Source organism: Pseudomonas sp. GW456-L12 (assembly GCF_059424045.1).
Window position 1 is genome coordinate 1 of sequence record NZ_JBWKZA010000001.1, and the last position, 51,052, is coordinate 51,052.

Annotated in this window: 70 protein-coding genes and 1 pseudogene (1 of these 71 cut by a window edge); 20 read left to right on the forward strand and 51 right to left on the reverse strand. The window is 58.7% G+C overall.

Features of this window, described 5'->3' with window-relative positions:
* The 6 genes from AC07Y9_RS00005 to AC07Y9_RS00030 all read left to right on the forward strand — a co-directional run.
* Nucleotides 1-231, forward strand: a 231-nt coding sequence (locus tag AC07Y9_RS00005) for a hypothetical protein (RefSeq protein WP_218277443.1), incomplete at its 5' end; no start/stop codon positions are given.
* Between the two features lie 112 nt (nucleotides 232-343).
* Complete coding sequence (locus AC07Y9_RS00010) at nucleotides 344-532, forward strand: DUF1843 domain-containing protein (RefSeq protein WP_009043072.1); 189 nt, start codon at nucleotides 344-346, stop codon at nucleotides 530-532.
* A 34-nt stretch (nucleotides 533-566) separates the two neighbouring features.
* The gene (locus AC07Y9_RS00015) at nucleotides 567-1,211 is read left to right on the forward strand and encodes a DUF1842 domain-containing protein (protein ID WP_009043071.1); all 645 of its coding nucleotides are present in this window, start codon (nucleotides 567-569) and stop codon (nucleotides 1,209-1,211) included.
* 53 nt (nucleotides 1,212-1,264) lie between these two features.
* The gene (locus AC07Y9_RS00020) at nucleotides 1,265-1,846 is read left to right on the forward strand and encodes a DUF1842 domain-containing protein (protein WP_009043070.1); all 582 of its coding nucleotides are present in this window, start codon (nucleotides 1,265-1,267) and stop codon (nucleotides 1,844-1,846) included.
* Nucleotides 1,847-1,999: 153 nt separating this feature from the next.
* Entirely contained in the window at nucleotides 2,000-3,463 is a 1,464-nt protein-coding gene (locus tag AC07Y9_RS00025; RefSeq protein WP_007932309.1) for a GDL motif peptide-associated radical SAM/SPASM maturase, read from the forward strand.
* A gap of 217 nt (nucleotides 3,464-3,680) precedes the next feature.
* Nucleotides 3,681-4,094 (forward strand): VOC family protein, encoded by a 414-nt coding sequence (locus AC07Y9_RS00030; protein WP_009043068.1) that lies wholly within the window; start codon nucleotides 3,681-3,683, stop codon nucleotides 4,092-4,094.
* Between the two features lie 46 nt (nucleotides 4,095-4,140).
* Here the strand turns inward: AC07Y9_RS00030 and AC07Y9_RS00035 are convergent, their stop codons facing one another.
* Nucleotides 4,141-4,647, reverse strand: a complete 507-nt coding sequence (locus AC07Y9_RS00035) for a winged helix-turn-helix transcriptional regulator (RefSeq protein WP_102680130.1) — start codon at nucleotides 4,645-4,647, stop codon at nucleotides 4,141-4,143.
* A 114-nt stretch (nucleotides 4,648-4,761) separates the two neighbouring features.
* Here AC07Y9_RS00035 and fabF point away from each other — a divergent pair, with 114 nt between their 5' ends.
* Nucleotides 4,762-6,030, forward strand: coding sequence for a beta-ketoacyl-ACP synthase II (gene fabF / locus AC07Y9_RS00040; protein WP_102680208.1), 1,269 nt, complete (start codon nucleotides 4,762-4,764; stop codon nucleotides 6,028-6,030).
* Between the two features lie 91 nt (nucleotides 6,031-6,121).
* Here fabF and AC07Y9_RS00045 read toward each other — a convergent pair whose 3' ends face one another.
* Nucleotides 6,122-6,577: a MarR family winged helix-turn-helix transcriptional regulator gene (locus AC07Y9_RS00045; protein ID WP_009043065.1), complete on the reverse strand. Its 456-nt coding sequence runs from the start codon at nucleotides 6,575-6,577 to the stop codon at nucleotides 6,122-6,124.
* A 309-nt stretch (nucleotides 6,578-6,886) separates the two neighbouring features.
* On the opposite strand from AC07Y9_RS00045, the gene AC07Y9_RS00050 reads away from it, so the two are divergent.
* A complete protein-coding gene (locus AC07Y9_RS00050) occupies nucleotides 6,887-7,441 on the forward strand; it encodes a cytochrome b (RefSeq protein WP_085530350.1) in 555 nt (184 codons plus the stop codon).
* A gap of 280 nt (nucleotides 7,442-7,721) precedes the next feature.
* Nucleotides 7,722-9,530: a calcium-binding protein gene (locus AC07Y9_RS00055; RefSeq protein ID WP_102680132.1), complete on the forward strand. Its 1,809-nt coding sequence runs from the start codon at nucleotides 7,722-7,724 to the stop codon at nucleotides 9,528-9,530.
* Nucleotides 9,531-9,815: 285 nt separating this feature from the next.
* Here AC07Y9_RS00055 and AC07Y9_RS00060 read toward each other — a convergent pair whose 3' ends face one another.
* Complete coding sequence (locus AC07Y9_RS00060; protein ID WP_102680133.1) at nucleotides 9,816-10,016, reverse strand: hypothetical protein; 201 nt, start codon at nucleotides 10,014-10,016, stop codon at nucleotides 9,816-9,818.
* 793 nt (nucleotides 10,017-10,809) lie between these two features.
* On the opposite strand from AC07Y9_RS00060, the gene AC07Y9_RS00065 reads away from it, so the two are divergent.
* Both AC07Y9_RS00065 and AC07Y9_RS00070 read left to right on the forward strand, forming a co-directional pair.
* The gene (locus tag AC07Y9_RS00065) at nucleotides 10,810-12,030 is read left to right on the forward strand and encodes an acyltransferase family protein (protein ID WP_256580953.1); all 1,221 of its coding nucleotides are present in this window, start codon (nucleotides 10,810-10,812) and stop codon (nucleotides 12,028-12,030) included.
* Nucleotides 12,031-12,114: 84 nt separating this feature from the next.
* Nucleotides 12,115-12,252 (forward strand): hypothetical protein, encoded by a 138-nt coding sequence (locus AC07Y9_RS00070; RefSeq protein ID WP_256580954.1) that lies wholly within the window; start codon nucleotides 12,115-12,117, stop codon nucleotides 12,250-12,252.
* 144 nt (nucleotides 12,253-12,396) lie between these two features.
* On the opposite strand, the gene AC07Y9_RS00075 is transcribed toward AC07Y9_RS00070, so the two are convergent.
* Nucleotides 12,397-12,915, reverse strand: coding sequence for a hypothetical protein (locus tag AC07Y9_RS00075; protein WP_102680134.1), 519 nt, complete (start codon nucleotides 12,913-12,915; stop codon nucleotides 12,397-12,399).
* Nucleotides 12,916-13,139: 224 nt separating this feature from the next.
* Here AC07Y9_RS00075 and AC07Y9_RS00080 point away from each other — a divergent pair.
* Nucleotides 13,140-13,511, forward strand: a pseudogene (locus tag AC07Y9_RS00080) (SOS response-associated peptidase family protein); the annotation flags it as partial.
* Complete coding sequence (locus AC07Y9_RS00085; protein ID WP_102680136.1) at nucleotides 13,508-13,831, forward strand: hypothetical protein; 324 nt, start codon at nucleotides 13,508-13,510, stop codon at nucleotides 13,829-13,831. The pseudogene AC07Y9_RS00080 and the gene AC07Y9_RS00085, both read left to right, overlap by 4 nt.
* Here AC07Y9_RS00085 and AC07Y9_RS00090 read toward each other — a convergent pair.
* The 13 genes from AC07Y9_RS00090 to AC07Y9_RS00150 all read right to left on the reverse strand — a co-directional run bounded on the left by AC07Y9_RS00090 (nucleotide 13,815) and on the right by AC07Y9_RS00150 (nucleotide 24,510).
* Nucleotides 13,815-14,072 (reverse strand): hypothetical protein, encoded by a 258-nt coding sequence (locus tag AC07Y9_RS00090; protein WP_102680137.1) that lies wholly within the window; start codon nucleotides 14,070-14,072, stop codon nucleotides 13,815-13,817. The genes AC07Y9_RS00085 and AC07Y9_RS00090 overlap by 17 nt on opposite strands.
* Complete coding sequence (locus tag AC07Y9_RS00095; protein ID WP_102680138.1) at nucleotides 14,069-14,440, reverse strand: hypothetical protein; 372 nt, start codon at nucleotides 14,438-14,440, stop codon at nucleotides 14,069-14,071. The genes AC07Y9_RS00090 and AC07Y9_RS00095 overlap by 4 nt, the downstream gene beginning before the upstream one ends.
* Entirely contained in the window at nucleotides 14,437-14,862 is a 426-nt protein-coding gene (locus AC07Y9_RS00100) for a structural protein (protein WP_102680139.1), read from the reverse strand. The genes AC07Y9_RS00095 and AC07Y9_RS00100 overlap by 4 nt, the downstream gene beginning before the upstream one ends.
* Nucleotides 14,863-14,904: 42 nt before the next feature.
* Nucleotides 14,905-16,077, reverse strand: coding sequence for a phage tail fiber protein (locus AC07Y9_RS00105; RefSeq protein ID WP_256580955.1), 1,173 nt, complete (start codon nucleotides 16,075-16,077; stop codon nucleotides 14,905-14,907).
* 62 nt (nucleotides 16,078-16,139) lie between these two features.
* Nucleotides 16,140-16,820, reverse strand: coding sequence for a hypothetical protein (locus AC07Y9_RS00110; protein ID WP_102680140.1), 681 nt, complete (start codon nucleotides 16,818-16,820; stop codon nucleotides 16,140-16,142).
* A complete protein-coding gene (locus tag AC07Y9_RS00115; protein ID WP_102680141.1) occupies nucleotides 16,820-17,143 on the reverse strand; it encodes a hypothetical protein in 324 nt (107 codons plus the stop codon). The genes AC07Y9_RS00110 and AC07Y9_RS00115 overlap by 1 nt, the downstream gene beginning before the upstream one ends.
* The gene (locus AC07Y9_RS00120) at nucleotides 17,140-20,595 is read right to left on the reverse strand and encodes a TipJ family phage tail tip protein (RefSeq protein WP_102680142.1); all 3,456 of its coding nucleotides are present in this window, start codon (nucleotides 20,593-20,595) and stop codon (nucleotides 17,140-17,142) included. Before AC07Y9_RS00120 ends, AC07Y9_RS00115 begins: the two co-directional genes overlap by 4 nt.
* Before the next feature lie 48 nt (nucleotides 20,596-20,643).
* The gene (locus tag AC07Y9_RS00125) at nucleotides 20,644-21,087 is read right to left on the reverse strand and encodes a hypothetical protein (RefSeq protein ID WP_102680143.1); all 444 of its coding nucleotides are present in this window, start codon (nucleotides 21,085-21,087) and stop codon (nucleotides 20,644-20,646) included.
* A gap of 31 nt (nucleotides 21,088-21,118) precedes the next feature.
* Nucleotides 21,119-21,712, reverse strand: a complete 594-nt coding sequence (locus AC07Y9_RS00130) for a tail assembly protein (RefSeq protein ID WP_102680144.1) — start codon at nucleotides 21,710-21,712, stop codon at nucleotides 21,119-21,121.
* A gap of 419 nt (nucleotides 21,713-22,131) precedes the next feature.
* Nucleotides 22,132-22,461, reverse strand: a complete 330-nt coding sequence (locus AC07Y9_RS00135; RefSeq protein WP_102680146.1) for a superinfection immunity protein — start codon at nucleotides 22,459-22,461, stop codon at nucleotides 22,132-22,134.
* 96 nt (nucleotides 22,462-22,557) lie between these two features.
* Nucleotides 22,558-23,364 carry a KilA-N domain-containing protein gene (locus tag AC07Y9_RS00140; protein WP_102680147.1) on the reverse strand — a complete coding sequence of 269 codons (807 nt, stop codon included), beginning with the start codon at nucleotides 23,362-23,364 and terminating at the stop codon, nucleotides 22,558-22,560.
* On the reverse strand, nucleotides 23,361-24,371 hold the full coding sequence (locus AC07Y9_RS00145) for a BRO-N domain-containing protein (RefSeq protein ID WP_256580956.1): 1,011 nt from the start codon (nucleotides 24,369-24,371) through the stop codon (nucleotides 23,361-23,363). Before AC07Y9_RS00145 ends, AC07Y9_RS00140 begins: the two co-directional genes overlap by 4 nt.
* Nucleotides 24,358-24,510, reverse strand: a complete 153-nt coding sequence (locus AC07Y9_RS00150; protein WP_102680149.1) for an Arc family DNA-binding protein — start codon at nucleotides 24,508-24,510, stop codon at nucleotides 24,358-24,360. The genes AC07Y9_RS00145 and AC07Y9_RS00150 overlap by 14 nt, the downstream gene beginning before the upstream one ends.
* A 63-nt stretch (nucleotides 24,511-24,573) precedes the next feature.
* Between AC07Y9_RS00150 and AC07Y9_RS00155 the strand changes: the two genes are divergently transcribed.
* The 4 genes from AC07Y9_RS00155 to AC07Y9_RS00170 all read left to right on the forward strand — a co-directional run bounded on the left by AC07Y9_RS00155 (nucleotide 24,574) and on the right by AC07Y9_RS00170 (nucleotide 26,748).
* A complete protein-coding gene (locus AC07Y9_RS00155; protein ID WP_102680150.1) occupies nucleotides 24,574-24,996 on the forward strand; it encodes an Arc family DNA-binding protein in 423 nt (140 codons plus the stop codon).
* A gap of 72 nt (nucleotides 24,997-25,068) precedes the next feature.
* Nucleotides 25,069-25,671, forward strand: a complete 603-nt coding sequence (locus AC07Y9_RS00160) for a DNA translocase FtsK (protein WP_102680151.1) — start codon at nucleotides 25,069-25,071, stop codon at nucleotides 25,669-25,671.
* Between the two features lie 47 nt (nucleotides 25,672-25,718).
* Nucleotides 25,719-26,423 (forward strand): endonuclease NucS domain-containing protein, encoded by a 705-nt coding sequence (locus AC07Y9_RS00165; protein WP_102680152.1) that lies wholly within the window; start codon nucleotides 25,719-25,721, stop codon nucleotides 26,421-26,423.
* 49 nt (nucleotides 26,424-26,472) lie between these two features.
* The gene (locus AC07Y9_RS00170; protein ID WP_102680153.1) at nucleotides 26,473-26,748 is read left to right on the forward strand and encodes a hypothetical protein; all 276 of its coding nucleotides are present in this window, start codon (nucleotides 26,473-26,475) and stop codon (nucleotides 26,746-26,748) included.
* A gap of 55 nt (nucleotides 26,749-26,803) precedes the next feature.
* On the opposite strand, the gene AC07Y9_RS00175 is transcribed toward AC07Y9_RS00170, so the two are convergent.
* Nucleotides 26,804-27,289 carry a hypothetical protein gene (locus AC07Y9_RS00175; protein ID WP_146021768.1) on the reverse strand — a complete coding sequence of 162 codons (486 nt, stop codon included), beginning with the start codon at nucleotides 27,287-27,289 and terminating at the stop codon, nucleotides 26,804-26,806.
* Nucleotides 27,290-27,420: 131 nt separating this feature from the next.
* On the opposite strand from AC07Y9_RS00175, the gene AC07Y9_RS00180 reads away from it, so the two are divergent.
* Nucleotides 27,421-27,729, forward strand: coding sequence for a hypothetical protein (locus tag AC07Y9_RS00180; RefSeq protein ID WP_146021769.1), 309 nt, complete (start codon nucleotides 27,421-27,423; stop codon nucleotides 27,727-27,729).
* Nucleotides 27,730-27,811: 82 nt separating this feature from the next.
* Nucleotides 27,812-28,039 (forward strand): hypothetical protein, encoded by a 228-nt coding sequence (locus AC07Y9_RS00185; RefSeq protein ID WP_146021770.1) that lies wholly within the window; start codon nucleotides 27,812-27,814, stop codon nucleotides 28,037-28,039.
* Here the strand turns inward: AC07Y9_RS00185 and AC07Y9_RS00190 are convergent.
* The 26 genes from AC07Y9_RS00190 to AC07Y9_RS00315 all read right to left on the reverse strand — a co-directional run bounded on the left by AC07Y9_RS00190 (nucleotide 28,023) and on the right by AC07Y9_RS00315 (nucleotide 46,115).
* Entirely contained in the window at nucleotides 28,023-28,223 is a 201-nt protein-coding gene (locus tag AC07Y9_RS00190; RefSeq protein WP_146021771.1) for a hypothetical protein, read from the reverse strand. The genes AC07Y9_RS00185 and AC07Y9_RS00190 overlap by 17 nt on opposite strands.
* A gap of 24 nt (nucleotides 28,224-28,247) precedes the next feature.
* On the reverse strand, nucleotides 28,248-29,012 hold the full coding sequence (locus tag AC07Y9_RS00195; RefSeq protein ID WP_102680156.1) for a C40 family peptidase: 765 nt from the start codon (nucleotides 29,010-29,012) through the stop codon (nucleotides 28,248-28,250).
* Between the two features lie 2 nt (nucleotides 29,013-29,014).
* On the reverse strand, nucleotides 29,015-29,764 hold the full coding sequence (locus AC07Y9_RS00200; protein ID WP_102680157.1) for a phage minor tail protein L: 750 nt from the start codon (nucleotides 29,762-29,764) through the stop codon (nucleotides 29,015-29,017).
* Between the two features lie 9 nt (nucleotides 29,765-29,773).
* Nucleotides 29,774-30,112: a phage tail protein gene (locus tag AC07Y9_RS00205; RefSeq protein WP_102680158.1), complete on the reverse strand. Its 339-nt coding sequence runs from the start codon at nucleotides 30,110-30,112 to the stop codon at nucleotides 29,774-29,776.
* Nucleotides 30,112-33,132: a phage tail tape measure protein gene (locus AC07Y9_RS00210; RefSeq protein ID WP_102680159.1), complete on the reverse strand. Its 3,021-nt coding sequence runs from the start codon at nucleotides 33,130-33,132 to the stop codon at nucleotides 30,112-30,114. Before AC07Y9_RS00210 ends, AC07Y9_RS00205 begins: the two co-directional genes overlap by 1 nt.
* Before the next feature lie 27 nt (nucleotides 33,133-33,159).
* Nucleotides 33,160-33,405: a DUF1799 domain-containing protein gene (locus AC07Y9_RS00215; protein ID WP_371858222.1), complete on the reverse strand. Its 246-nt coding sequence runs from the start codon at nucleotides 33,403-33,405 to the stop codon at nucleotides 33,160-33,162.
* Nucleotides 33,406-33,482: 77 nt separating this feature from the next.
* Nucleotides 33,483-33,863: a phage tail assembly chaperone gene (locus AC07Y9_RS00220; RefSeq protein WP_102680161.1), complete on the reverse strand. Its 381-nt coding sequence runs from the start codon at nucleotides 33,861-33,863 to the stop codon at nucleotides 33,483-33,485.
* Nucleotides 33,864-33,872: 9 nt separating this feature from the next.
* Nucleotides 33,873-34,532 (reverse strand): phage tail protein, encoded by a 660-nt coding sequence (locus AC07Y9_RS00225; RefSeq protein WP_102680162.1) that lies wholly within the window; start codon nucleotides 34,530-34,532, stop codon nucleotides 33,873-33,875.
* A gap of 39 nt (nucleotides 34,533-34,571) precedes the next feature.
* The gene (locus tag AC07Y9_RS00230) at nucleotides 34,572-35,000 is read right to left on the reverse strand and encodes a phage tail terminator-like protein (RefSeq protein WP_102680163.1); all 429 of its coding nucleotides are present in this window, start codon (nucleotides 34,998-35,000) and stop codon (nucleotides 34,572-34,574) included.
* Nucleotides 34,997-35,593, reverse strand: coding sequence for a hypothetical protein (locus tag AC07Y9_RS00235; RefSeq protein ID WP_102680164.1), 597 nt, complete (start codon nucleotides 35,591-35,593; stop codon nucleotides 34,997-34,999). The genes AC07Y9_RS00230 and AC07Y9_RS00235 overlap by 4 nt, the downstream gene beginning before the upstream one ends.
* Nucleotides 35,590-35,958, reverse strand: coding sequence for a hypothetical protein (locus AC07Y9_RS00240; protein ID WP_102680165.1), 369 nt, complete (start codon nucleotides 35,956-35,958; stop codon nucleotides 35,590-35,592). Before AC07Y9_RS00240 ends, AC07Y9_RS00235 begins: the two co-directional genes overlap by 4 nt.
* 17 nt (nucleotides 35,959-35,975) lie before the next feature.
* Nucleotides 35,976-36,479: a DnaT-like ssDNA-binding protein gene (locus tag AC07Y9_RS00245; RefSeq protein ID WP_102680166.1), complete on the reverse strand. Its 504-nt coding sequence runs from the start codon at nucleotides 36,477-36,479 to the stop codon at nucleotides 35,976-35,978.
* Nucleotides 36,480-36,535: 56 nt separating this feature from the next.
* Nucleotides 36,536-37,126, reverse strand: a complete 591-nt coding sequence (locus AC07Y9_RS00250) for a hypothetical protein (RefSeq protein WP_053260403.1) — start codon at nucleotides 37,124-37,126, stop codon at nucleotides 36,536-36,538.
* A 45-nt stretch (nucleotides 37,127-37,171) separates the two neighbouring features.
* Nucleotides 37,172-38,134 (reverse strand): major capsid protein, encoded by a 963-nt coding sequence (locus tag AC07Y9_RS00255; RefSeq protein WP_102680167.1) that lies wholly within the window; start codon nucleotides 38,132-38,134, stop codon nucleotides 37,172-37,174.
* A gap of 12 nt (nucleotides 38,135-38,146) precedes the next feature.
* The gene (locus tag AC07Y9_RS00260; protein WP_102680168.1) at nucleotides 38,147-38,875 is read right to left on the reverse strand and encodes a hypothetical protein; all 729 of its coding nucleotides are present in this window, start codon (nucleotides 38,873-38,875) and stop codon (nucleotides 38,147-38,149) included.
* Nucleotides 38,876-38,979: 104 nt separating this feature from the next.
* Nucleotides 38,980-39,219 (reverse strand): hypothetical protein, encoded by a 240-nt coding sequence (locus tag AC07Y9_RS00265; RefSeq protein ID WP_102680169.1) that lies wholly within the window; start codon nucleotides 39,217-39,219, stop codon nucleotides 38,980-38,982.
* Between the two features lie 78 nt (nucleotides 39,220-39,297).
* Nucleotides 39,298-40,383, reverse strand: coding sequence for a minor capsid protein (locus AC07Y9_RS00270; RefSeq protein WP_102680170.1), 1,086 nt, complete (start codon nucleotides 40,381-40,383; stop codon nucleotides 39,298-39,300).
* Entirely contained in the window at nucleotides 40,358-41,776 is a 1,419-nt protein-coding gene (locus AC07Y9_RS00275; protein WP_102680171.1) for a DUF4055 domain-containing protein, read from the reverse strand. The genes AC07Y9_RS00270 and AC07Y9_RS00275 overlap by 26 nt, the downstream gene beginning before the upstream one ends.
* Nucleotides 41,773-43,074 (reverse strand): terminase large subunit domain-containing protein, encoded by a 1,302-nt coding sequence (locus AC07Y9_RS00280; RefSeq protein ID WP_102680172.1) that lies wholly within the window; start codon nucleotides 43,072-43,074, stop codon nucleotides 41,773-41,775. The genes AC07Y9_RS00275 and AC07Y9_RS00280 overlap by 4 nt, the downstream gene beginning before the upstream one ends.
* The gene (locus AC07Y9_RS00285) at nucleotides 43,061-43,522 is read right to left on the reverse strand and encodes a DUF2280 domain-containing protein (RefSeq protein WP_102680173.1); all 462 of its coding nucleotides are present in this window, start codon (nucleotides 43,520-43,522) and stop codon (nucleotides 43,061-43,063) included. Before AC07Y9_RS00285 ends, AC07Y9_RS00280 begins: the two co-directional genes overlap by 14 nt.
* Nucleotides 43,523-43,553: 31 nt before the next feature.
* On the reverse strand, nucleotides 43,554-44,177 hold the full coding sequence (locus AC07Y9_RS00290) for a putative metallopeptidase (RefSeq protein ID WP_102680174.1): 624 nt from the start codon (nucleotides 44,175-44,177) through the stop codon (nucleotides 43,554-43,556).
* A 13-nt stretch (nucleotides 44,178-44,190) separates the two neighbouring features.
* Nucleotides 44,191-44,724, reverse strand: a complete 534-nt coding sequence (locus AC07Y9_RS00295; protein ID WP_102680175.1) for an NADPH-dependent FMN reductase — start codon at nucleotides 44,722-44,724, stop codon at nucleotides 44,191-44,193.
* 140 nt (nucleotides 44,725-44,864) lie between these two features.
* Nucleotides 44,865-45,068, reverse strand: coding sequence for a hypothetical protein (locus AC07Y9_RS00300; protein ID WP_309475357.1), 204 nt, complete (start codon nucleotides 45,066-45,068; stop codon nucleotides 44,865-44,867).
* Between the two features lie 61 nt (nucleotides 45,069-45,129).
* Nucleotides 45,130-45,282 (reverse strand): hypothetical protein, encoded by a 153-nt coding sequence (locus AC07Y9_RS00305; protein ID WP_173679786.1) that lies wholly within the window; start codon nucleotides 45,280-45,282, stop codon nucleotides 45,130-45,132.
* A gap of 199 nt (nucleotides 45,283-45,481) precedes the next feature.
* On the reverse strand, nucleotides 45,482-45,778 hold the full coding sequence (locus AC07Y9_RS00310) for a hypothetical protein (RefSeq protein WP_102680176.1): 297 nt from the start codon (nucleotides 45,776-45,778) through the stop codon (nucleotides 45,482-45,484).
* A gap of 4 nt (nucleotides 45,779-45,782) precedes the next feature.
* On the reverse strand, nucleotides 45,783-46,115 hold the full coding sequence (locus tag AC07Y9_RS00315) for a phage holin, lambda family (protein ID WP_041983323.1): 333 nt from the start codon (nucleotides 46,113-46,115) through the stop codon (nucleotides 45,783-45,785).
* Between the two features lie 149 nt (nucleotides 46,116-46,264).
* On the opposite strand from AC07Y9_RS00315, the gene AC07Y9_RS00320 reads away from it, so the two are divergent.
* Nucleotides 46,265-46,564 (forward strand): hypothetical protein, encoded by a 300-nt coding sequence (locus AC07Y9_RS00320; protein WP_102680209.1) that lies wholly within the window; start codon nucleotides 46,265-46,267, stop codon nucleotides 46,562-46,564.
* Here AC07Y9_RS00320 and AC07Y9_RS00325 read toward each other — a convergent pair.
* The 7 genes from AC07Y9_RS00325 to AC07Y9_RS00355 all read right to left on the reverse strand — a co-directional run.
* A complete protein-coding gene (locus tag AC07Y9_RS00325; RefSeq protein WP_102680177.1) occupies nucleotides 46,553-46,750 on the reverse strand; it encodes a hypothetical protein in 198 nt (65 codons plus the stop codon). The two genes, AC07Y9_RS00320 and AC07Y9_RS00325, sit on opposite strands and share 12 nt — an antisense overlap.
* Nucleotides 46,751-46,895: 145 nt before the next feature.
* On the reverse strand, nucleotides 46,896-47,366 hold the full coding sequence (locus tag AC07Y9_RS00330; RefSeq protein WP_146021772.1) for a hypothetical protein: 471 nt from the start codon (nucleotides 47,364-47,366) through the stop codon (nucleotides 46,896-46,898).
* A gap of 220 nt (nucleotides 47,367-47,586) precedes the next feature.
* Entirely contained in the window at nucleotides 47,587-48,039 is a 453-nt protein-coding gene (locus AC07Y9_RS00335) for a GvpU-like protein (protein WP_102680178.1), read from the reverse strand.
* Between the two features lie 160 nt (nucleotides 48,040-48,199).
* Complete coding sequence (locus tag AC07Y9_RS00340; RefSeq protein ID WP_102680179.1) at nucleotides 48,200-48,586, reverse strand: antiterminator Q family protein; 387 nt, start codon at nucleotides 48,584-48,586, stop codon at nucleotides 48,200-48,202.
* On the reverse strand, nucleotides 48,583-48,870 hold the full coding sequence (locus AC07Y9_RS00345) for a hypothetical protein (protein WP_102680180.1): 288 nt from the start codon (nucleotides 48,868-48,870) through the stop codon (nucleotides 48,583-48,585). Before AC07Y9_RS00345 ends, AC07Y9_RS00340 begins: the two co-directional genes overlap by 4 nt.
* A 37-nt stretch (nucleotides 48,871-48,907) precedes the next feature.
* A complete protein-coding gene (locus AC07Y9_RS00350; protein ID WP_102680181.1) occupies nucleotides 48,908-50,728 on the reverse strand; it encodes a bifunctional DNA primase/helicase in 1,821 nt (606 codons plus the stop codon).
* On the reverse strand, nucleotides 50,725-51,052 hold the 3' portion of the coding sequence (locus tag AC07Y9_RS00355) for a helix-turn-helix domain-containing protein (protein WP_102680182.1). The gene runs 533 nt beyond the window's last position; only the last 328 of its 861 coding nucleotides appear in the window; its start codon lies off the right edge, out of view; the stop codon is at nucleotides 50,725-50,727. Before AC07Y9_RS00355 ends, AC07Y9_RS00350 begins: the two co-directional genes overlap by 4 nt.

Consider the following 51,052-nt stretch of genomic DNA (forward strand, 5'->3'; position numbering starts at 1 on the left):
GCCGAAGGCTGCGATAAGGCCCGCAGGGGCTTCGGCGTCCGTGCGTTCGCCGCGAGCCTGCGGCTCGATCGCAGCCTGCGGCAGCGGCTACAGGTGAGGCGGATGGCGGGGCATGTAAGTGGTGGCGCCGGCTTGTATTCATTCCTTGTAAGCGGTGGGTCGCTGATTGCCAAACGCGCTATAGAGCCGCGTCAGTTCCTTGTCCTGCCTGAATATATTTTTTCCCGATAACGGCTATTCAAAGTTATTCGTTCACCCTCGCGTTTGCTCCATGTCCGGCCTGCTTAACTGCAAAAGCTGCCGGATAGCGCAGTCTCTACAACCTCCCACGGAAGGCAACGCCATGAGTTCATCCTCGCTCCACCCCGTCACGCCTTATGGCGTGGCGATTCAAGAAGCAATCGCCCTCGGCAACCTGCCGCAGATGAAGTCCCTGCTCAAACAACGCGATTCATCCCAGAAAGAATCCAAAGAACTGAGCAGCGCTTACGAGCAGTTGGCACAGGAAGTCGCCCGTCTGGAACGGCGCTAAGGCCGTTCCATTTTCTAATGCACTGGAGGCAATCATGTCCGGTTCCACTTCGTCCAATCTTGGCTTGTTTCCCCTCAGCTACCGGATCGGCACTTCGATCCCCGGCGCGCCGAGCCTCACCCTCGACCTGCTGGTCTACACCCCCGAGCAGAGCGTGCGTGGCACCTCGCTGGTGACCCAGGCCGTCAACCCACCTTTGGAGCTGTCGTCCGATGTGTGGGGGCAATACACCTACCTGACCGTCATGCCACCCAGCACCAGCAAGATCCTGGTCACCGCCCAGGGTAATCAGGGCGGGCCGGGCTCGAACTCGATCATCACCTTCAAGATTCAACTGGTGGTGGATCACGACTGGAAGAACGGCATCGCCAACTACCAGTACTACAACGGCCAGCGCTGGGTATCGGTGGAGAACGTTCCCGCCCACCTCGTCGAGTCGGTGCCCTCCTACGCCTTTTCGGCCTTGCCGATACCGCTGGAGCCCGGCCCGGTCCTGCTGCCCTATCCACCGATCACCCCGCTGTATGCCGCGCCGATCCATGGCGCCATCGCCAGCGGCGACCTGGCCCAGATGAAGAGCCTGGCCAGCCTGGCCCAGCAGCAACTGGAACAATTGCCCCAGCTGCGCAGCGCGCTGGACGCGGCCAAGGACGAGATCGGCAGGCTCGAGCGGCGCTGACCATGGCGCGCCAACCCATCCGGCTTCCCTGAACAAGAACAAGGAGTTGCACCATGCAAACTGGACTGTTCCATACCCGCATCCAAGCCACCACGGGGCTGTTGGGTGCCCCGGTTCTGATCCTCGACCTGTTGGTCAACACCGTGCAGAAAAAAGTCAGCGGCGTGGCCCGCGTGTTCAAGAGTACCTACCCGCCGGTGAACTTCTTCGCCGACGTGTGGGGCGACTACTCCCAGTTACAGCTGCACCCCTCGACCGAAGGCCACATCATCCTGAGCCTGACCGGCAACCCCAGCGGACCGACCAGCCAGATCGCCGCGACCTTCCAGCTGCACGGGATTCTCGGGCTCGACTGGGCCAGCGGTTTCGCCAGCTACAAATACTGCTACCAGGGCAACTGGCAGGACGTGCAGCACGCCACGGTCAGCCAGGTGTCGATCCCGCACCCCGAGCCTGTGCCTCATCACCCCGTGCCACTGTATGCGGTGGCGGTGCAGCAGGCGCAAAGCAGCGGTGACCTGGCGCAGCTCAAGGCGGTCGTCCGCCAGGGCGAGCAGCAACTGGCCAGCGGCGATGCGCTGCGCAGCGCCCTGCAGCAGCTGAACGCCGAGATCGCCCGCCTCGAAGCTCGCTGAAAGGTGGCGTCCGGGCCTGGCCTTCCTTCCCCCAGGGCCAGGCCCGGTTCCCCACTGGCAAACCCTTTGTCCGCCCGGGCCGGCATCGCCAGGGACGGCGCGGACATCCGCCAGGTTCGTGCCGCGCGCCGGTGTGCGCGCAAAGGACTGTCCATGTCAGCCAATCGCCCCGCCCGCTACCTCAGCGAAACCGACCTCAAGCGTTACGTACCGGTGCATGTGGTCTGGGAAATCACCCTCGCCTGCGACCTCAAATGCCTGCATTGCGGCTCGCGCGCCGGCCACCGACGCCCCAATGAATTGAACACCCAGGAATGCCTCGACGTGATCGACGCCCTCGCCGCCCTCGGCACGCGGGAAGTCACCCTGATCGGCGGCGAAGCCTATTTGCGCAAGGACTGGACCCGCCTGATCCAGGCCATCCACGACCACGGCATCTACTGCGCGATCCAGACCGGCGGGCGCAACCTCACCCCGGCGAAAATGCAGGCCGCGGTGGAGGCCGGGCTCAACGGCGTGGGGGTTTCGCTGGACGGCCTGGCGCCCTTGCACGACGCCGTGCGCAATGTCCCAGGCTCCTTCGACAAGGCCGTGGACACCCTGCGCCGGGCCAAGCAGGCCGGGCTCGCGGTCAGCGTCAACACGCAGATCGGCGCGGCCACCCTGCCCGACTTGCCGGAGCTGATGAACCAGATCATCGAACTGGGCGCCACCCATTGGCAGATCCAGCTGACGGTGGCCATGGGCAACGCGGTGGACCACCCGGAACTGCTGCTGCAACCCTATCAACTGCTGGAAGTGATGCCGCTGCTCGCGCGCCTCTACCGCGAAGGCCAGGAACGCGGCCTGCTGATGAACGTGGGCAACAACATCGGTTACTACGGCCCTTACGAGCATATGTGGCGCGGCTTCGGCGACGAGCGCGTGCACTGGAGCGGCTGCGCCGCCGGGCAAACGGTGCTGGCCCTGGAAGCCGACGGCACGGTCAAGGGCTGCCCTTCGCTGGCGACGGTGGGGTTTTCCGGCGGCAATGTGCGCGACATGAACCTGCACGACATCTGGCACTACAGCGAGGGCATGCATTTTGGCCGCCTGCGTTCGGTCGACGACCTCTGGGGTTATTGCCGCACCTGCTACTACAACGACGTGTGCCGCGGCGGCTGCACCTGGACCTCGCACTCGCTGCTGGGCAAGCCCGGCAACAATCCGTACTGCCACTACCGTGCCCTGGACCTGCAGAAAAAGGGCCTGCGCGAACGCATCGTCAAACTCGAGGACGCCGCCCAGGCGTCGTTCGCGGTCGGTCGCTTCGACCTGATCACCGAACGCATCGACACCGGCGAGACGGTCAGCAGCGTCAGCGACAGCGGCCAGGTGATCAAGCTGGCGTGGATCAACCAGGGGCAGAAATCCCCCGAGGAAGGACGCCTGCCCACCCAGCTGGCGCTGTGCCGCGGCTGCTGGCAGTACATCCATGCCCACGAAACCACCTGCCCGCACTGCTCGGCCGATGTGGCCAGCGCCGAGGCCGACTACCTGGCCGACCGCGCCCGGCAACAGGCGATCATGGATCGCCTGACCGGCCTGCTGGGCATGCCCCAGACCCGGCTGGTGTAGCCACCAGCCTAGGCCCGCCGCCAACCGGGCGGTGGGCCTGACAGGGGGTTGCACCAAGGGTGATAACCCGCCACGGCCCCATGAGAAAACCGTCTAAAAACAAGCCCACTGCCACACAGGTTTAGGCTTTGCTAGTGAAGGCCTCAACCCATCAGCTTTTGCCAGCGGGCCGGCTCACCCGGCGCGCCCGCGGCCCCTGCCATCCGGGAGTCCCAGCATGAAAATCAATCCCTACCTGATCTTCAATGGCGATTGCGCCGCCGCCTTCAAGTTCTACGCCCAGTGCCTGCAAGGCACCCTCGAAGTGATGATGACCTTCGGCGAAAGCCCCGCCCGCGACCATGTTCCCGCCGAGTGCCACAACCTGGTCATCCACACCCGCCTGCTGGTGGGCGACCAGGCCATCATGGGCTCGGACAGCACGCCCGACCGGCCTTATTCGGGGATCCACGGCTGCTCGATATCGCTGAATGTCGACAGCATCGCCGAGGCCGAGCGGGTGTTCGCCGCGCTGGCGGACCAGGGCACTGTGCAGATGCCGCTGGAGGCCACCTTCTGGGCGGCGCGCTTCGGCATGCTGGTCGACCGCTTCGGCGCCTCGTGGATGGTCAACTGCGAAAAGGACCAGTGACAGGCGCCTGTCGTTAAGCCAAGGTGCCGCGGCGATCCGCGGCCCCTCAGGCCTCGCCCTCGGCCTCCATCGCCCGCAGCCCCGCCAGCCGCTGACGTATGCCTTCACTGGCCACCGGCCCGGCCTGGACCGTGCACGCCTCCAGCGGCACCGGGCGACCATCGGCCAGGTCGGCCATCATCGGCCGCACCGGCCGGCCGCTGGCGCGCTCGACGATCTGCACGCTTTCCCCTTCCGGCGCGTAATGACGATTGCCCCAGGCGACGAACGCCATCAGCACCACACGAAAATCCTCGCCCCGGGCCGTCGGTACATATTGGTAGCGCAGCGGCCGCTGACTGTAGGCCTGGCGCTCCAGCAAACCGTCCTCGACCAGCGAATTCAAGCGCCGGGTGAGCATGTTGGGGGCGATCTGCAGGCTGCGGGAAAACTCCTCGAAACGCCGCAGGCCATGCAGGGCGTCGCGCATGATCAGGATGCTCCACCACTCGCCCACCCGCTCCAGACTGCGGGCAATCGGGCATTCGTCGTGAAGGAGGGTCTTGCGTTGCATGGCGGTTCCTCGGATTTCGCAGTTGCGTATTTGTGGTTCGGGCATGTTACTTTCATGATGATAGTGACGTCCATAGAGCGACACACCCCACACGAGATGAAGGAGCTGAAGGTCATGAACAAACGCATTGTCGTCACCGGCATGGGCGCATTGACCCCGCTGGGCTGCGGCGTCGAACAGATCTGGCAACGCCTGCTGGCCGGGCAATCGGGTATCCGCCGGCTACCGGAAGAACTGATCGGCGACCTGCCGATCAGCATCGGCGGGCAGGTTCCCGACCGCACCGAGGACCCACAGGCCGGCTTCGATCCGGACGCGCTGCTGGCGCCCAAGGAACAGCGCAAGATGGACCGCTTCATCCTGTTCGCCCTCGCCGCCGCCCAGGAGGCACTGGCCCAGGCCGGCTGGGCGCCGCAGACGGCAGAGGCGCAGGAACGCACCGCCACCATCATCGCGTCGGGCGTGGGCGGTTTCCCGGCCATCGCCGACGCCGTGCGCACCACCGACAGCAAAGGGCCGCGCCGTCTTTCGCCATTCACCATTCCATCCTTCCTCAGCAACATGGCCGCCGGTCATGTGTCGATCCAGTATGGCCTGAAGGGACCGCTGGGCACGCCGGTGACGGCCTGCGCCGCGGGCGTCCAGGCCATCGGCGACGCCGCGCGGATGATTCGCGCCGGGGAGATCGACGTCGCGGTCTGCGGTGGCACGGAAGCCACGATTCACCGGGTCAGCCTGGCCGGTTTCGCGGCCGCGCGCGCCCTGTCGAGCGATTTCAACGACACGCCGGAACGCGCATCGCGGCCCTTCGACCAGGCGCGCGACGGCTTCGTGATGGGCGAAGGCGCCGGGCTGCTGGTGATCGAGGAGCTGGAGCACGCCCTGGCAAGGGGCGCCACGCCGATCGCCGAACTGGTGGGCTACGGCACCAGCGCCGACGCCTATCACATGACCGCCGGGCCGGAGGACGGCGACGGCGCCCGCCGCGCCATGCAACAGGCGTTGCGTCAGGCTGGCGTCGAGCCGTCGCAGGTCCAGCACCTGAACGCCCACGCGACCTCGACCCCGGTGGGCGACAAAGGCGAGCTGGCGGCGATCAAGAGCGTGTTTGGCAACCACAGCGACCTGGCCATCGCCTCGACCAAGTCGGCCACCGGCCACCTGCTGGGCGCCGCCGGCGGGATCGAAGCGATCTTCACCATCCTGGCGCTGCGCGACCAGATCGCCCCCGCCACCCTCAACCTGGAAAACCCGGATGCCGGCGCCGAAGGCCTCAACCTGATTCGTGGCCAGGCCCAGCCGCTGGCGATGGAATACGCCATGTCCAACGGCTTCGGGTTTGGCGGGGTGAATGCCAGCGTGTTGTTCCGGCGCTGGGTGTAAGGCGGGGATTGTTCGCCGGGCATGGGGAGGTTTCAGTGCGGGTTAGCTGGAACCTCAATGTGCCCAGTCAGTCCCGTGCAACTGAGTATTTTCAGCCGGATGTCAAACCATCCGGCACCTTCGCCAGGTTGACGTGCATGCGCATCAGCATGGCTTTGAGCTGCTCCACTTCCGCCTCGCTGAAACCCTGGATGGCCACCTCCTCCCAATACATCGCCCGTGGTACCAGCGACTCCACCAGGGCCAACCCCGCGGGCGTCAGGCTGATGCAGACCTGACGGCCATTGGCGTCCTGCCGCTCGCGCAGGATCAGCCCCAGCTTCTGCATGTTGGTCACTTGCCGCGACAAGGTGGAGATCTCCGCCGAAACCCGTCCGCCCAGCTCGCCAAGGCTGAGCCCGCCCTGTTCCCGAAGCACCGCAAGCACTCGGTACATGACCAGCGTCAGGCCATGCTCGCCAAGCTCCTGGGAAAAGCACTCGCCCATGCGCATCCCGACACGAGTGACCAGGTAAGGGACGGCGGTGGAAAAACAGTAACTGTTCAAAGGTTCAGACCTCGGTATCCATTGCTGAGACGGCTCTGCGCGGGGGCATGTTACGTCGTTGAGCTGATCCGGTGAAATGCGCCTGTCCCTTTCATTCGACGCTGCCCGAATGGAGATGGTGGCAAACATGCACTTACAACTATTGCAAATGCAAAACTTGTAAATACAAATGTCTGTTGAAATACTCCTTCCGCGATCGCCCTCGACCCAAGGCCGCCATCGCGTTCCGAGCCAAGGAGGCGACACCCGGTTGACTTAACCGACGGCAACCCGGAGTCCTTCCACCTTTCACAACGGCAGATTGTCCCTATGAATGCTTCCTCTTCCTACAGTCTGGCAGCACGGCTTTTCCACTGGAGCATGGCGCTGATCATCATCGGCGTCTGGCTGATCGGTTTTTACTCCGCCAACCTGCGTGGCGATGTGCCCAGGGGCGGCCCGGCGGTCTTCGTGCACAAGGCGATTGCCAGCACCGTGCTGTTCCTGCTGCTTGCCCGGCTCTGCTATCGCTTGACCCACCGCTACCCGGCCATGCCCAGCAGCGTCTCCAGGGCGATGTCCGGCATCGCCCATATCGCCCATGCCCTGCTCTACCTGATCGCCATGTTGGCCGTGCCGCTTTCGGGCTGGTACTGGAGTTCGGTCGCCGGTCACCCGATACCGCTGCTGGGTCTGTTCAACCTGCCGCCCATAGCACCGGTGGATCAGTCCCGCTACGACCTGGCCATGTGGATACATCGCCTGCTGTCCTGGGGCGCCGGCGCCTTGATCCTGGTCCACGTGCTGGCGGCGTTCAAGCATCACTTCTTCGACAAGGACGACATTCTTGCGCGCATGTTGCTCAGGGTTCGCCGCCGCGGCTGACGCCCGGGCTGGAAGGTAGAGAGGATGGGCGGCTGCGAGCCACCCTCGAGCTAACCAAACTGTAATGACGCCGGATTTATAGCGGCTGGATCGGGCTTTCACTAGGACGATCGTGCCAACCCCCCCTTACCTTACCCACACCCTCCAAATGAATGAGTAGCTTGGGCGCAGATTCCGGAGCGCGCAGTCACCAGGCTCTGAAATCCGAGCGAAGAAGAACAAGAAGACTTCAGCTCTTGTTTTTTTTCATGACTTTTTAGTTTGTGAGGGAAAACGAACCATGGCGATATTCGACTACAAGGGCCAAGACGGCCGCGTGCTGATTTCAGATGCCTGGAACCTGGCCACCTACACCAGCGGCGTAGCGACGGTAGGCGCGCTCTACCACTTGCCCGGGGCGGTCCTGGGCGAAGGCAACACCTTTGTCCTGCCCAAGGGCTGGCGCGAGATCAGCGCCAGCGACCTGGGCATCGACGGCAGCCACCTCGACCTGACAGGCAGCTTCAAGGGCGAAAACGTATCCGGCTCCCAGGCCAAGGTATTCGGCCAATACGATGAGAGCGGCAAGCTGGTGAAAATGGGCTTTTCGATTGCCGGCACCAACTCGCCGATGGACTTGCTGGGATACCCGGCAATGATCGACAACTCCTATATCCACGGCTACGACTACCTGCTCGACTCGATCAAGAACTACGCCAGTAGCCATAACCTGACGGGCAAGGATGTGCTGGTCACCGGCTACAGCCAGGGCGGCTCCGTGACCAACAGCATGTACCAGGGCAGGGAAACCCTGGCCGACGGCTTTTTCAAGGATTCGGACTACTTCGGCATGGCGTCGCCAAAGGCCAGCAACAGCGACGGTATCTTCAACTTCGGCTTCGAAAACGACATCGTGCACCGGCTGATCGGCGAACAGACCGACCTGAGCGGCGCCATTCTCGCGGCCCTCAAAGGCAGTGACGCCAGCTACACCTCGACCACCGACAACATCGTGCTGTTCGACACGGTCTACGCTTTGCCCACCTGGCCCAACGGCCCCTTCTCCGTGATCAATCCCAACGGCTGGGTGGCGCACCTGGAAGGCGTTTTCATCAACCCTATCCAGCGCATCGGCCAGTCGACATTCTACGACTACATCGAGCGTGACAGCACCATCGTCATCAGCAACCTCGACCCGGTCAGCCGCAGCTTTACCTGGGTCAGCGACAAATACTCCGCCACCTCCAACCACTTCGGCACGCCGGCCTTTCTCCTCGGCACGGACAGCGCAGACAAGCTGCAGGACGGCAGGAACGACGACTTCCTCGACGGTTTCGCCGGCAACGACAGCTTCAGGGTCAGCACCGGCACCGACATCGTCGCCGGTGGCGTGGGCGACGACAAAGTCTTCCTGCAGGGTACGGTCACCAGTTACGAAGCCGTGCGCCTGAGCGATGGCAGCCTGTTTCTCAACGACACCAACGGGCGTTACGGCCTCAAGGAGCTGCACGACGTCGAGCATGTCGAGTTCGAAGGCCTCCTGGGCCAGGCCTTGACCCCGGCCTTTACCGTGACCGGCAGCAAGCTCGACTTCGAAGGCCTGTTCGGGTCGGACAAGAGCTACGCCAAGGCCACCGAAGGCACGCAGTTGGCAGACCTGCTGAAGGGTACCGCCTCCCGCGACCTGATCTTCGGCCAGGGCGGCGACGATCTTATCGAAGGCGGCGCGGGCCATGATCTGCTGCACGGTGGAAGCGGCAACGACACCCTGCTCGGCGGCAATGGCAATGACGCACTCTACGGCGGCGCGCACAACGACATCCTGGTGGGTGGCCTGGGCAACGACACCCTCAGCGGCGGTGTGGGCAGCGATCTGTTTGTCTTCGACGTGGGCGGCTTCGGCCATGACGTGATCAGCGATTTCAACGTTCACCAGAACGGCTTCGATCAGTTGGTGTTTTCCAAGTCGCTGTTCGCCTCCACAGCCGCCGTCCTCAGCGCCACCAGCCAGCAAGGCAGCGACAGCCTGATCGTGGCGGGAGACAGCAGCATTACCCTGGTCGGTTTCAACCCCGCGCAACTGAGCGCGGACATGATCAGCCTGGTCTGAGGTCCGATGGGCGCACTCTCCGTTCAGATGAGGGTGCTACCCGATCAGCCTTGGCCATTACAGAAACGAACAGGGCCCACCTTACGGTGGGCCCTTCTTTATTCTCTCGATCCTTCACGCCCCCCCACCTGAGCGGTCTCCCATACGGGTAATCCATCGGCTATCAGCGTATCAACCTCGCCTGGGGGAAAGACCGGGATGAAAAAGCCCGGCTCTGGGCCGGGCTTTGACAGAAAAGCGTCCTGGATCGTTGACGACTCACTCTTCTGGCACTCGGAGAAAACCTCAGTCGTGCAAAAGGCTCGAACCATACTCGTTATAGCTATTGCCCAGCGCAGAAGCACCACCGCCGGTATTCAACTTAGTGTAATTGCCGCCGAGCTTGCAGGCATCCGAGAAACAGGAGCGTGTCGTCGTCGTTCCGGAGCACGCACTCAACACCAGCGTTGCGGCAATCAACACAACTTTTAAGCCATTCACCTTCATGCTTAGCATCCCCTGGTCAGAGCTGAGTACCGACGAACCGTAGGCAAATCCATCCTACGCCCTCCTATTGGGGAGCGCATTTAAATGCAGGTATCAACATTGAAATGCTTGAGGAGCGTTTAGCTGGCGCCGGGAAAGCAGACTGCAAAACCAGCAACACAAAAACCCAGACATGAAAAAGCCCAACCTGTGAAGATTGGGCTAAGACATTGAATTATATGGTCGGGACGGAGTGATTCGAACACTCGACCCCTAGCACCCCATGCTTGAAAATGCACATAAAGTGCTGATTTTATTGGGTCTTTACCGGCGCTCGCTGCAAACGATGCCGTACCGGCCCCAACCGAATTTCACAAATCCCCGAAAAAGTCCCCACCCTTCTCCGGCGTTCTGCCGACCGAACACAATTCAATCCCATCCCTACAACTCGTCGCCTAATCACGTGCAGTCAACGTATCGTTCTGCTGGAAAATGAGATCCGGAAACTGATAACAAAGGAGCCCCCGTCCATCACTCCCCCCGACCTCAAAACATGATTGTAGAGCGTGACGGCTGACCTTTTCATTTTAGCTAAGCTTTGACGCTAAGCCACAAGCGATCCCTGCTACTCTGGATTGGTCATCAGGTGCGGCAAGGGCCTCTCTTTTCGTCATCTGCTAGCCTGGTGGTGAGGCGGCCATAAGCTATCAATTCTCACAGAAAAGACTGAGAATACCGGCCGCCTGACCGGGGCCCCATCCCCCTTTACGCGCAGTACCTAATAAAAAATCATTGTTTTTTCGGACGGCTCTTCATGACTGCTGCCAACCCTAGCGTCAACATAAATAACCGTGATGGCAAACTGGACTTCATCCAAGCCTTGCGCGGAATAGCTGCTTTAATGGTTGTGATGCTTCACACAATACAGCAGCAAAACATACCAAAGGACTCTGGAGTTTATTACTGGCTTTTTTCTGGCGGCGGCGCTGGCGTTCCATTATTTTTCATAATCAGTGGTTTTATCATGGCGTACTCAACAAGAGGCGTCGAGTCATCACCTAAAAACTCGCTTATCTTTCTAATAAAGCGACTATCTAGAGTCTGGCCAACTTATGCCATCTTGACCATTATATTCTGGACAACCGTTACTGTAGTCGATGATTTTTTAGGAGCACATTTCCCTTACTCCATACTGGACGTATTAGTTTCCATCCTCTTCATCCCTCTAAACATGGATTCGGCGCTAGCACCATTACTCGGCGGAAGCGCACTATACCCTGGATGGTCGTTGAATTATGAAATCTATTTCTACGCTTTATTTGCATTCAGCATGGTTTTTATGAGGTTCAAATGGCTCATCTTCTTCTCCTTAATAGCCACCACCCTCATTGTTCTACCATTGATTTATGGTTCAACCCCATCTCTGGATGCTCGTGTCAATTATGGGTTTAAATCATACCTCGCTCTGCTAACCTCTCCGCTGATTTGGGAATTTGCTGCCGGGGTTGCGATCGGCTTGATATACTTCTCAAAGTTCAAAATCGAGAACAAATCTTTCGCGATTTTTTTGTGCGCCATTACCGCTGCAATCGTCGTATGGGCAAACCTCTCCAAGCTTTCGTTCGGCATGGGTCTTAACGGCTGGGGATGGTCACTGACCCTAATGTTCTTTGCGCTCACTATTGCCAGCAAGACCGTACACCTGAAGTTCCCGGCAGGGCTAATCTGGGTCGGAAACATATCTTATTCGCTATACCTGATTCATCCGTTCTTCGTTAAACCGGTCTTCGACGTGCTTTGGGAGACAAGTCTTAGGGAGTACATCAGAGACCCTAGCTTTTCCTTGGTTGTAGTCGGCCTCTCTATATTCTTTGCTGCTCTCTCGCACAAATACCTAGAGGTTCGATTGAGTGATTTTGTTAGAAATAAATTATTAGGCTACGTTAATCGCGGATCGCGGGAAGAGGTCGAACTGGTTAGACCAAGTGCTATTCCAATCAGCAAAGCCGGCGCAGACATGCTGAACCGCGGTTGAGCTTCAGCAGCTGCCGTGCTCAGCCCTGCTCCACCTTAAAGATTCAACCTGCAACTGCGAAAGGCTCGGGAGGATATCTTCGGCTTGGTCACGATGCTGGCCGAGGTACAGGTGAAGAAAGACGAGTTCGCGGGGCATCTCCGACAGGGAGGTGCAGAAGCGGCGTTCATGCGCCAGAAGATCAGTGATCTCGACGAGATCAAACAGGAGAGAGACAGATAATCTGCGGCAGATGCTGACTGACTTGAAGCTTCAGCCAAAAACGATTGTCTAGGTTATAGACTCAGGTGATGACTTAACCATGTGCCATATCGCAGCACCAGGAACGACCGCGAGGCCCTAAGACCCGGGCCTCGCGGTAGCAGATCAGTTGTTGCTCGCGCTAACATTAATAACGGGCCCTGCATCCGGAACAGCTTTCGAAGCAACCGCTCCTAGGAGGATCGATTCAAGAGTCAAACTTTTACTCAGGAGCTCCTTGCCCTCCCCACTATTCATTGTGGCTTTAAACTGAATTTCGTTGTATCCTTTAGTTTCAGGAACACATTGAATTTTTTGACCAACAAGAGCTTGCCCACAAGTGAATCTCATGGAGCTTACTTGCGCTAAGCTGTCTGAATTCAGCCATTGCACCGTCGCAATCTCTTCCTTACCAGGATTAAACACACTTTCATCGAGAGTGATGCTAAAAGTTGCAGACATGACGGTATAGGGCGAATTATTTGTCAGCATTGGAACAGCCGAGCAGTCATCTTCCTCCCCCAGTTTGAGCTTAAATATATTGGGCAGATCTAAAGTGATCGAAATTCCGTCCAGATCAAAGAGGGTGAAGGGGATAACGCCCCCTTGTTTTAAGTTTGAAACTTTCTTGGCCAACTCAGGCATTTCAGCCTCCTTATTTCCATATAAATTGAAGTTCCGAATCAGAACCTCTCCTTTTCATACGAACCTAACCTTAGATACGCGATAACAACTCTAGCTGATCAACCCTTTCTGTCAATTTCATAATTATCGAACAGAAATAACAATTTAGCATCAATCTTATTCCCAATAAAAATAAGGTTCTGAAGAGGGGCTGTACGCCGACCTGATGCGGTGGGGATAGAGACCCAAAGAAACAGCCTTACTACATCCGGCGCCGAGATGGTCCGCCTTCCTTTTGCGCCTCAATCGGTCAACTCCCGACCCGCGACAATGCGCCCTGTGAGCACGACGGCTTCGTGATCATCACCGCCGATGCCCAGGGAGGCATGGTCGACATTCATGACCGGCGGCCGGTTGTCTTGTCCACGGATTTGGCCCGTGAATGGCTTGACCCGATGACGTCATTGGAGCGCGCCGAACAGATGGTGCTGCACCAGTGCGAACCGTCCGAGGCATTCGAGTGGTACCGTGTAAATCAAGCTGTGGGGAATTCCAAAAATCAAGGAAATCAGCTCATCGCTCGGATTGAAGGCACATGCCCTGGAGGTACGAAATGAACGTGGCCACATTGGGTGCTCTGCTCGTTTTGACCTCCTATGCATTTGCCGCGGATCAAACTCCGATGCAGAAATTTCATGCCGCGCTCATATCTGCAAAAATATCTGGTGGCTGCACAATCCTCATCCAGATGGCCGAATTCCAGGAGTCGACAAAGATGCCCGGTGGAGATGAATTCCTTGAGCGATTCATGAGGATGGAGTCTGCAAGGCTAGGGATGACCACCACTCAGTATGCGCAGACATGTGTAAATGCAGATCGTGTGTATCAGCACTACTATCATCTGACGTCTGGTGATATTGCTACTGGCAAGCAGTGATCCCTGCCACCAACTGTTTCTCATAACCAATCCGTTGCCTGCGCTCAGCCAGAAGTGCCCGGACCTTCACCTCCAGGGCGTCGGACTTCTTCAAGCCGGCTGCCGCCCATGCCGGTACCTCCACCTCCTGGGTCGTGCACGGCACCTGCACAGGAACCTCCACCCGCACAGTGCGCACCTCCGGCTCCCGGGCGGCGCATCCCGCCAGCAATACCACAATCCCCACCAGTACCAACTTCATAGCCCAAGCTCCTGATCGATAACAGCCGTGGCGGCCGCACACTGGTCGCCACCGGTTCGTTCCTGCAACAGGCGGTTCGCCGCGGCATACTCGCCCTGGGCCAGCTCTCTGGCGTCGGCCTGGGCCTGGGCGGCGCGCTGCTCACGCCCTCTACCGGCCAACACCAGGTCGCCGAGCTTCCTGCCCTGCTCGCCCGCCAGCTCTTCCAGGTGGTCGCGGCCAGCCTTGGTTGTAGCCAGATCGTCCTGGGCAGCGTCAAGCAAGGCCCGGTAGTGGCCAGCGGCAAGCCAAGCCCCCACACCGGCGCCGGCGGCGATCAATAGACCAGCCAGGACCAGCAAGCCGGCCAGCTTCTGTACAGAGCTCATGTCAGCGCCCGCCGCACGCCTTCGGCCAGAACCGCATCCGGGTATGCGTAGCCTGCGTTTTCATGATGAATGATCGCCTTGACGAATCCGGCCATGACCTGGGCTTGAGTCAGGTCGATCTCCGCCCCCGGCCGTGTGCCGGTGTTTGCCTCGACGGCGCGCACGTAGGCAGCCGTGTCGTTCTCTACCGCCGGCGCCCAGCGACTGATAATGGCCTTCACTGTCCTGAGCCCGTGCTTTCGCTGATAGGTCAGCAGCAGCTTGCCCAGGGCGCGGATGCCATTCTCTGGCGTATCGAACCGGGCGAACCGCTTCTCAAGCACCGGGTTGGGTGGGAGCTGGCCCTGCCACTTGTTGGCCGGGTTGTAATCAATGTTGCCGGGGTTGCGATTGCGCACCCCGCGGGTTTCGGTGTTCGGCATGCTTTTCTCCAGGCAAGAAAAAGCCCGCTCAGTGGCGGGCTGTTATTCGGTTTCGAGGGTGGCCGGTGGTGGCGGTGTTTCTGGTTGCGGCATCTCCAGGCGCACGTCGATCCAGCTGTTGAGCGGCACGTCCAGTGGCGCCCCGCGGCCGGGGATCATTTCGCCGTCTTCGGACAGGGTCCAGCGCTGCTTGAACAGCCGGATGATCACAGTGCCGTCTTCGGCTTGCTCGCTCTCGGTGATGCCGAGGGTGCCACCGCCGTCGGGCGAGCACGGGTCCTGCGTGCGCCAGCCTTCCAGCGCCAGGCCGAGGCTGCCAGTTACGCGATACTCACCAACAGCCAGGCGCTCGACACTTACGCCGCGGGCTTCCTCATTCGCCACGCCCCAGGTGCCGACTGGTTCGAAGGTCTGCTCCTGAAGGTCGCCTCGATCGCTATCCGCAACATTGGCGATACGCACAATCGGCGAAGCGGCAGACAACACGCCGCCGGAGCCGCGGGTGGTGTTGCCGGTGTGGTAGATCTCGACAGCCGCACCCAGGGTGCCGCCACTTACACCCAGCGCGCTGCGGAAATACATTTTGTTGGTGGTAAGGCCCATGGGGAAAAAGATCTGGGCTTCGTAAGCTGCGGCGTAGGGAACTCGAATCATCGCGGCGTAGGTCAGGCCTGACGACGACCAGCCACCGCCGATCTTGTAAAGGCCGCCTCCCTGAGCATTGCCGGGATTGTCATAGCCGGCCGCGTCCGGAGCGGTGCTGGTATTGATGCCTGATGCCGCTTTCGTCGGCAGCGTCGCAGCATCGACAGTTGCAGCCGTGCCGAGACCCAGGCCACTGCGCGCAGCAGCCTGGGTCGTGCCGCCGGTGCCGCCTTTCACTACTGGCAAGATGTCGTAGTTGCCAGTGGTGCCAAGCGCCGCCATCTTCGCGCCATAATTATTCACCCAGTCCCGCACCTGGTCCGCCAGGAGCTTCTGATAGCCCTGGACTGGCATGATCGCGTAGGCGGCACCAGAGGCTGTAACGCCCTGATATGCCGGGGTGATCGATATCACCGTATCGCTGGCAACGTTAACAAGCTCGTACTGACGGCCATCTGGGCCGATGAACGCATCTCCTACCCGGGTATTTGCAGCAAAACCAGTTGCGGTTCCGGTCACCGTCGTTGAGCCGTTCGTAACGGCCACGGTCCCCGCTCGAAGCCAAGCCATGGGTTTATCCTTTCGTTGGGCAAAAAAAACCGGCTCATGGCCGGCTGGTTATCAGGTTGTTCTCAGTTGTTCATCTTCGCGAAGACCGCAGGGAGGAAGAAGGCGATCGGGTTTGCCGAGGCAATCGTGATCGCGTACAGCGTGTTGTTGGGAAAGTCCCACCAGCAGTAGAGATTCCTGGGAATAGCACTGCCCGCGGTCATATTCATGCCGAAGTTATTCAGCAGCAGGAACTCGTTCTGCGGGAAGTTGAACGGCACGGTGTAGTAAATCCGCGTCAGGCCCTGCGGATCCTTGTCGTCCTTGACGTAGCTCCAGTTCTGGAAGGCGCGAGTGAAAGTCGCCGCAGACGTGCCGGAGTCAAACAGCAGCTTTCCGGTACCGTCCCACAGGCGAGCCCCGTACTGTGCCACTGGCTGAGCACCAAAGGCTGCGACGAAGTAGCGCCCATTGGGCTGGGCAGTGTCTGCGCTATAGGCCCGAACGTAAAAGCCCGTCCAGTTGCCAGCAGACCCTGTAAGCCGCATCCGACAGAGGCCTGCCACCCCATTCACGGTATCGGGCCTGATGAACACCAGAGGCGGTTCCTGGGAGGTAACCGGGCGCGCAAAAGTAGTAGTCGAGCCAAGGCCACCCTCTTCTGTCGGCGCATAGCGCCCCGTGGAGATCACCATCAGCCGCGCAAACTCCGAGTCGAGTGTCACCACGTCGCCGTTGTTCATGAACTGCATTCCGTAGCTCATCAGCTCCACCTCATCACGATCAGGCGCATGGTTCCGGACGAGGTGGAACTGGCGGCAAAGGTTCGGGTGTGGTTGTAGACCCGCACCACCCCGTTCAGCACCTCGGTTTCAAACTGCAGGTTGCTGTCCCCATAGGGGCCGATCGGAACCACGATGGCCGTGCCGTTGCCCGGGCCTACGCCAGGTACTGCGAAATCCTGGCTGCTCTTATTTGCCCCCACAGCGAACGTAACTAGCGTCGATAAAACCACGCGAATGGTGAAGGAGTTCTCGTCAATCTGTAGCGCACCATCGGCGCCCCAGATCCGAATGCCATAGCTCATGCGGCCAAGTTCCCCCACTGATATCGCTTCATGCCGTTCTCATCGAACACTTTGCCGCCGTTGTTGTTGATGACCTGCCGAGCGCCGGCGCCCAGGGCGCTGTTGATCTCAAACGTCCCGTCAAACCACAAACGCCACCCAGTGCTGCCGGCGACGTAGTTGTTCGACTGGATGTAGTTGCCGATCTTGGCGTTGGTGATCGTGCCGTCCTGGATGAAGGCTGAGTTGATGAAGGTCTGGCCGCCGGTCACGGCGAATGGAGACACCGGCGTACCGTTGGCCAGGTTCAGCAACATGAAGGTGTCAGCCCGCACAACGAACTGCGACGACACCCCAGACGGATCTACCTGCAGGCCCAGGCCAAACGAGGCCGCATACTTCTGGCCGCCAGCGGTGGTCTCCATTTTCACCGACCAGATAGTGGACAGCTGGCCATTGGTATTCGCCAGGGCCGACGACGTTTGCTGAATTGCCGAGGTGTTTTCACCAACGGTGGCCTGCAGCTGAATCCTCTGCGTGGCCTCGGCTTCGATCTCCGTTGCTCTGACTTTCTCCTCCGTGACGATCGCCGCGGTGTTGTTCCAGCCCTTTATGGCGTCAGCCAAATCGCCAGCCCCATCGTCCTCCCGCCAGGAGGCCCTGAGCGTGTTGGTCGAAGCCGCCTGCGCCGTTACCACCCCGTCCAACTCGGTGATATCGGCGGTGTTGGTCGCCACCTGCTGCGCCAGGCCGTTGGCCGTCTCGATCGACTGCCCCACGTCTAGCCAGTAGATTGCGTTCGGCGGTGGGGTGTTAAGCGGTACCGCCTGAATGGCCTGGTATAGCCGCTGCCCCTGCTGGACGATGTCGTCCTTGATATAGGTTTTCTCGGCGTCGTACAGCAGGATGTTGTCCAGGGCGTCGATCTGGTCCTGCAGGCCGTCGATCTCCGTAATCAGGTCCTGGCCCAGTTCTGTTCGGCTGATCTTGCCCGCGAGCATTTCGAGGATTGGCCCGGCCTCCGAACTGGCCTGACCCAGCACCCCGTTGACCACCGGATAGAACGGGCCGATATTGCCGGTTCGATCCACCAGGCGCGCCCAGAAGAAGAAGGTTGCGCCGGCCAGCAAGCTCTGCATGCGATAGTCCGCCTGCGGATACGCCAGGTCGGCCAGCTTCGTGGCGGTGCCCAGGTCGTTCGCCGGCCCATACCAGATTTCGGTCCGCTGGGTGTCCTCGGCACCAGCCGGGAATCCCCAATTGATACCGATCCCAAACAGCTCGCTGGTGGTGGTCAGGAACGACACCGAAGGCGGCAGCCCCTCCTTGCCGTTGAGTTGGGTTAGATTCGACGCCTTCCAGATCGACGAAATGTCGAAGGCGCTCACCGCTCGCACCCGGGCCAGGTAGGCACCGGCATAAATCCCGGTCACGTCGACGCTGGTCGCGCCAGTGCGCTGCACCTTGATCCAGTTCCCATTGTCCTTGCGCCATTCCACGTCGTAGGCCACAGCACCGTTCACCGCGGGCCACGAAATGTTCATGGTGCTGACGGCGATGCCCTGGTCGACCGCGTAGTTCGAGGTCAAGGTCACGCTCACCGGCGGCGGAACGACGGTGATCGGGATCACGCTGATCGGCCGCTCTTCCAGGCGGGCGCCGGTGTCGATGAAAGCGAACTTCCCGGGTTCGTACTGCAGGGCGCTGATCTCGAAGTCGCCCTCGGTGGTGCGCTTGGTGCTCAGCACCCGGTAAAGCGGAATCGCCAGGTCATCAGCATCCAGCGCCCACTGCAGCTGAGGCAATGGCGGCTCGCTGTAGGCCGTGGTCACGGTGACAGCGCGGCCGGTGACGCTTTGCACGGTCCGGCCTTCGGCGCGCCCGCCCGGCAGGTTGATGATCAGGCGATCACCGGCCTTGGCCTGGGTATCGCGGTCAAGCGTCACCACGCGCCCAGCCACTGCCGAGATACGGCCGCCAATTTGCCGGCCGGCCAGCAGCGAATCCGCCACCGGGATGATGTGCCCAGGCAGCGGAATCACACCTTCCATACCGGTCTTGAAGCTGATGGTCCGGTCCTGGTTGTTGCTCAGGATCGCCCACTTACCGCGGCGCTGGGCCTCGGAAGCGCGGGTGCAACCAATGGCTGTCAGCTCGGTGGGTTTGTCGCCGAAGCGGCGCTGCAACTCCAGATCGGCAAACGGAATGACGTCGGTGTCGTAGTTGTTCGCCGGGTTGTCGTAGCTGACCAGGGCGCGGGTGTACCGAGTCTTAGCCGAGGCACTGCCGTAGGAAAACTTCCCGTCGATGACGTTGGCCCGGGTGAAGACGTAGTCGTAGTCCTGAGCGCGTGGCATATCGGCCTGCATCACCAGCTGGCCCTGAGCCCAATAGGTCATGCCTCGGTAGATGCCGGCGATATCGCGCAACAGCGACCAGGCGTCGGCCTTGCCCTGCAGGTTCATATCGCAGAGGAAGCGCGGCTCCTGGCCGCCCAGGCCGTTCGGCACGTTCTGGTCGCAATACTGCGAGATCCGGTACAGCTCCCACTTATCGACCATGTACGGCTTGATGCGCTTGCCCAGGCCGAAGCGGTCCTCGGTGCAAACCCCGTAGGTGATCCAAGCGGGATTGTTGGTCCAGGCCTGCTTCATGGTGCCGTCCCAGGTCCCGGTGTAGGTGCGGGTCACAGGGTCGTAGTTGCTCGGCACCTGCCACTTGCGGGCCTTGCACTTCACAGTGACGGCCGGGATGTTGGTGAACTGCTCGGCGTCGAACTCGATGTACAGCAGCGCGGTGTTTGGGTAACGCAGCTTCGCGTCGATCACCTCGGTCAGGCCGGCGATCAGCATGGTGTCGGCAACCTTGTTGCTGTTCCGGTTTGGAGTCAGCCGGCGCACACGAATCAACCAGCCACTGGTGGCAGGCGGCAGATCTACGCGGCGGGACCGCTCGTAACGGGTGGTGGTCTTGCCGTCCACCGCCTCGAGCAGCACCTGCTGATAGGCGCCGCCATCGGTGGCCACGTCGATCGCGTACTCGATGCGGTAGCCGCCGATCCCTTCTTCGTCCTGAGCCTGCAGGGCCGGCCAGGCGAACCGAACGCGCGCGGCTGACAGCTGGGTGTTGGTGATCGAGCGCACCCATGGGGTATCGCTGCGCAGCTCGATGTTCAGCGTGGTCTCGTTTTCGACCGATGGGATGCCCGGGATGTACGACTGATCCACAGAGCCAGAGCGCCAATCCCACTTCACGTTCGGGAAGTTGATGTTCCCGCTCGCATCCTTGATCGGCGTGTTGTCCAGGTAGATGTCGTAGTCGGTCGGGGCGCTGTCGAACTCCCCCTCGCCTACGGCGATCAGCATCTTGGCCAGGTTGGTCGAGCGCAGGCTGTCGTTAGCCTCGGTTGGCGACTTTGGCTTACTGCTACCGCCCTTCTCTCCGCAGATGTCGATCTGTACTGCTGCGCCCATACTTTCCTCCGGGCAATAAAAAACCCGCCGAAGCGGGTTAATGACTTGTTAGAAGTCGATTGAGATTTTCACCTTATCTGGGGGAACCCCAAACATCAGTCCCACCCTTCTTTTTGCATCAGATGGCAACTGAGGATCAAAAATATCCTCTGGCTTTGATTCCAAACTAGCAGCACCAAGCTTCTGCAGCATCGCGGAGACGTCACAAAGAATCCTATAAGAGGATCGCCCGTCACCTCGTTTCAAATCAGTGAAATCGGTGCCTTCCGGAAAACAACCAAAGTAGGAAACATGGACCGAAACCTCACGTTGCCCAGGAGTGATTACGTATCTATCCACAATCATCAAGCAAATTGGTTCGCGAGCTCCATAAACAAGGAGATACTTCTCGTCAAACATGTCTGCATTCGAAAGTTTAAGTTTGAATGAACCGTTCCTAGCATCCATAAACTCAGGGACATGCTCATTGAGCAAAACTTTTACATTTTCCATCGTAATCTCCATTTTCGATGAAGAATGATACTCAGATCTTGTCCTCCGCGTAAATCGACGCCGAGATGATGACTCCGCCCCACCGGCGTTCACCGATGCAGATCGGCACCGGGTTCCCGCTGGCCGTGGTGTTCTTGGCGCTGCCGAAGGCGTATGAGGGTAGGTTTTCGGGGGATGCGCTCTGCTTGAGTCCGGAGGCCTGGGGGCTGAGCATTTGAATGACGCCGCCGGCAACGAGACCAATGCCGGCGGGGGTCAAGTAAGGCGCTGTGACGGGAAATGCATATGAAATTGCCAGGAGCACAACCCCAACGACAGTTTGCAGTACACCGCCGCGCTTGCTCCCCTCAATCACCGGGACAATCCGCACCTCGCTGGTTCCGCCCAGGCCAAAATCTGCCTCACCGATATTTCGTCGGTTGCGGAACACCGCGAATCGCATTCCCCTGGCCGCAAGGCGCTTAATCTCTTGCTCAAAACCCTCGATAGTGCAGCCTAAAGCCTTGAAGACCTCGCGGGCGGTACCAGAATCAATTTGCTTGAGGTGTGTCCTGCCAAACTTTTTTGCGAGCGATCCCGAGAGTTTGATCGTCGTCGAGCCAGATGCAGAAATAGCAAAGCTCATATTTTTCTCCCATAAAAAAACCGCCTTTCGGCGGCCTTGATGTCAGCGGCATTGCTGCAGCGAATCTCGCAGCCCAGAACGCCCAAGTTGAGACCAGGCGACACGCTGATAGAGCTTCGCGACACTTCCGGATTTCGTCGACCTGACATCCAGAACATCGTCCGTCTGTTGTGCAAAACCATTTACAAGTCGATATCCAGTGGCCGTCTCAGTCATGGTTGCGCTTGAACTGTGCTCTTGCCACTGAGGGAACACACACAGCGCCAGGGCCTTCGGAGTCTTGGCAGACGTCACCGTGACAGCAGGGTTCGACGACATTAGATCGGAGGGCGACGAACACCCCGCCAACAGCGCCACCGCTACCGCTCCTACAAAAAACTTCATGTCGTTCCCTCGCTGGGATATACGAAAAGTACCGATCAGCCAAGAATGCGAGCCTTTTCATTCTGGTACTCGCTATCTGTAAGCAATCCGCGCTCCTTTAGATCACCAAGCTTTTCAAGCTGCTGATATTTGTCTTCAGGCTTTATTGGTGAACCCAACAGGTCATCTTCATTCTTCTCTATGGCTAAGACTGACCAAATCAGACAGGCCAGCCAGCCGAGGAACGTCCAGCCGAGAAAAAGATTCAGAAGGCGTATTGCAATGCGATTTGGATGATCTCTGTAATACGCGATGTAGGTGGGAATAAAGTAAACGACAACCAGCACAATCAGAAAAACCAAGCCAGCCATCATGTTTCCAGTCATACGAAATCTCCCTGTAGATGCCGGCAATCTACCATCATCCGCGGGAAGCGCCAAAACCCCGCCGAAGCGAGGTAATGGCTTGTACAAGGCTTGGCTTTAGCGCGTAAAGCCGCCGGCGATCACCGCGGGAAGTCCGGAGCGAAGCTGATCAGCCAGCCTAGCCAGCATCTCCTGCACCGATTCCTTCCAGAGGATTTGCTGAACTGGCTTGCCGTCACTGTGTTTCTTGCCGGTGTCGGTGATGACCGCGAACAACTTGCCATCAGGTGTCACCTCCCAGCGTTTCTTGCCTGGCTTGTAGAGGACCTGATGCTGGAGGCCGCAGTCGGCGAGCAGTTTGTTCATGCTCACCGCGCTCATGCCGAACTTCGCGCCAAGCTCCGTCGGTGTGTAGTTCAGCTCCTGCGACTCGCTTACCAACCGCTTGACCCCAGCCATTTCCATCAGGTCGATACCGATGGCGGAGCGGACCATGCTGTTGGCGCTCAATAGGGCCTGATTTCCTTCCAGGCCGAAGTTTTCGGCAATGCGTTTGGCTGCGTCGAGGTTGTCGGCGGCTACTGGCAGCCGCTTCTCCTGCGGAATCGAGTGGTCATTGGCAGCAACGGTGTCAAACGTGCGGATGACATGAAGGCTGAACACCGGGCTGACCCACATTGCGTAGGCATACACCAGCTCTTTACATGCATAAGTGCCCGGCGCGCGCCCACCACGGGCAGTTCTCAAACCGGGAATTCCCGCTTTGCCAATTTCTTCTGCCAACTCCTTCGCTTGACCAATCCGCATCCACTCGTTTGGCGCATGTCTTTTTTCGCCGCCAGCGGCGCGATGGAAGTCATTCAAGCTGAACCGACCGTCCTGATCCTGGTGTATCTCGATACCTGCGATCATCAGCGCATTCATGCTGCGTCCCCCACCTTGATCGCATAACGGTGCGGCTCATCAATGACGCAAGTAAGCCCGCGAGCGAAGCTGGCGATCTCCTGCATTTTATTGCGGTAGGTGCGAAGCTCCCACCAAGCGCCATCGACCTCGTAGCCGGCCCTGCGCAGCTCAATGAGAATCGCCTCGCAAGGGGTGTTATCACCACGGATATCGCGAAGATCATGAAGAGACACGTCGAGCCATGCGTGGCCGTCACCGCGCGACTTAACCATTTCAGGCTTGTGACGAGCGAGAACTTCAACGGGGTAGTGGATGCTCAATGGCTGCTTGGCCTTGGCTTCCTCCTTGCCCAGGTATTCGCCCTCAAGCGCATACGCCGCGATGAAATTACAGGCTGACTCGAACTGGTGTGCCGGAATCAGCTCTGTGCGCGGAACATTGAAGCGGGTATGCAGCCGGCTGTGCATGGTATGCGTGAAACTCTGGCGCTTGTCCGCCTGCACCGCTTTACCTTTGTCCCTGATGAGGCCCTTGATGACGCTCAGCTCGCTCATGCCAATCAGCTCATCCATCAGCGTTGCCATCTTGGAATGCTTGTCTTCGTAGCGACCATGCTTGCGGATCGCTGGAAGCACTTCAGCAGTCACCCACTTCTTGAATCGTTTGGCCTCTGCCTTGCGACTGCGTAGGACCGCAGAGTACAGGCCAGACTCATTGATCAGGGTCATACGCTGATCGCCGCCATGGGTCCCCACAATGTGGGGAGCCTTCTCGTCTTCGTCGAGCCAGCGAGTCATCTTCTCTGCTTCGCGATACTCAAGCGCAGCAGCAACATCGGCAGCCACGAACCATGGCTGATCATTGACCAGCAGCGTGCGCACCTCTTTCGCCTCGAAGCGGAAAGGAATGACATTATTAGCCTCTGTGCTAATATTCGACATGACGTTGTTTTCCTGATCGTTAACTGCGTTGGTTTCAAGAGCCCTGGTCGCGCCAACGACCGGGGCTTTTTCATTTCTGCCCATTCGATCCTTCTCCCCTTGCCTGCTTGATGATCTCCACCAACTGAGCATTCATGGACCGACCTTGATCCTTTGCCTGCTGCTTCAGCCAATCCATAAGTTCGCCGGGGAATCGGACCTGGGTACGCGTGAGTACCTGCATAGCACCTCCTTAGTGACTAGATGTCACTATACGAATCCAGTCTCGTAGTGTCAACATAGTGACATGACTGATGAAATTTACCGCTCCCAGTTCCGTCTGCCCTATCCGCTCTATGAGCAACTGAAAGAGGCGGCAGACGAAAACCATAGATCCGTGAACGCGGAACTCGTCGCCTGCCTGCAGTCGACCATTCTTAAGCAGAGATTGAGTGCTGATCTAATTCCAGCAGCCAAGGCGCGGGAAATGTCAGCTGCATTCCGTAAAAATATCCCTGCTGAGATCAAGTCGAGAGTTGTGGAGTCGATCAATCACTCGATATTGCACGGACTCACGACCGCCCATGTCGACCTGCAGGATATGGGGCTCGAATCCCTGCCAGATGATGTTGCCGAATCCCTCACGGACTCGGTAAACAAAACACTTTCAGGCGTAGGATATGAAGTCGAGTGGGATGGCTTTATCAGCCTTTGGGTAAACTTTCAGTAGCGCCATCCTCTCCGCAAGCCCGGCCCACCGGGCTTTCTCTCTCTTCCCGGATCGACTAACAAGGAGTGTTGAATGTCTTGGTGGAAAACCCTCTTCGGCGGGTCGTCGACTTCGACGTTCACCCCGGAGCCGGAGTTCGACTTTTCAGACCTTTCCCCCAATGAAGATGCGCTGTACCCCGATGCCGCGCGTTTCGTGCTCTCTACAGGACGCAGTAGCGTCTCTGCCGTACAACACCACCTGAAGATCGGTTACATCCGAGCTGCCCGTCTTGTCGAGGCCCTTGAGGAGGACGGCATCATCACTGGGATAGACAGTAATGGGGTCAGGCACCTTCTAAGCAAGCAGCAGCGTGAAGCTGCCCGTCTACTTCCCTCCAAAGCTGAAGTCGAACGTCAGCGCAAAGCAGAAGAACTCACGCTCCGCACCGCTTACCTCTCTGAAAAGTATGGTAACGACGCTGTCGTCCAGGCCATCCTCAGCCAGAAGATCTGGGAAGGTATGACTGCGGCCCAGCTGTTCGATTCGGCCGGCGAGCCAGAGGCGATTGATCAGAAGTACATGAAGACCAAATCCCGAGAGGTCTGGAAGTACGACCACCAGGGCAGTAACAGATATCTGCTGCGAGTTACCTTGGAGGATGGCCTTGTTGTGGGCTGGGACTCCAAAGGCTAACTCAAACTCGCATCACCACCACCCATCCCAGTTCAGGACGATACTGAATGACCACTCTGGCAGAAGCCCTGCGAAGCTACATAGAACAGGCACCCGATGGCGCTACAAGGCAGGAAATCAAGAACTACATTGAACGCGAATTTCCCAAGCGATGGAAGCCTGGGGCGATTGCCGCTCACTTCTATGCCTGCACCGTTAACAACCCCAAGGCCTACATCCACCACAAATGGGCTGATCGTTTTTTCTACCGCTCCGAAGATGGTCGCTTCCATCGATATGATCCTGAGCTCCACGGAGTAAATACCTGGGCACCCTTAGCTGAAGCCGAGTCGGATGACTTCGAAGCCGGTGACGACGCCAACATCGAGGAGCTAGTAGAGACATCCATTACCCTGGAGCGGGACGTCGAAACCCATTTGGTTCGCAGCCTCGACAGCATCGAAAAGGGCCTTCGCTTCGTCGATCGCCAGGTCAGCATAGACGTGGGCCGAGTCGACATCCTTGCCGAGGATGCTACCGGCCGCCGCGTCGTCATCGAGCTAAAAGTTGGCCAGGCCAAGGATGCTGCTGTGGGGCAAATCGCCCGCTATCTGGGCTGGTATACCAGGCAAGATGGCCAGCGCCCGCGAGGAATACTGATCGCAAGCGAGTTTCCGGAGGCCGTCCGCTACGCGGCAGAGGCCATAACAGACTTATCTCTCGTTGAGTACAAGGTGCAGTTCACTTTCAATGCGGTTGCCATCGAAGACTGATTCAAGCCCGGCCCAGCCCGGGCTTTTTCATGCGCAGGGAGGCCAGCATATGAAGCAAGAATTCAAGAAACTGAGACAAACGCTTTTAGATCCTGCCGACGGCCCTCACGCGCTAGTGAAAATGCGTGAACAGGTAATCGATGCGCTTCAGAATTGGCCCAAAGAACGCTATCCGATAACAGACCTGCTGCTGCCTCACGGGAAGCCAGTCAGTCAAGAATCGCGTCGAGTCTTGGGTTATCTGATCAACATTTTGGAGAAGCACCCCGTAAGCTCGGCTGAAATATTCGATCTGGCTAGCGGCTTGCGGCTCATCTCCTGGTGACCGCCAGAAACGAAAAAGCCCAGCGCGGGGCTGGGCCAGTTCATCATTCTTAATTTCAACCGACGGCGGGCTTCGAGCGGATGGTAATTTCTACCTGCTTCGGGTCGACTCCATACGTTTCAGCCAAACCTAAAATAGCCTTTTCCATGCTCAACGGCCCGTACGTATCGGGCCGAGCAATGAAGGGAACAGGGTCCCCGATCGTAAAGAACGACTCATCGTCAAAGGCTGTTAACTGGGGATTATATTTATCGGAACGGTATGGTTTGAAGGCTGGACCGTACTCAGGATCCCCGCCCTTCCTTGCTACAGACCTGATTTCAGAAAATCTGAAACTCAGTGGCCCACCATCCTCTCTGGAAAGCACAATATCCTCAATCTTCGCGACCCAAATTGGGCAATGCTGGCTGCATAGGATCAGATAATCGACTCCAATCCATGAGCCATGCTCATTTGCCATTGCACCTCTTTCAAGACGCCTAGTGACCGGAATAGCTGCGAACTCTGATTCCAATAGGCTAAATGATACTGCGTTGACCATGGTGATCCCTCACTTGGAAAACCCCAGCCTAACCGAGCTGAAATAGGTTAGCCAACTGGATGGAAAGCCAGTAACGCCCCTCTCCCGCCGAATAGTAGCCTCCTGCCTTTATGTGCATTGGAAGAAAAGAAATGGCAAAGGGCGACATCCTCAAAACAGCACTCGCAATTCCTCACAAAGGCCCACATAGAAAGGCCGTAATTCGGTCTGCAATGCACAGGGAGATGGAGCAATTCACAGCCACAGGGTCATTGCCGCCCGGCCTAGATGCTAATGAGATCAATGAATTTTTGGCTCCAGTTGATCGTCAGCTTACGCAAGACGATGAAGATCAACTCAATATCTTTGCTGACTTTTTGGCAGATGTTGATACCGATCCGACTGCTCGTCCAGGTAACAGGTTGATGTCTGACAAATTCATCAAAGATCTGGGAGTGTGAGAGTTTTCCCCAGTCCTTTGCCTGCAAGCCCAAGGACTGGGATTGCGCCAACTTCGGCGCGTTTATGACCTAGGAGGTCGATGTGAGCAATGACACCAACATCCAAGAGATTCTGAACTACACCGGCTCATCTCTTCTTACACTGAACTGCATACTTTCAGGCCTGGCGAATCAGCTTAAAGAGACGCAAGGCGCAGGGGCTGTTGAGGCAGCTCAAGCTTATGCCGTAGAACTCGCCAAGACTCATCCATCAGGCGCTGTTGCGCCCGACGTGACAGCTATCAACAGTTTCTTCAGTCATCACAAATAGGTTCAAGGCCGAGCGCCTTTTCCAATCTTGAAAGCCGACGCTCATGTAGGTCGGCTTTCACTTGTGCATTACCTCCACAGTTCTCGGGTAAGCCAAGCCCAACTCCTGCGAACCGATCACCATCGATGATGATCGACCGCCTGTTGATTAACTGATCGCCTAAAACTTCAAATGGCTCACTCATAATCTCTCCCGCGGCCCTGCCGCATCATGTAGTTGGTTGTGCATCTTTGTGCCTGAGGATCAGGCGCGTGCGCTGCGCCCATGGCCCGCCGAAAACGATGATTTCGCTTGGTCGCCCGTACAGGTGATGCAGCAGGAAAGGCCCAGGGCCGAACACCTCGGCAGCCTCCCCGGGCAGCTGCGGATCCGGGCCGAGGTAAATCCCCGCATGGTTCGGGTGCGCCGTGCGCCCCACGGACATGACGATCATGTCGCCGCGCCGTGGCTGGTCAACCCGCACGAATCCCGCCGCTTCATAGGCCTGCTCGTAGAGGCTCGGCCCGGCCGGGTCTTCCCACCAGCCATCAGCGCGCTGGAAGGCTTCGAACTCCAGCCCCCACTCGCGCTGATACCATTCGGCACAAATGGCCCAACAGTCCCAAACGCCGTGAACAAATGGCCGCCTCAACAGCGGGACATCGCCGGTTGGCACGACCGTCCTGAGATCGCCTTCCGGCCAGCTCAGAATGTGCCAGGGCAACGCTGTGGCCTCGCACATGGCCAGGTCTCGCGGTGACGGCCTGCTGGTGGCGTCAGGGTGCGAATGCACGATGCCGATCACCTCGCCCAGGTCCTCGGCCGCGGCGTAGTCCTCCGGATCCAGCCGGAACTCCTCGTTCGGCTCCATAGCGATATTGCGGCACGGGAAGTACTGCTGCTTGCGCCCAACGGCCAGCAGCAGGCCGCAGCACTCTTTCGGGTACTCGGCCGCCGCGTGTGCCTGGATCGCACTCAGGATGTGTTTGCGCATGGTCAGCTCCGGGCAATGATGGAAACGGCAGGGAAACCACCGAAAGGCAGCTCGTTGCCCTCGCCGAAGCGCGGAATGCATCCCCGCCCAAGGGTGGCGTCGCACTCGTCCTTTTCCGGGTCGTCCGTGGGCAATCCGTCCTTGTCGACGTAGCCGCCGGTGTAGCCGCAGCTCGGGCCGCGGTAACCGCCAGTGAGGCACCAGTGGCAAAGCGTGGTCGCCTGCCGGCCGATGGATTCGCCACCAACGTCGCCCGGGCTGGCCAGCTCCCAGCTGACCGTTTCCCCGTCCTCGTTGGTCTTCTGGTCGATGTACCAGACCTCGATCGTTTCCTGGGTGGGGTCGGCTGTTGGGTTGCCGCCCGGGAAGTTCTGCGCGTCCAGGTAGCTGCCCAGCGTATGGCGCATGGTCAGCTTGAACTCGAGCAAATCGTCGAAGGCCAGGCACAAGGCCGTGATGCGGCCATTGACGTTGCCGACCGACAGCGTTGGTCGTACCGCGGTGCCATCGCCGTTGGCTTCGATGCCGTCGATCTGCATGGGCCAGGCGCCGTACTCGTTGCCCTGCCACCAGATGGATTTTGCCGGCAGTTGATCGGCGTTTGGCCCTGCTGCCAGCAGCTCCTCGGGCGAGTGTGGGATCGCATGCCCGTGGAAGCGCAATACGTCCGCCCCATAGTCCGATCCGTCCAATTCGAAGAGCAGTACTTCGCTACCAGGCTCAAGCGCCTGGATGTCACTGATCAGCGGCATGATTGCCCCTTATGGATGAAAGGCCCGGTTGAACGTGGCTGTGACCTTGAAAACCCCGCCCCCGACAGGAATGGGAACAGGATTGACGCAGGTGAACAGGCCCAGCTCGCCGAGCGGGGTCGTCCAGAGAAAAGCTTTCGCACCGGCGTGCCGATCGTAGAAAGCCATGATCTCAAGCACCCGAGCCTTCGAACCGGTGTAGGTGACTGGGTAGGAGTCTTCCTTGTTGTTCGGCCCGTCGCCGGCGGTTTGCTTGTAGCCGTCACCGAACTGCGCGGTTCGCACCCGATAGGTGATCTCGGGTGCGTCCCCGTTCTGCGTTGGCCAGGTGAACGTTTCAATCGCCATTACCCCCTCCCATTTATCACGCGCCAGATAGAACCACCTGGCTGCAGCCCTCTGGCGATTGCCGTTTCAGCCTCAGCCTTTGCAGCCTGCTGAATGCCTTTGCCCAGCTGCGTCGTGTCCTCCTGGGTGGTTCCTTCACCCGCGCCCGATGTTTGCACCGAGACGGCTACCGGGAAGTTGTAGGTGTTGCCACCTCCGCCACCGCCCATGGCCATGACGCCCAACTTGCCGCTGGAGGTCCTGGCTAGAGGCATGATTGCCTCTTCCCCAGCCTCGCCCATGACCCCGGTCTTGCCGTTGGCCATCCCGAACGCCGTGGGTTTGCTGACAATGGAGTTCGTGAAGGCGCCGCCGTCGGCGAACATCTGCACACCACCAGACCAGGCGCCACCCTTGGCCTGAGGGAAGTACTCGCTGGTGTACCCAGCCTGCGTACTACCCGGCGAGGTTGACCCAGTACCGCTACCGGCGAAGTAATTCACTCCGGCACCAACAAGGCTGCTCAGCAGCGATGAACTCGCCTGGCGCGTGGCAATCCGAGCCATATCCGCCAGCACCGACTTGGTGAAGTCGGAAAACGAGAACTTCCCGGTCATGGCGAAGTTGACGACCGAGTCCTCCATGGAACTGAAGGCGTTGGTGAACAAGCTTTTCGTCTGGCCAGCAATATCGCGAGCCGACTCCAGGTAGTTCTGCCACGCCGACGAGGCGCCGGCGCTCCAGCTGTCCTGGGCAGCGGTCATCTCGTCGTAGTTGGAGATCGCCGTTTCCTGCAGGTCCCGTTGAGTCTTGTCCAGGGCCGCCAGTTTCTGGTTGTACTCGTCGAGGCTCATGCCACGGGAGCCGTCGCCATACTGGTCGGCCAAGGTCAGACGCTGCTGGTTGATGCGGTCGTCGATGCCGTTCTGTTGGTCGGTCAGCCCGCGCTGCCGATCACCCTGCCCAAGACCGGCGGCCGCACGCTGCCCCTGCCGGCGCAAAGTGTCGACTTGCTGCTGCAGGGCTCCGGTGTAGGTGCTGACAGCCAGGGCCTGCTTCTTGAGCCTGCCCTCTTCGTTCGCGGCCAACACAGCCAGTTCCGAGTCGGCATCCTTCTGTGCCTTGACCATGGCTGCGCGGGCGTCGGCGATCTTCTGGTCCAGCTGGATGCGCTGGGCCGCCGAGGTGCCGGCCTTTCCCTTGGTCGCTTCGAGCGCCGAGATCTCCGCCTCGTAAGCCGCGATGACCTCATCGCGCTCGTTGCCGATCATTGCCTGACGCTTGAGCAGGTAATCCGCCTGGGAGACCAGGCCGGCCTTCTGCGCCGCTTCCAGTTCCTTCTGGGCGTTCTTGTACTCGGACAGGATGCCGGTGAGGGCGTTTTTAGAGTTGTTGAAGCTGGTCAGGTCGACAGCACCCGCGGGTGTTTTCGAGTCCTTGAACTTGTCATTGATATTCGCGATGTTCTTGTCGACCAGCGCCTGATTCAGGCGTGCATCGTTGGGGCTGACTTTGCGGATATCGTCGAGCTGCCGTTTGTACTCCTTCAGTGCATCGGCACGCTTCTGCTCGTTCGTCCAGGAGGACTTGGTAAGGGCATCGACCTTGCCCATCGCGGTGACAGCATCCTTCTGGGCTTTAGCCTGCTCACCTTCCCACTTGGCAATGTCCGCCGCTGCGGCCTTCTGATCCTCCAGCATATTGAGCTGGTTGCTGTAGAGCTCGACCATCTCCTTCTGGTTCTGGAACGCTCCAACATTTCCGGACTGAGCCTGCTCCAGGTTTCGCCGGGCCTGTTCGATATCAGCGTCGATGTCGGGGCGGCCCAGGTTCTTCAGGTTGTCCGCTGCCCGCGCTACTGCGTTGTAGCCCTTCTCCCAGAAGCTCAGGTTTTCGAGGATCCGCGGCGTGCGCTCGTTGATCGCGTCGGCGTATTGCTCAGTCGCCAGCTTTACCGCACCGGCATGATCACCCTGCTCTTCAAGGGCGGCGATCTGCGAATAAACCGAGGCAGTCAGGTAGTGGTACTGCTCGTTGAGCGCTGCCGAGGCCTTTACCGGCTCGTCAGCGATCTTCGCAAACTCAGCGACCGTATCCTTGACCGCCTTGCCGGTAGCTTCCTGCATCGACACGGCAGCCTGGGTGATACCCAGGAAGCTCTCACCCGCGATCTTGCCGTTACCAGCCAGCAGCGCCAGGACTTCAGCAGCCTGTCCGGTAGTGCCAACGGTTGCGCCGACTTGGCGCGCCATATCGCCAAGCTGCCCAGCGCTCACCCCGGCATAGTTGCCGGTCCCAATCAGCGATTCGTTGTACTCATCCTGCTCTTTGGTGCCCTTGTAATAGCTGAATCCGAGAGCAGTGACTGCAGCAGTGACCAGTGCGATAGGCGCCAGAATAGCGAGAAGCCCCGCTGCCGACGCGCCAGCACCAGCGCCCAACTGAGCCACGGCGCGAACACCGCTACCCCAGTCACCGGACGACAACGCGTTGCCGAGTTGCACGACGTTTTCCTGAGCCTGGCGGGTGCCGAGGCGCAGTTTGTCGAAGCCAGTGGTGGTTTTGTTGAGTTTGTCGTAGTCCTTGTCGATCTTGCTCAGGGCAGTGTTGTATTCGTCCTGACTGATCCGGCCGGCATCCAGATGCTTGCCCAATTGCTCGACCTGGGTATCCAGCTTCGCCAGTGCGGCGCGAGCCGGGTCAATAGCGCCCAGCAGGCTGTTCAGCGCCTTTTGCTCATCCATGGCCGACTTGGCCAGGGATACCTGCTGCTTGTCGAGCTGCGCCGAGATCTTCGCGGCCTCAGCTTCGCCATAGGCGCCGGTCTTGGTCAGTTTCGCCAACGCATCGCGCTGCTTGGCCAGGTCCTGCGTGGTCTTGGCGCTGGTAGAGAGCGACTTCTCCAGCGCCTGCATTTCGTTCATCAGCGAAACGGCGGACTGCTCGGCCCGGCCGCCGGCCTTCGCCATCTCATCCAGGCTCGTTTTGGCCTCGATCGCATCGGCCGAGTCGATCTTGACGCCGAGTTCTGCAATTTTCATCGACTCACCTTGAGTAAGTGCCCGTGATCACGGGCTGTTTTCACTCTCCTCCGCCATGACGCGCAGGGCTTCGCCTTCCAGCACCTGCAGGTCAGGAAAGATTTCAGCGAGTTTCTTTTTCTTGATGCCGAGGAATTCGGCGACGTCGCGAATGCAGTTGTAATCGAGGCCGATGGCGCCACCGGTGCCGACCCTCCACTGCGTGGACATTCGGTTGAACAGGAGGAAGGCCGGCCAGTTGCATGGCCAGACCTCTACGTCGTCACCCGACATATCGGCAGCCGTCAGCCCGAGGATTGCCAACTGCTCAGCAGATGGCCCGCTTTCGTACAACGCCGCGGCTGCTTCCCTCAGTTTCCCAAGCGGGCCTGATTGAATGCGCTCTGATAGGCATTCACCACCGCTTCAGCGGTGCCCTGACAGGACTTAACAAGGGCGAGGATGCTCTTGTCGTCGAACTTGTCATCAAAGCCCCAGCCCGCGACCAAATCCTTAATCTGATGCGCCTGATACTCGGTTTCGGCAGCAACGACATCCGACAATGTGGTGCCTTCCCCGAACCCCTCGCGCATTTCCTTCGCCTTGAGGTTCCACTCGTCGAACAGCGCGGCGAGTGCCGGGCGATCGCGATACTTGAAGGTGAACTCGATTGCCTCGGGCTCAGACCCTACGATCGGTATGTGCACGAGAGCTTTGAACGTAGGGTTCTGAGCGATCCTGATCTTTGCCATGGGAAATCCTTATGCGCCGGCCAAGTAACGGAGCGAGCGAGCCGAAAGCCCGATGCTGATGGTTCGCGTCATGACGTTGTTTCGCTCCATCGTCGGATCAGGAGTGATGCTCACATAACCCGGATAGAGGATCTGATCACCGTTACGCAACTTCATGCGCACGACGGCAAGTTCTTTGGTGTCGTCGAAGCCTTCGACAGTCTCGACGTATTGAGCGGTCGGCTGATCCTCAACCACGACGGTGATCGTGGTCGGGTTGCGGTTAATTGGAAATTGCTTGTCATCGTCATCTTCCAGGTAACCGACAGTCTGGTATTGCTGCTCGCCACCGGAGGATGTGAAGGACGTAACTTTCGAGATTTGCGTCCATCCAGACACCGGGATCACGGAGCCAGAACCTGCACCTACCGTGAATTTGTCGGTGTTGGTGGTATTGAGACCGGCCAACGCAAATGCATCGGCGGTAACGCCGGACGCCTTTACTGCGCGGTCATTGATAAGCGCCCAGCCGGAGTTGATCAGCAAAACGTCGCCGTTTTCAATGCTATGCCCTACGGACGCAGCGACTGGCGGTTTCGCATTGGTCAGGGCGGTGAAAGCGACGGCGGATCCCATAACGCTGGCGATCTCCAGCACAGCGCCGTTCGGCAGCGGGAAGCGTGCGGCCATGGTGTGTTTCCTCTTGAATGCCCGCCTGACGGCGGTAGGTTATGCCCCAGCGGGCGATTGGTCTGCGACACCTGCGTAGGTGAAGCTGGCCGGGACCGTGTAGGTCGCCGACTCTGTGATGGTTGGCCCTTGATCTACTGGTTCAGTGATGAGGCCATCGAACCCGTTGCGGGCCAGTGGCGTGTCTACTCGAAAGAGCCGCGTCAGCTCTTCAACAAGCGTTTCTGCGGTGGCCATGGCCTGGGCCGACGGACAGACGATGCTGATCTGATAGACGCCGGTGTACTCGTAGGCGTCCCCGCCGAGGTAACGGCAGGTGGTGCTGGCTGGAAGCTGGAAGGCTCGCAGATAGGTTTCAGATGGGTTCGGTGTGAATTGCTGATTCGAGTAGGCCACTCGTATTGGGCGCGCAGCCGACCATACGGCCAGCTTCGTTTCGATGGCCTGACGGGCGCGTGCGTGACTCATACCTGATTGTTCCTGATGGCCTCCTGAACGATCTGCTGGAAGCGAGCCACGGTGACCCGGACCATGCCGCCGGGGGCCTGGGTCGAGTGGCCGAATTCAAGCGGAATCGCATAGGGCAAGTTGTTGATGATGTAAGCGATCTGGCCGGCGGTGAAATCGCTCATCGCGGCTACCAAAGCGGCAACAGTTTCATTGCCTTCCGGGTCAACCTCGTCGAACGTGACGTTTTCGACCACGCCGAGGGAAATGTGCCAGTTCGCGCGGAAGCGGCCACCGACGTAGCCTTCCGGGGCAACGATATCCATGCCGTCATTGAACTTACGACCTTTCTTGAGCCTGCCGCCCTTGGTCAGGTTCGCCGGATCGCTGCGCAGCGCGGCGTTGTGGTCTTCGACAGCCTTGTTGTACTGGGTCGCGACAGCGTTCTGCGCCCAGATCTCCGGGTTTCCCACGGGAGACATGCGGATCAGGCTGCTACCAACCTCAATGATGATCTCGCGCACACTGGCATCGATGGCTTCGCTGGTCTGGGCCGCGAACTCGGCGAGGCTCAGGGCGAAGCTGCCAGATTGACCGGCGCCCGCCCGACTCATGACCGCACCTGCAATTCATACAGGATCGGCGTGCCGGCTGGGTTGACCTCTCTCAATGGCGGGACGATCGACCAAGTCCGCCCTTGAGCGACCACCTTGTCCAGCAGGCCTGGCACCCAGGCCAAACTCTGAGCAGCGATTTTGAGCTTCTTGTCGCCCTGCTTGATGAGGCTGTTGTTCTGGAATTCCTGACCGGTGAAGTCCAGCAGAATGCCTTGGGCGGTCTGCTCGATGGTGGCGCCCGGCGCCACGCCGCCAGTCTCCGGGTCGTACTCGCCCGGCTGCGTCTTGCTGATGATCACGGCTTGGCCAAACTCTGTGATCATCTCCAGAGCCATCACGGCCATTTCGTCATAGAAGGCCATGAGGGCTCCGTTTCGGGCTATGCGCGCACTGCGAACAGCCCGCGCTTCTGTAGGTAGTCGGCAAACTGCGTGGCGCTCGGCCGATCCGGCGCCGCCGGCAACAGTCGGCCGCTAGTGTTCGGGATTGTCGCGTACTCGCGAGTTACCGCCCCTTCGACTCGCTCCAGCGTAATCGCGCCTTTGCGCTTCTCGATCGGGTCGATATCGTCGGTATGGATCTCGGCGGCCAGGGCCATCTGGCCGTACTGGATACGCGCCGGCAGGTAGTTGTCGGGTTTGATCTCGCGATCAAGCTCAACGCCTCGCCGAGGCCAGGCCAGCGCCTGGTCGCTATCCATCTTGCGCCCCTTCCAGGTCATGCCATCCATCGCCAAGGCGGCCCGGCGAAGCAGCGCTTCTTGTGCTGGAACTTCCCCGGGGATGGTCACACCGAACTTCACGGCGTACAAGGCCAGGTCCTCGGCGGAGGCGTAGCTTTCGGCGTCAGGCTTGCCGGTACCGTCCTCAATGATAAGAGTCATGAGTCAGCTCGCTGCGTGTTTGGGTAGCGGGCACCAGTTTCCGGGCGCCCGAATTATTAGGCCTTCTGCAGATCAGCAACCGCCTTTTCCAGCGATTCCACCGAAGCATTCGCCCGATATTGCACGTTGGCGGCGTCGAGTTGAGCTTTGAGGCTTGCGATCTTCTCGGCATTGTCGACTGGCTCCGCAGCCGCCTTGAGGCGTGCGACTTCAGAGCGGAGCGATTCAACCTCGCCCACCAGGGTGTCACGTTCGCCCGTGAGGGTGGCGACACCTTCGTGAATGGCTTTCAGCGCGTCGAACAACCGGATCGGCAGCTCGCCATCACCGGGGCGCTCCAGGGTCGACTCGCCTTCAACAGCTTCGATCAATCGCAGGATTCCGGCGTGCTCAGTACGGAGGTTATCGTTTTCCTGTTCCAGACCGGCAATGATGTCGGCTCCGCCCGAATCAACCGGCTGGCTGATCAAAGGCTTTAACACCGAGACTTCGACGCCCAGCGCCTCATAGGCGCCGACCACCTTCGGCCAATCGCCAATCACGACCGCATGGGTCACACCAGCCTCCGGTCGATCAAAGTGAGCTGGATTGCGGTACCGCTTTTCCGGGTCGAAGTCCGAATTCTGAGTGGAATAAACCAGTTCCATAAAAATCTCCGTAGCGGCCATCGCTGGCCGCTGTCAGGGCCAGTATCAGCCGCCGGCTGGTGGCGTGGTGGTCAGGGTGATCATCACGCCGGCAGTGACCTTGTCGCTGCCGGCATGCTTGATCCAGTTGGCCGCCGAGCCGACCGCAGCCAGCGTTGGGTTCGAACCACCGACTGCGTCCTTCCAGCTGTAGCCCAGCACGTCGATGTTGACGGTACCTTCGGCGCGGTAACCGATAGCCAGGTTCTCTTCGTCGTCGACGGTGTAGGAGCGGAAGCCCGGGGCCTGGGACTCGGTGATCACCACCGCATTGGGTAGCAGACCGAAGATCACATCGGCCGGCGCGGTGTCGGTCACCAGCACCGGTTTGCCGAGGGTGCCTGGCAGGCCGCCATAGATGACGACACCGGCTTCCTCGTAGATCTTGTTGGTGATGGCCTCGTCGACAATGTCGAAGTAGGCGCTGGAGTGCATGACCCACAGGGCGATACGGCCGAACTTATCACCGAACTTGCGCATGCCGCGGGTCAGAGTTTTCTTGCCATCGGTTTCGATGTTGGCAGTGACCACCATGCCGGCGTTGGAGCCGATGGCCGCACGCAGCGCTGCGGTGGCGTACTGAATGAAGCCTTCCAGAGTGGCGTCAGCAACGTCGGCACCGATGATCTGGGAGAACTCATCTACCGGACGACCGCGGCGCTTGAACACCTCTTCAGTAGTCTGGTATGGGCCGTACTTCCATGGAGCCTTGACGCCAACAGCCTCGCCGGCGCCGATCTTCTTCGCGACCACCTTACCGGTGGAGTTGACATCTCGATGCTCCAACGAGCCACCAACCTTGTAGAAGGCACGCTTGCGGAAATCGCCTTCAATCAGCTCGTTGTCGAGCACGATCGCACCATTGGACGATGCGTTGAACACATCGAGGTTGTCCTGGACACGCTCCAGGTATGCGGTTTGCGCCTCATCGTTGTAGATGATCAGGTCGCTATTAACAGTCGTTGCCATGGGTGAATCCCCTTACTTGGGCAATTGCAGGAATGCGGTTTGGCCGTGCTTGCGCTGGTAGTCACGCTTCTGCTCGGCAGTCATTTCGGAGCGCTTGAATGCAGCCTGGCCGCTACCCCCGCCCGGGGCTTGTGTGCCTGAAGCCCTTGGCCACAGGTGAGGCGCGCTTTCGCGCAGAGATTCCGCCCACTCGAGCGGTGTCAGAGGGGTCTTGCCGTCTTTGCCGAGGATGACCTGGCCGGATTCATCCACGGCTACCGCTTCACCCTCTTCGTTCAGCGAGAACACGCCCTTGGCGCGCAGGATGATGTCGTCGGTTGCCTCCGGCAGCGCGCCGGCTTTCAGTGCTGCGCCGCGCACCGAATCACCCAGGACCTTGCCCTGGAACTTGGCGGCGAACGCTTCGGCTTTCTCGGCCCGCGCAGTGACAGTCTTCAACTGCTTGTCGTAGTCGCCTCGCAGGCGCTCGGTACGGCGGTTGAAAACCTCATCTACCTTGCCTTCAGTCAGCAGCTTGGTTTCTTCGTCTTGGCCAGCCCGGCTGAGCAAGCCTTTGACGGCATCGATGTCGATGCCTTCGAACTGGGTTTCAAACTGGGTCAACTTGCCGGTGGTTTCCTTCAGTTTGCCCAACAGTTCGGTGTTCTTGGTTTTCAGCCCGGAAACGGATGCGTCAACGGCAGTCGCGATAGCGGCCTTGATTGCCGGGTTTTCCAGATCGATTTCGTTTTCTTCTGCCACGTTGATGCACCCCTTGGGTATGTGTTGCCCGCTTTGCAGGCGTAAAAAAGCCCCGGATATACCGAGGCTGTACTTAAGTTGCGCTTTGGTAAACGCTGGCTCTGTCAGTCTTTGGAACCGTTGAATCCGATCCGGTCGCCGCCCACGATGTCGAGCCTCACGTAGCCAAAGCCCTGGGCCTCAGCCTCCTCTCTAATCCGCTTGATCAGCTTCTCAGGATCACGCGCAGCATCACCAACCGTGCATACACTCCCGGTTAACCAGCGAGGGTCCCGCGCCAGACGCAGAGTGTTTAACACCATCTCAATGGAGTGATCGAAGTCCTGCTCTTCCTGTGAAATCATGTTTGTCGCCTCTCGTTTTGTGTTTACAAAAGGCTACCACCACAAAAAACATCTTTTTGGCAGGGGTTTGCATGCTTTTCACACGCCCGCCCGTTCGAAAGCCAGAGGCTCCAAACTCTTCATTTGCGCCAGGGTCAGCGGCGCGAAGTTGCGATCAAGCTGCAGCTCTGCAAAACGTTTCACGGTCAAGCCGCCCTCGCGAAATAACTTGGCCCGCACCGGCCCGATCGCCACGTCCTGGAATGACGCTGGCTGCTGCTGGAGCCAGTGGTAGTAATCAAGACTCGCACTGACCTGCCCTGCTCCATCTGCCCCTACTGCGGCCCGCGTGGCGCCCTTGGCAAACATCTCGCTGAGCTTGGTCAGTAGGACGAAGGTCGTGCGGCAATTCGGGTGAAACGGCGGCCTGGGCCCGGAGTCGACCGGGAACCGGCGCTTGTCCATCGACCGGCATTGCTGACTGGTCTTGCTATCCAGAGTAGCGACCATCTCGACCTCGGACACGATGTCCGTATTGGCCTTGGCCACCTCCATGCGCGCCTGGGACGACACATGCTGAATCGCCGTGTGCACGACCGTGCTGGCATTGCGGTTTGTGGTCGCCAGGATGCCGTCTTTGTATCCGGCCGCCTTGGTACCGCGAATGTTGCGGATGATCTGGAAGTTCGTTTGCCCCTCGAAGAAGCCCTGCCGGATCGTGCCGGTCACCCAGTCACGTTCTGCAACGGTCCAGCCCTTGATGAACGACTTCAGCAACTTGCCGCCACCGGTGCCGCGCACGCTGAGCGGATTGGTCAGCACCGCTGTGCGGATCGCAGCAGCCGTGGGTGCCACAACATCAAGCGAGACACCGACCGGTGCCGACCTGGCCAAGCTCGTAGCCTCAAACTCGGCCTCGTAGTTGGCGATCTCGATCAGGTCGAGGTTCAGCTGCGCGCTGTAGCGGTCAAAGATGCCCAGCAGCAGGCTGTCGACCTCTTTCAACAGCGCTTCCAACCGCTTGGCGTTGTACTCGGTCAGATCCGACTGAGTGAGGCGATCCCGGATCGACCGGTCAATCTCCTTGAGGAAGGGAGCGAACTTGCCCACCTCTCCCGCCTTCAACTGCTCGAGAAAGACGGCGTGCCGAATTGTGGCATCAAGGATCGCTTGGTTTGCCGCCATTTGGATTGTCCTCGTCGTCCAGGCCCAGACCGTCGCCCTGCTCCTGCAGCTCACCGTCGATCTGCAAGTCCGTGCGCTCCGGCGCAATAAGGCCCAGCTTGCGCAAGTAGGCCCGCAGGTCAGCCTTCGCGAACCCGCCGTTCTGCCAGAGCCCCACCAGTGCGGTGATCATCTGCGGATCCGCCGTCAGCTCAACGAATTCCTGGTTCACCTGGTAGGCGACCTTCTTATCGGTAACGCCCATATAGGCACAGCACCACATGATCGCCCGGGTGTAAGCCTCGCTGACGTTGGCCACGCAACCAGCCAGCACCGAAGTCGATGCCGATTGATCGCCGCGGGCTTCAGTTGCCGTCTTGGACGAAAGCGAAGCCACCACCATGCGAGCGCCCAGCTCGATCATCATCTGGTTCTTGTCGGCCATGGCCTCCTTGACCAGTGTGTTTGGCAGCGGCTGCGCGTAACCGAATGCCCCACCGGCAGGCAGCATCATCGGCGCGCGGGAGCCAACATAGACGCCGTTCTTCTCCATCCAGTCGCGCCACTGCTCATCCAAGCCGGAGATCCACGGCTGGGCCTGGCCACACCAGAAGACGCTGTCCTCGTAGTCGGCGCTGTTCCGATAATGGCCCAGGTTGATCATGGCAATGTCGTAGAGCGGCGACTCATCGATGCTGGGGTCGTTGTTCTGCGCGCCAACGAAGGTGAACGGGATCTCTTTCAGCCGTCCAGTGATGCCCTCAGGCCTGAACTCCTCAACAATGGCCAGCGGGCCGCCACCTTTAGGACCAGACCGCCGCCAGACTCGGCAAACAAATCCGTCGGGCTCCAGTGCCAGTTCGCGATACTGCTCAATCACCTTGAAGCCGAAGCCGTCCTCCACCTCTGGTGCCTCCCGCAGCACCACCAGGGTTAGAACGCTGTGCCCGTTCACCATGCCGGTGCGCCAGTTGATGACTTCCTCAGCGCAGTACGACAGGATCACCGAGTGGCCGCCAATGCCATCGTCCTGGTGATAGTCGACGTACAGGCCATGGCGCCCCGCCTCAAGCACCTTCTCAAGCGTGCCCTGCGAGTGCTGGTAGATGCTCACGCCGGAGCCGTTGGCGTTGTCCTGCAGGTACTCCAGCTTCTTCGGTACCGTCAGCGTCGGGTCTTTGTGGAAGGCCAGGCCGAGCAACCCGTTACGGGTGTGCCCGGTGGCGTTCTTGAACACCGCGCGCTCACGGTATGCCTTGTTGCGGTCCTGGTTCTCAGGCGACTTGTCGTGTGCGTTGATGTACGGCAGTCGGTCGACAACCCGGTGCTGGCCGGCACATACGTCGCGCACTGTAGACCAACGATCGAGCGCCTCGAGGTAGTCCGCCCGCTTGAAGGAGACGTCGTTGCTCATCGGGCGTATCCCATTTTGATAGCGGTGACCGGTTTGATGATCGGGTACTCGCGGTGAATGAAGTAACCACCGCCATCGTTGGCGTGGTCGTTGCCTTGTGTCTTGTCCGGCTCGCCACTGGGCGCCCAGATCTGCTGCTCCAGCCCGTCGGCGTAGGTCGGACAGGTGAACGGGTTGACCAGGTAACGCCGCTCGCCCTGGGCATTGCAGAACATGGCGTTCATGGCGTTGATCCGATCCTTCACCGGCGGGTTTGCCGCAGGCGCGATGACAGAGAAGCCGGCCTGCTTGAGCATGGCGATGTCCGTCATGCTGGCATTGACCGACTTGCGCGAGTCGCCGGAGGCGTCCGGGTAGATTCGGATCTCGCAGGTCTTCTCGAAGTCGGTGCCGTTGTGGCGCCAGTAGCGCTCTTTGATGCGGCGGATCATGTCCGGCGTGTCGTAGCCATCCATGAGCTCATCCACTGCCCTGGGCAAACCCTGCTCGCGCTTGACATGGGTGATCGCCGCCATCTTGCCGACGTTGAAGTCCATGCCAATGAACAGAGGCTCACCCGGCTGAACAGTGTCGAAGCACTGATTCAACTTGCGGTCGTAAGCGTGGTAGATCGAGCCAGAGGTCAGGTTGACGAACTGGCCGTTCAAGTAGGCCCTGATCAGCTGCTCGGGATACGACTCCATCAGCGATGGGATGTAGTCGTCCGGCAGGTTCAACTCATTGTCGAACGTACTGGCCTGGACCAGGCCGTACATGTCCTTGAGCGCCGGCTTGTCGCGCAGCTGCTTCACGAACTGCTGGAACACGAACTTGAAGCCTTCCGGCGTCGTGGTGACGTCAACGCCGTTCTTCAGGCCCGGCAGGTTGTAGCGCATCCGCGCGATGATCTTACGCCAGGCCTGCTGCGCCTTGATCGACGTCAGCACGTCCAGCTCATCCACCAGGGCATGGCCGATCTTGAAGCCGACGATGGTCTGCGGCTTCTCCATCGACCTGCAGATCACAGTGCCGCGGCATTGCCGGCCGCTGTAGATGTGAACCTCATGGTTCGCCTGGTTGATCTTGGTCTTCAGTCCCCAGTCATAGGCCACCTCATCCATGGTTGGGTAGAAGATGTCCCGGATCTGCGGGTAAGTCGGTGCGAAGTACCCAGCGTTGACGCCAGGCCACTCCATGAAATGCTTGCTCAGTGCCGAGCATCCAACCCAGGTCTTCCCCGAGCCGAAGCCAGCAACGAATGCACGAAATTTGTGGGGCAACAGAAGGAACTGCGACTGCGGAACGTTAAGGCTCGGCATTCGGCTTCCTCGCATCCACTACGTCGACCTGGATCCGGGTCGGGATCGCCGGCTCGTCGTCAGGCTCGTCCTTCCGTTGGCGATTCACGTAGACGTCGCCGCACTCCTTGGCAGCCTGCTCCAGGATCTGCATAGCCAAGACGATGTTCTTCATCCCCTCGGCGCGCTCCACAAAGCGATTCATGGCGCGCAGTCGGTACGCACGGTTGGCGATCGGGATTTCTGCCGTGTCCTCACGAAAGCGCTTACGGGTGTCGTGGAACAGGGTTTGCCACTTGGCTGCCAGGCCTTTGCCTGACGTCTTGGTCGGGTCGTGTGTCTCCACCTGCTGGCGGGTAACCGATATCCCGTATTCCTTTTGGACGGCTTCAACAACCTGTGAAGGCGTGTCGAAGCACGCCAGGGCCTGAACGATAAAGGCCTTCACGTCGTTTTGAAGGGCTGCCATAGATTTTCATCCGTCCAGAGCCTGTCCAGAATCAGGCCGACTTGAGCAGACAGGTTCCGCAGGCCCTCGATATGTTCAATTTCCCCACCTCGGCAGGATTGTTTGCTGCATCCACCAGCGCCTGGACGTCAGGGCTTGCACCGTAGCGCCGGACCACGCCGACGAACTCCTCGACGTCGTGGCCACGCATCTCAAGCTTGGGTGCGCCTTCCTTGGTGAAGGCTGGCTGACCGTATTTGTCTTTGGCGTGGGCCAGGTGGTAAAGCTCGTGCTCTACGAGAGCGCAGAACTCTTCATCGCTGCACTGGGCGCAGTAGTCAGCAGCCAGAGTGATGATGAAGGCCGGCACCTCGCCGAACCAATCACGCATCTGTTGCTCCATCCGGGCTTTCTGCCAACCGCCCGCACGGAACGCTACCTGCTCGGCTTGGCCAAGGACTGTCCTACCTTGCTTCTCGAAGCTCGACGACGCCCACATGACCCGAATGTCTGCATCTAGGAGGTGGGCATGGTCTTCGTTGTGGATGCTGCCGGTGTCGGCAAGGATCTCGGTTTGTAGCCACTCCCAAACCTCTGTGGCTGGAGTCAGGCGAATACCGACGTCGGATAGTTCCGACAGCTCAATCGGTGATGCGGGAGGCATCGGTCTGTTCATCCGCTCACCTTCTCTATTCCTGCATGACCTCTATGTGACTCTTGAATACAGCTAATGCCGAGACGATTTGCTTACTGATCTCTGGGCTCGCTGCGATGCCGGCCTCATCCATTCCTTTAGCGAGCAGGTTCACAGTTATCGACGCAGGCTCTACAACTACCGCGGACATGGTGTTCAGCACCAGCCGAAGCGCCTCCTGGGCATGACTCGCACGAGGTGAAGCGTTAAACAGTGCAACCGGCTTACCCGGAAATTCATGGCTCGCCACTAGCCAATCCAACGCATTCTTGAAAGAGCCAGGTATTCCACGAGCATACTCAGGACACGAAATGAGGATGCCGTCTGCCTTGCCTATCAAAGCCCGTAACTCTGCGACGATCTGAGGCGGTTCATCGGCCAGGTCCGGATCGAAGTGAGGTAATTGACCAACCGCCAGGTAGTGCTTGATCGACACCCCGTCAGGACTCAGCGCCTCAGCCGCACGCAGTAGTGCGGAGTTAGAAGATGCTGCGCGAATGCTTCCGGACACCGCTAATAATTGGACCATTTGTAAACATTCCATTCCCTAGTGAGATGGCGCAGTGTCGCATACATGAATCAGGGCCAGCTTCGACACGACAGAAACACTGTCCGGTAGGCGCGTTCGATTGCCTCCCAGTCGGGTTGCTTGGTTGTCATGTTAATTCCTTACTGATCGCGGGCAACTCGCAGCGCCCGCACCTTGCCGCCGGTGTAGATATCCCGCTTCATCGCAGCACGCACTGCGTCCTCTGCGCTTGCGCCCATATCCATTGCGGCCAGGGCATATGGGGCGCCACTGCCAATGGCGTCAGGGTTGGACGGGGCGAGCTCCTGCTTCCAGATGCCCGTCTTGTCGTCGTGGCCGACCATCAGCAGCTTTCCGCCATCGACGGCGTAGCCAGAGCACTCCACAGCGACAAATGGTCGTCACTCAGCTCACCATGATGTGGGTTTGTGCGTGGGCGTGCCCGTGAAGCTCTGCAACGACCAGACCCTGGGGCAGGCCAGCAGCCTTGGCAGCATCTACCGCCTTGGCGATCGCGTTATCCAGATCAATGAGAGCCGTATTGATTTCAGGTCCCATTGATAGGGCATGGTGCAATCGAACTACGGCACCCGTGTTAGAGCTTGGCGTTTTCGCGACGCATCGCTCACACCGACCGCACGCGGTACCCAACGCAAGATCGCCCTTGCAAACCGGTTTCGTGCAACCACTGCTCATGCTTTTCTCCTTTGCCGCGTGTCGCGACACGATTTGATTGATTCGCGAAACGTGTCGCGACTTACGCTGCAAGCAGCAGCTGTTTGTTGAACAGCTCGCGGATCTCGCCAAGCCTGGTCATAACCAGCGGCTCACCCTTCAAGTGGATCAGGTGAGCCAGCTGGTGGACGATCCCCTCATCCGACAGGACAACGCTCGACGGCAGCTCCTTGAACCAGCACACGAACACTGCGCAGTGCAGCGCCGCGGGCAGCTCCCTCAGGAAGCGCTTGTCGGTCATGCCGGCGAACCGGGCGTGCTCCTCGCGTAGGTCCTGGTAACTCGCGGAGTAGTGGTTTCCGCCGATGATGTAGTCCATGGGCCTACTCTGCCTTTCGACTCGGCAGCTTGAAGTCAGCGAACCGATCAGCCAGTTCAGCGATCTTCTTCACACCAAGGAAGCCGATGAACACGCCAGCCGGAGTGGCGAAACTCTGCGGCAACCCGAAATATTCGAGCAGCGGTATCAGCCCGATGGTGATCAGAGTACAGAGACAGGCCTCGAGCAGAGCCTGGCGCCGAGTCCCGCCGCCGTAGATGATGCGTAGCGCACCCACTACGAACGACAGCGCACCGGCATAGATCGTCGGCGCGTGCTGGCTCAGCCACGCAAGGACGAGCAGCCAGGTATCTGGTTTATCGGGCATGTTCGGCATCTCGATTTCCTCCCGGTCGGGAGTTGATGAATTAAAAAGGGTCTGCGTTGGCCTGGGCATAGCCCAAAAATGAAAAAGCCCGCTCAGTGGCGGGCATATGGCTCCGTGCTATCGTCGTGATCCCTACAATCGCGACAACGGATGGAACCATGGCAAACTTTATCGTCACATTTCGATTCAAGTCAGATTCAAGCTACCAAGAACGCTATGACGGATTCGTCAAAAAAGTTCAGGAAATAGCGACAACATATCCCTGGCCGGAGACATCTTCATTCTTTGCGTTTGAGGCAAATGAAACTGCCGATAGCCTTGCCAGCCGGCTATGGCTTGAGACCGGCTTCGATACGTCGAAAGACATAATGCTGGTTGTCGACGTGAAAAACCGAAGCAAGACAACCAAAGGAAAGATTGAATACCCAACACTTCTTGATCAAGGGCTAGGCTTCTAACCCTAGCGACCTTTCGAGCTCAGCCAGCCTGTCTTCGTAACTCTTCAGGCTGGCCTCGTTCAGTGCGAGCCATTCAGCCGTCTTCTGCACACGACCTACTGCCTCGTCATGCATCTTCTTCACTTCGGCCAGCTTGGCTTCCTGCGCGATAACCGACTCAACAGCCTGGCGGTACTTGCTCTTCATGCTGTGCTCCAGAAATGAAAAAGCCCCAGCGAATGCTGGGGCCCTGAATAGGTGCGCGCATCTTTCTGCAGCCCGCCAAAGCAGTACCGATAACGACAGGACACTTCCGCTGATGACGCACGCAATAGCTATACGAGACGTGGGGTCATCTCGCTCTTAACTGATCGTACGGAATCACTAGGCCCATTTGACCCCAGCCTTGAGGCATAACACTGTCATTTGCATGCGCGGTCAGGGTTCTCTCTCTGCAGGTAATGCAATAGCCTGCAACAGTTGGTTCATACCCAAAAACCTTGATGATTAGCTGGATAAGCTCAATGCGAAGGCGGACCATGTCACCTTCAGGATCGGTCCAGCCCTTACCAAGGCCAACCATGAATTTAGTTGCTTGTCTTTGTTTTTTGAACCATTCGCGGAAGTTTGTTAACGATGCTTCATTCCATCGCGGTGGGTTACTTGAAGTATCCATGCAATTAATTGTGTTGTAATGAGCAATAGCCATTCGATTCGATGTATCGAAACCCACCACAGCAATACAATTGGCAAGTCCACCGGTGCCCACCTCCCCGTTAGCGCTTGCCAAATTGGACAATCTGTCATATCCAGCAGCTTCCATTGCTTGTACCTCCTTTGATTGGAACAACAAGCATAGACGCAGAAAAACATACGTAGCACATGTGTTTGCCTGGCCAGCCCTGCCGAGCACACTGGGTTGCCAGTCTTACTTTCTTACGGTTTCCGACGCCCAGGTCTTCCCGAGGGCTGCCCTGGCTATAGGTGAAGTTGAGGCATAAAAAGCCCGCTCTAGGCGGGCTTACATGATAAAGATGGTAGCTTCACTTAGGGCTAAACTTTCCGATGATAAATCCTTCAACCGAAGACAGCTTTCCTCTCCATAACGCTCCCTCCTCTACAGGAATGGCGCCGTCGGGCGTGTGCATCTTAGCGTCTCTGAGATGCACAAACTGAGCGGGCAACAGCACCCCCTCAGGAGGTTCTGAATGCCACGACAGGAACGAGCGCCTCATTTCCTCACTACCGTTGAGGCTACGAGTGCACTGTTCAGCAAAGAGCTCCCAGTATCGATCTAGAGGAATTACCACCCCGGAAATAAAGCCTGCGCCAATTGACAGTGTCACACCGATCTCTGCTTTAACGTTGTTGACCAGATCGACGAGCCGCTGGAGCGCCGGATCCACCCCGCGACCTTCCCATTCAAGCTTCGTGAAGAGGTTCTGATTGAATGTTTCCTCAATCTCTTCTTCAAACCTCTTGGCGTCGTCATTCATCCCTGTAGTCTCCGAGTGAAAGGAGAACAAGGTATATAGTGATAGCTAAATAGCGGCAACAAAAAACCCGGCTCATTGGCCGGGTTTTCTCTGTGGTGTCGTGCTGAGAAGCTGAACACCGTGCCATAGAATCATACCGTTATCCGTACGGAAAGGACTTTTAAGCAGCCTCTGCCGATTGATCCAAAGCCCCATCAATCCAGCCGACGCCGGCTTTGATTAGCTCCCAGGCCTTGCGCTCTGACATGCTGTTTTCCCTTCCAATACGGTTGGCTGGCCATTTAGAGCCGAAGTAGAGCCAGACGAAATCCCCCATCTGCTGGTCGCGCTTGATTAGCCGCGCAAGAAGCTGGTCAACCACGAGAGCAACATCGTCGGTAATGACGTACGCCTTCATACTTTTCACAGGATTCCTCTGACTCATTACCGCGGCCAACTGAGAAACGTATCCAGGAACACCCATCCCATCCATGCGCCACCATCCCCACTGTTCAAGCAGATACTCAGTATCACCAAGAGGCTTATCGAAATACGTGCGCTTTTTCATGCAGCTCTCCTCGGGGCTGGATCGCTCAGCCCAAACAGATCCCGCAACAGCCGGTCGGCGGGCTTGTTTTTCGCGTTACCCTCAATCAGCCAACGCTGACCAAAATAGTGGAAACCGATCTCAGTACGAAGGCCATGCCAGGTCGCGACCATGTCCAGCAGGTACGCCAAAGCTGTAGGCCCTCCGACTTTCACTTTCGCCAACTCTTCGCCGGCGATCTTCAAGAACTGGCGCTCCAAGCCACTCATACTTTTGCGCGGCAGCGCCGCGGTAATATTGCTCATTCGTAGTCCCCACTATCGATATGAATTGCGTAGAGGTTCATGCGGATACCTGCAGATCTGGGCGTTGTTCTGGCTGACCTGAATAGTTCACCCACTGTCGAGGTTTATGGCCCTCGTGCTCGAGGTACTGGGCAGATGCGGCATCAAACCAAAGCGGAATCTTCTCCTCGACTCCAGTGAGACGCTGCTTACTGATGATCATGTGCACGTCTGCTTGGTGGTCGTGAGTCTCTTCACCAGCCTTCTGCGCTTCCTCTTTTTTCTTGTTTCGCCAGACCGTGATCACATTGTCTGCAAGGTCAGTGAGAATCGCGCCGCCGCGGACATCCAGCTTTCCTGGAGCTTTGCATTCGTCATCAGCCTTACGTGGGTGGGCCACAAGGTGAACGTGGACACCCATCTCATGAGCAAACCCCACCAAGGCTTCCATCGCCTGTTTCTGGCCGTTGTAGTCGTCCTCAGCCATACCAAGCTTGGCCAGGCTATCCACGATGAACTGACTGACTCCGTAACGCCTGGCCGCATAGCGAAAGGTATCGATCAATTCAGGCGTTTTCGCAGATCCCACCTGGTTGTAGATCCAGAGCCTTTCAGCAAGCGAATCGAGAATCGCGTTGATGTAACCTCGAGACGGTGAATTCATTCCCGCGGCCTGACGAACCATGCGCTGCAAAGTTCGTTTGGCAGGCATCTCCATGGAGGCGATACAGAACCTCTCACCTTGTCGCATGCCATGGAACGCCAGGTAGTTCAGCAACTGCGACTTGCCATGGCCGCTCCAACCAGTCCAAACGGAGACTTCACTGCTGCGAAAGCGGATGACGTCCAGGGACTTTTTCCACGGGACAGTCATTCCGGAAACAGTCGGGTTTCGCTCGAAAAATTCAGCGCAAACATCATCACGAAACTCGAGAACGCCCAGCAGCTTTTCGGGGTCGAGGCTCTTCGCTTTTGCGTAGCAATCGTCAATGTCTTCACGGCTGTAAAACAGGCTATCCAACGCGACATTAAAATCCTTACAACCTAAGTCGACGATGCGGCAACGTTCACGCCCAAGGCGTTTTACGATCTCCTCAGTTGCCTGCTTTCCTGCTTCGTCATTGTCGAGGCACAGATAAATCGTATCGAAGCGCTGCAGGTTTCCGTACTCGTGTTCGATCCACCCCTGCTTGGCCCCTGTGCCACCACCCATGGGAACTGAGAGTGCAGGCCGTCCGTACTGCCATGCCGTCATGGCGTCGATTTCTCCCTCAGTGATGGTCACCTCGCGGGTGTCGGCCGGAATTGTTTGCCAGCCAAACAGACATGGCTCTGAATCCTTGGCAGCGAATATTTTTTTCTTCCCACCTTCGCGATCGATGCCCAACGTCTTCCAGTGAACCAGCCCACCATCACGCAGAAACGGGAACACGATGTCTCGCCCCCTCTCGCCGATCTTGAAAGCCGCAATCGTGTCCTCAGTCAGGCTGCGTCCCTTCAGGTACTCCATAACCGGAGAGTCTTGCTTTGGTGTCACACATTTTGGACGCTCAGGACGTGCATAAACCTTCTTCGCCGGAGCGGCCAGCGACGGTTCTGCTAGACCCAGATAGGACCTAGCTTCAGTCAGTGCTACGCGCAGGTCGCAACTGCGAACGGAGCACCACAGGTCAAGCAGATCGCCCGTCTCACCAGTGGAGAAGTCGCACCAGATACCAGCCTTATCGCCCTTGAGACAGACACCAAGACTCTTACCCTTTTCGCCATTGGTGCTGCCCACACGCCACTCGGAGCCTTCGCGCTTACCGGATGGAAACAGGTGGTGGCATACATCAGCGACACGATCAGCCAGCCGGCGGGCCACTTCGGAGGGCGTCATAGAAGCCCTCGCTTACGCATGTATTCAAGCGTGTAGCCGGTGCACGGATCGTGAGTTTCAGAGCTCAATACTCGACGCTTTTCTGGGGCAAGGCCGTTGTCGTCAGGGTGGTAGAAAAATCCAGGCTGCAGCGGCCCTCCCTTGGCACGGAACGGAACGACCTGAGCACTGCTGAGTAATCCTGCATTGACGAGCCATTCGATTTTCACAGTTTGCCAACAACGCTCAACCGCCTCACCGAGTGCGGACTCCGGTTTGCACCCTTTGGTCTCCGCCTCGGCCAACACGGCCAGGATTCGACTCCATGCCGTTTGAGTCAGCGGC

Coding starts and splice junctions, on each gene's coding strand:
- AC07Y9_RS00165 (WP_102680152.1), top strand. CDS start 25,719: ATGACCACTCTGGCAGAAGCCCTGCGAAGCTACATAGAACAGGCACCC.
- AC07Y9_RS00270 (WP_102680170.1), bottom strand. CDS start 40,383: ATGGCGGCAAACCAAGCGATCCTTGATGCCACAATTCGGCACGCCGTC.
- AC07Y9_RS00160 (WP_102680151.1), top strand. CDS start 25,069: ATGTCTTGGTGGAAAACCCTCTTCGGCGGGTCGTCGACTTCGACGTTC.
- AC07Y9_RS00345 (WP_102680180.1), bottom strand. CDS start 48,870: ATGAGCAATATTACCGCGGCGCTGCCGCGCAAAAGTATGAGTGGCTTG.
- AC07Y9_RS00115 (WP_102680141.1), bottom strand. CDS start 17,143: ATGAGCTATGGCATTCGGATCTGGGGCGCCGATGGTGCGCTACAGATT.
- AC07Y9_RS00350 (WP_102680181.1), bottom strand. CDS start 50,728: ATGACGCCCTCCGAAGTGGCCCGCCGGCTGGCTGATCGTGTCGCTGAT.
- fabF (WP_102680208.1), top strand. CDS start 4,762: ATGAACAAACGCATTGTCGTCACCGGCATGGGCGCATTGACCCCGCTG.
- AC07Y9_RS00205 (WP_102680158.1), bottom strand. CDS start 30,112: ATGGCGATTGAAACGTTCACCTGGCCAACGCAGAACGGGGACGCACCC.
- AC07Y9_RS00210 (WP_102680159.1), bottom strand. CDS start 33,132: ATGAAAATTGCAGAACTCGGCGTCAAGATCGACTCGGCCGATGCGATC.
- AC07Y9_RS00215 (WP_371858222.1), bottom strand. CDS start 33,405: ATGTCGGGTGACGACGTAGAGGTCTGGCCATGCAACTGGCCGGCCTTC.
- AC07Y9_RS00020 (WP_009043070.1), top strand. CDS start 1,265: ATGCAAACTGGACTGTTCCATACCCGCATCCAAGCCACCACGGGGCTG.
- AC07Y9_RS00245 (WP_102680166.1), bottom strand. CDS start 36,479: ATGACTCTTATCATTGAGGACGGTACCGGCAAGCCTGACGCCGAAAGC.
- AC07Y9_RS00285 (WP_102680173.1), bottom strand. CDS start 43,522: ATGGCAGCCCTTCAAAACGACGTGAAGGCCTTTATCGTTCAGGCCCTG.
- AC07Y9_RS00085 (WP_102680136.1), top strand. CDS start 13,508: ATGAACGTGGCCACATTGGGTGCTCTGCTCGTTTTGACCTCCTATGCA.
- AC07Y9_RS00240 (WP_102680165.1), bottom strand. CDS start 35,958: ATGGCCTTCTATGACGAAATGGCCGTGATGGCTCTGGAGATGATCACA.
- AC07Y9_RS00140 (WP_102680147.1), bottom strand. CDS start 23,364: ATGAATGCGCTGATGATCGCAGGTATCGAGATACACCAGGATCAGGAC.
- AC07Y9_RS00170 (WP_102680153.1), top strand. CDS start 26,473: ATGAAGCAAGAATTCAAGAAACTGAGACAAACGCTTTTAGATCCTGCC.
- AC07Y9_RS00145 (WP_256580956.1), bottom strand. CDS start 24,371: ATGGGCAGAAATGAAAAAGCCCCGGTCGTTGGCGCGACCAGGGCTCTT.
- AC07Y9_RS00130 (WP_102680144.1), bottom strand. CDS start 21,712: ATGAGCTTTGCTATTTCTGCATCTGGCTCGACGACGATCAAACTCTCG.
- AC07Y9_RS00305 (WP_173679786.1), bottom strand. CDS start 45,282: ATGGGACCTGAAATCAATACGGCTCTCATTGATCTGGATAACGCGATC.
- AC07Y9_RS00225 (WP_102680162.1), bottom strand. CDS start 34,532: ATGGCCGCACGCTTCCCGCTGCCGAACGGCGCTGTGCTGGAGATCGCC.
- AC07Y9_RS00195 (WP_102680156.1), bottom strand. CDS start 29,012: ATGCGCAAACACATCCTGAGTGCGATCCAGGCACACGCGGCGGCCGAG.
- AC07Y9_RS00200 (WP_102680157.1), bottom strand. CDS start 29,764: ATGCCGCTGATCAGTGACATCCAGGCGCTTGAGCCTGGTAGCGAAGTA.
- AC07Y9_RS00090 (WP_102680137.1), bottom strand. CDS start 14,072: ATGAAGTTGGTACTGGTGGGGATTGTGGTATTGCTGGCGGGATGCGCC.
- AC07Y9_RS00050 (WP_085530350.1), top strand. CDS start 6,887: ATGAATGCTTCCTCTTCCTACAGTCTGGCAGCACGGCTTTTCCACTGG.
- AC07Y9_RS00275 (WP_102680171.1), bottom strand. CDS start 41,776: ATGAGCAACGACGTCTCCTTCAAGCGGGCGGACTACCTCGAGGCGCTC.
- AC07Y9_RS00255 (WP_102680167.1), bottom strand. CDS start 38,134: ATGGCAACGACTGTTAATAGCGACCTGATCATCTACAACGATGAGGCG.
- AC07Y9_RS00095 (WP_102680138.1), bottom strand. CDS start 14,440: ATGAGCTCTGTACAGAAGCTGGCCGGCTTGCTGGTCCTGGCTGGTCTA.
- AC07Y9_RS00035 (WP_102680130.1), bottom strand. CDS start 4,647: ATGCAACGCAAGACCCTCCTTCACGACGAATGCCCGATTGCCCGCAGT.
- AC07Y9_RS00010 (WP_009043072.1), top strand. CDS start 344: ATGAGTTCATCCTCGCTCCACCCCGTCACGCCTTATGGCGTGGCGATT.
- AC07Y9_RS00125 (WP_102680143.1), bottom strand. CDS start 21,087: ATGGAAAATGTAAAAGTTTTGCTCAATGAGCATGTCCCTGAGTTTATG.
- AC07Y9_RS00325 (WP_102680177.1), bottom strand. CDS start 46,750: ATGAAGAGCAAGTACCGCCAGGCTGTTGAGTCGGTTATCGCGCAGGAA.
- AC07Y9_RS00315 (WP_041983323.1), bottom strand. CDS start 46,115: ATGCCGAACATGCCCGATAAACCAGATACCTGGCTGCTCGTCCTTGCG.
- AC07Y9_RS00335 (WP_102680178.1), bottom strand. CDS start 48,039: ATGAATGACGACGCCAAGAGGTTTGAAGAAGAGATTGAGGAAACATTC.
- AC07Y9_RS00230 (WP_102680163.1), bottom strand. CDS start 35,000: ATGAGTCACGCACGCGCCCGTCAGGCCATCGAAACGAAGCTGGCCGTA.
- AC07Y9_RS00280 (WP_102680172.1), bottom strand. CDS start 43,074: ATGCCGAGCCTTAACGTTCCGCAGTCGCAGTTCCTTCTGTTGCCCCAC.
- AC07Y9_RS00330 (WP_146021772.1), bottom strand. CDS start 47,366: ATGGAAGCTGCTGGATATGACAGATTGTCCAATTTGGCAAGCGCTAAC.
- AC07Y9_RS00120 (WP_102680142.1), bottom strand. CDS start 20,595: ATGGGCGCAGCAGTACAGATCGACATCTGCGGAGAGAAGGGCGGTAGC.
- AC07Y9_RS00030 (WP_009043068.1), top strand. CDS start 3,681: ATGAAAATCAATCCCTACCTGATCTTCAATGGCGATTGCGCCGCCGCC.
- AC07Y9_RS00060 (WP_102680133.1), bottom strand. CDS start 10,016: ATGAAGGTGAATGGCTTAAAAGTTGTGTTGATTGCCGCAACGCTGGTG.
- AC07Y9_RS00310 (WP_102680176.1), bottom strand. CDS start 45,778: ATGGACTACATCATCGGCGGAAACCACTACTCCGCGAGTTACCAGGAC.
- AC07Y9_RS00075 (WP_102680134.1), bottom strand. CDS start 12,915: ATGCCTGAGTTGGCCAAGAAAGTTTCAAACTTAAAACAAGGGGGCGTT.
- AC07Y9_RS00235 (WP_102680164.1), bottom strand. CDS start 35,593: ATGAGTCGGGCGGGCGCCGGTCAATCTGGCAGCTTCGCCCTGAGCCTC.
- AC07Y9_RS00055 (WP_102680132.1), top strand. CDS start 7,722: ATGGCGATATTCGACTACAAGGGCCAAGACGGCCGCGTGCTGATTTCA.
- AC07Y9_RS00155 (WP_102680150.1), top strand. CDS start 24,574: ATGACTGATGAAATTTACCGCTCCCAGTTCCGTCTGCCCTATCCGCTC.
- AC07Y9_RS00180 (WP_146021769.1), top strand. CDS start 27,421: ATGGCAAAGGGCGACATCCTCAAAACAGCACTCGCAATTCCTCACAAA.
- AC07Y9_RS00290 (WP_102680174.1), bottom strand. CDS start 44,177: ATGAACAGACCGATGCCTCCCGCATCACCGATTGAGCTGTCGGAACTA.
- AC07Y9_RS00015 (WP_009043071.1), top strand. CDS start 567: ATGTCCGGTTCCACTTCGTCCAATCTTGGCTTGTTTCCCCTCAGCTAC.
- AC07Y9_RS00320 (WP_102680209.1), top strand. CDS start 46,265: ATGGCAAACTTTATCGTCACATTTCGATTCAAGTCAGATTCAAGCTAC.
- AC07Y9_RS00105 (WP_256580955.1), bottom strand. CDS start 16,077: ATGGCTTGGCTTCGAGCGGGGACCGTGGCCGTTACGAACGGCTCAACG.
- AC07Y9_RS00250 (WP_053260403.1), bottom strand. CDS start 37,126: ATGGAACTGGTTTATTCCACTCAGAATTCGGACTTCGACCCGGAAAAG.
- AC07Y9_RS00295 (WP_102680175.1), bottom strand. CDS start 44,724: ATGGTCCAATTATTAGCGGTGTCCGGAAGCATTCGCGCAGCATCTTCT.
- AC07Y9_RS00265 (WP_102680169.1), bottom strand. CDS start 39,219: ATGATTTCACAGGAAGAGCAGGACTTCGATCACTCCATTGAGATGGTG.
- AC07Y9_RS00220 (WP_102680161.1), bottom strand. CDS start 33,863: ATGGCAAAGATCAGGATCGCTCAGAACCCTACGTTCAAAGCTCTCGTG.
- AC07Y9_RS00135 (WP_102680146.1), bottom strand. CDS start 22,461: ATGACTGGAAACATGATGGCTGGCTTGGTTTTTCTGATTGTGCTGGTT.
- AC07Y9_RS00065 (WP_256580953.1), top strand. CDS start 10,810: ATGACTGCTGCCAACCCTAGCGTCAACATAAATAACCGTGATGGCAAA.
- AC07Y9_RS00190 (WP_146021771.1), bottom strand. CDS start 28,223: ATGAGTGAGCCATTTGAAGTTTTAGGCGATCAGTTAATCAACAGGCGG.
- AC07Y9_RS00100 (WP_102680139.1), bottom strand. CDS start 14,862: ATGCCGAACACCGAAACCCGCGGGGTGCGCAATCGCAACCCCGGCAAC.
- AC07Y9_RS00150 (WP_102680149.1), bottom strand. CDS start 24,510: ATGCAGGTACTCACGCGTACCCAGGTCCGATTCCCCGGCGAACTTATG.
- AC07Y9_RS00300 (WP_309475357.1), bottom strand. CDS start 45,068: ATGGTCGGCCACGACGACAAGACGGGCATCTGGAAGCAGGAGCTCGCC.
- AC07Y9_RS00340 (WP_102680179.1), bottom strand. CDS start 48,586: ATGAAAAAGCGCACGTATTTCGATAAGCCTCTTGGTGATACTGAGTAT.
- AC07Y9_RS00175 (WP_146021768.1), bottom strand. CDS start 27,289: ATGGTCAACGCAGTATCATTTAGCCTATTGGAATCAGAGTTCGCAGCT.
- AC07Y9_RS00110 (WP_102680140.1), bottom strand. CDS start 16,820: ATGAGCTACGGAATGCAGTTCATGAACAACGGCGACGTGGTGACACTC.
- AC07Y9_RS00025 (WP_007932309.1), top strand. CDS start 2,000: ATGTCAGCCAATCGCCCCGCCCGCTACCTCAGCGAAACCGACCTCAAG.